The sequence below is a fragment of the Microvirga sp. P5_D2 genome, assembly GCF_054049475.1.
This window is the reverse complement of record NZ_JBFUMH010000012.1, coordinates 1-54469: the sequence shown is the minus strand read 5'-3', so window position 1 is coordinate 54469 and position 54469 is coordinate 1. Positions and strand designations below refer to the sequence as shown.

Here is a 54469-nt window from a genome sequence, read left to right as displayed (position 1 = left end):
TGCTTGGCGTTCCGTCCCCTGAAGAAGGGCTGCATCAGGAAAGGCAGATCCCATTCGGAAATGCCGATGCCTTCATCCTTGACGACAATCGAGATGCCATTCTCCATCGCACGGGCGGTCACGCTCACCACGCAATCGGGCGGCGAATATTTCATGGCGTTGGACACGACGATCACGACAACCTGTTCGAGCAGGATCGGGTCACCGATGATCGTTTCCGGCAATCCCTGAATATCAGTGATGAAGGGGCGTGCGGGCTCGTGGCTGCTCTGTTCATGGCAGGCGCGCCTGATTAAAGCTTCAGGATTGAACTCGCTCGGATTCAGCAGCATGCCGCCGGCGCTGGCGCGCGTATAGGACATGATCATCTCGATCAGCTCGTCGAGACGCAGGCTGGCGCGCCAAATCCTTTCCGCCCGGCCTCGAACATCCTCGACACTCATCTTGTCCGCGCGGCGCATGAGGCCTTGGGCGAGGGCATTGACGGCTGAGAGGGGCGTCCTGAGCTGATGGGCGAGAAGCGCGATACGGTCGAGCGGCTGAGCGGTTTTCTTCAAACCGGTTCGGCTGTCGCTCGCGCGCGCAGTTTTGGGCGGCTCCTTCGGAGCCCTTGGTGCAGAGGACACAGGAAACTCTTCGGTCCACAAGAATATAACATTTATTCCCCCGCTGCTCGAATTAGAGCGGCCAAGCCTGATGTCCATGAGCGCAATGAGATAACCGAGCGAATTATTGGGGATTGTTCATGCAGTGTTACGCAAAGGATGCGCATTGTGTCCGTCATGCAACATCATCGCCTGAGGATAATATTCAATAATGTTTTCGTGATTTAATCATACAAAGACCAGTTAGGTCAGAAAGCTCTGGATCGATCTAAATCTTGTAATTGCTAAAATTAAACTGTTCGATTTGTCGCTGACAGATTTCACTCTATGCTATGGCTGAGCTTGAAACCTTCCGAAGCGCAGGGCGTTTTTATCCCAGAGTTCCAATTTTGGGAGAAGCATCATGGATCGTGATCGCACTGAAGGCAGCATGAAGAACATCAAGGGCCGTGTGAAGGAAGGTATTGGAAAGGCCGTCGGAGACTCCAAGCTCGAGACCGAAGGCAAGATGGATAAGGCCGAGGGTCGCATTCAGAACACCGTTGGCGGCCTGAAAGACAGCTTGCGCAAGCGGGACGAATAACACGAATTTTTGATAATGGCCCGGCTCGAAGCCGGGCCTTTTTTATACCTGCGCCTTGCGGATGACGAAGATGACCGTGTTGCCATCGTGCTGCTGATCGAGAAGGGCATCGCCGAGTTCGCGAATAAGATTGGGCACATCGATTCCGGCCAGAGGGTCGGTGCAGGTGACGCGAAGCTGATCGCCGGGTTCCATGGACGAGAGGGCTTTGCGGGTGCGCAGCACCGGCAGCGGGCATTTCAGGCCGGACAGGTCCAGTTCCACCATTGCATTTCTCCCGATCTGGCTCATCCGCCGCGCTTCTTAGCGGCGGACGGTGTTGGGCTCAACCAGCCCATGCGCCTTCGCGAGATCCTCCGGTGTGTTGATGTTGAAGAATGGATCGCTTGGTTCGGCGGACCACTCAGCCCGCGCCAATCCATGAGGTCGCACCCAGTCCTCTACCCGGCGCATATCCTTCTCGACGAGAGCCTGTAGGAGATCCTGCTTCAGGCGGACAGGCCATAGCCCGATCACGAAGTGATCACGCGAAGCCGATGAGGCGCAGGCGAGGGGCCGGCCTTCAGCTCGGCGCGCATTATGGAGCCGCTGGACAAGATCCTGCGGGATCAAAGGTGTATCCGCCGGAACGCTGACGACCCATTCCAGGGAGGGGCGGTGAATGGCTGTCCATTCGAGCGCTGCCAGGATTCCCGCCAGCGGCCCGAGGTGACCGGAAACCGAATCCGGCACGATCGGCAGGCCCAAAGCGCCGAACCGCGCCGGGTCGCCATTTGCATTGAGGATCAGGCCCTCGCATTGCGGCGCAAGCCGTTCACGAACATGGGAGAGCAGCGGGCGGCCCTCCAATTCCAGCAGAGCCTTGTCGGCCCCATTCATGCGGCGTGCCAGTCCGCCGCCGAGGATGACGCCCAGTGTGGCGGGGTAGGGCGCCATGTAGCCTTACTCGATCACGATGCGCGGAGTCGGGCGAGCCGCAGCGCCTCCGGACAGGGCGGACCAGATCTGTTGCGCCATGTCCTTATAGGTCGCGGCATGAGGCCCTTCCGGCTCGACCGCGACCACGGGGCGGCCCGCATCCGACAATTCGCGGATCGACATGTTGAGGGGCACCTCGCCCAGGAAGGGAACACCGAGGCGCTCGGCTTCTGCCCGTGCACCGCCATGGCCGAAGATATGGGAAGTCTCGCCGCAATGGGGACAGACGAAGGTCGCCATGTTCTCGACGATGCCTAGGATTGGAATTTCCACGCGCTTGAACATGGAGACGCCGCGCCGGGCATCGATAAGGGCGAGATCCTGCGGCGTGGAGACGATCACGGCTCCGGCCAAGGGCGTCGCCTGTGCCATGGTGAGTTGGGCGTCGCCGGTGCCGGGGGGCATGTCCACCACGAGCACGTCGAGATCGCCCCAGGCTACCTCGCGCAGCATCTGCGTGATCGCCGACATGACCATGGGGCCGCGCCAGATCATGGCCGCTTCCTCTTCCACCAGGAAGCCGATGGACATGACCTTGAGGCCGTAGGCTTCCATGGGTTCGAGAACGCGATTCTCGAGCAGCCGGGGCTTGCCGTGGATGCCGAGAAGCTTGGGCATGGAAGGGCCGTAGATGTCGGCATCGAGAATGCCCACCTTGAGGCCCAGGGACGCAAGGCCAAGCGCCAGATTGCAGGCGGTGGTCGACTTGCCGACGCCGCCCTTGCCGGAGGCGACCGCTATCACATGCTGCACGCCCGGAATGCGCTGGTTCTTGGGCTGCGCGGCAGCGCGGGGGCGTTGCTGGGCGGAGGGTGCCGCGGGAGGGGAGCCGGGAGCACGGTCGGCTGTAAGGCTGGCGAAGACGCCCTTCACACCCGGCAGGCCTTGCACGGCAATCGCAGCGGCCTGACGCACGCGCTCCATGGCGGTGGCTTCCGATGGCTCGATGGCGATGGAGAACATGACCCGGCCCGCATCGTCGATATGGACGTCGGAGAGGCGCCCCGATGCGGCAAGGTTCGTTCCGTTGGCATCGACCGGCACGGCCGACAACGCCTGCAGCACATCTTCACGGGTGATCGCCACGATGGATACTCCTGGGCTCGATCCGACAACAGATTCTTAGCCTCATGTATAGGGCGAAACGCTCCGCGTTAAGGCGTCCTCGCGCGGATGAAAGCAGGATCCTGAACCAATCCGCAGCTGGTCCGTTGTCCACCCGACCCTCGGGCGGCCGGAGCGGCTTGCCCTGCCGCGCTGACCCGGGATGCGTTTCGAGATTTCCAAGGAGTCAATGATGCACCAGCACGGGCATAACGATCCGAATGCCGCGAAGCTCTACGAGCTCATCAAGGATGTGAAGATCGCCATGATGACGACTGTCGATACCGAGGGAAAGCTGCACAGCCGTCCCATGCACAGCCAGGAGGCCGATGAGCACGGAGATCTTTGGTTCTTCACGCAGATCCAGTCGCCGAAGACCACGGAGCTTTCGCGCGACAACGAGGTGAACCTCGCCTACAGCGACCCGAAGGGCCAGACTTATGTGTCGGTCACCGGAAAGGCCGAGATCGTACGGGACAAGGCGACGATTCAGGATAAGTGGTCGGAGCCGCTGCGTGCTTGGTTCCCGGAAGGCGTTGACGATCCGCAGATCGCCCTCATCCGCGTGCATCCGCAAGGTGGTGAATACTGGGACAGCCCGTCGTCCACCATCGTGCACCTCTACGGATATGCGAAGGCGGCCATCACCGGAAAGCCGCCGCATCCGGGCGATCAGGCGAAGGTCAATCTCAGCTGATCTTCGACACCAAACGTTCAAGCAATCAGGGCCGCCACGCGGCCCTTTTTGTTGACCTGATTTACTTCTTTCTTTCGTGTTTCTTTCGCGCGAAAGCTTGAGTATCATCAAGGACAATAAGCAAAAGCGGAGGAATCCGTCCGGCAACAATAAATCAGCAAAGGGGGCGCTCCCAGGGAGGGAACGATGAAGTTCGTCTGGCTTGCCGCCGTCTCCACTGTAGCGTTTGCATCATCAAGTCTTGCCCAGCCTGCGCCTCAGCCGAGCGGTAATCTCGAAAAGCTCCAAACATTTCAGAGCACGGGCACCGTCGAGCCCAAGCAGATTCCGCAGGAAGGCCGACGGGCCGACGCCATTCGCAAAAATCTCGAGAAGGTCAAGTTGCCTGCAGGCTTCAAGATCGATCTCTATGCCGTCGTACCGGATGCGCGGCACATGGCTGTCGGGCCTAATGCCGGCGTCGTTTTTGTCGGAACGCGCAAGAACAATGTTTATGTGGTGACGGATCGCGACAAGGATCGTGTGGCGGACGAGGTGAAGCAGTTCGCGCCATCCGTCGAGTTCAAGATCCCGAACGGAGTCTGTTTCTCCCGCGATGGCATGCTCTATGTCGTCGAGCAGAACCGGGTGCTGCAATTCCCGGCGGCTGAGTTCTTCTACGAAGGTCCCGATGTAGCGGCCGGTATTGTCGTGAAACAGGGTGAGTTGATCCCGCCGACGGAGGAGAGCTTCAACCACACGGCCCGCGTCTGCCGCGTCGGGCCCGACAACAAGCTCTACATCGCTCTCGGTCAGCCCTTCAACGTACCGCCGAAGGACAAGCTGGAGCTTTTCCGGAAGGCTGGCATCGGCGGCATCATCCGCATGGATCAGGATGGCAAGAACCGCGAAGTCTATGCAACCGGTATCCGTAACTCGGTGGGCATCGATTTCAATCTGGCCGATAAATCCCTGTGGTTCACCGATAATCAGGTCGACGGCATGGGTGACGACCAGCCTCCGGGCGAGCTGAACCGCTCCGTGCAGATGGGCCAGAACTTCGGCTTCCCCTATTACGGCGGCGGCACGGTTCGCACGGTCGAATACAAGGATGATCAGGTGCCGGCCGGCACCGTGGCTCCCCAGTCCGAGATGCCGCCGCACGCGGCCGATCTCGGACTGGTCTATTATAACGGCCGCATGTTCCCGCGCTCATATCAGGGCGGCTTCTTCACGGCCCAGCACGGGTCCTGGAACCGCACCAAACCGATTGGCGCACGGGTCATGTTTACGCCGCTGAAGCCCGACGGCACGGCGGACAAGCCCCAGGTCTTCGCCGAAGGCTGGCTGACGGAGAACGGGGAATATCTCGGCCGACCGGTGGATGTGGCCGTCCTCCTCGACGGCTCGCTCCTCGTGTCCGACGACACGGCGGGTGCGATCTACCGCATCTCCTACGAAGGTCAATGACAGCATCCCGGCAGGCGCGCCMTTCTTGGCGCGCCTGTTCCTTTTCGGAAAGCATCGACATGAAGCAGATTCTTATCCTGGCGGCTATGCTGGCGATGATTGCTCCGAGCGCCGCAGGCGCAGGGGATGCCAAGGCCGGGCGCCAGAAGATCACGACGTGCCAGGCCTGCCATGGGCTGGACGGCCTTTCCAAAAACCCGGAGGCTCCGAACCTCGCGGGCCAGATCGAGAGCTATCTCGTGAAATCCCTGGGTGAGTACAAGACCGAGACTCGCAAGAACGAGAGCATGAACATCGTAGCGAAGGAGCTGTCGGACCAGGACATGGCCGATGTTGCGGCCTATTATTCCTCGATTCAGGTCGATGTTCTGCCGCCTTAGGTCCTGTTCGGCCTGTATACGGAGCCGGGCACCCTTTCATCCTCGCCAAGGCTTCGCTATGGTCTCGCCTCCTTAAACGGTGAGGAGCAGGCGATGGCGGATATCGCGACCAGGGTCTACAACCATACCTGGAAGATCGATCCGATCGTCCGGTCGGTGCTGGATACGGACTTCTATAAGCTCCTGATGGCGCAGACGATCTTTCGCCGCCATCGGGACGTGCAGGTCACATTCGGCATTCACAACCGCACCACCCGCATTCGTCTGGCCGACATCATCGATGCAGGCGAACTGCGCGAGCAGCTAGACCATGTGCGAAGCCTGTCCCTGACGCGTGGCGAATCCACATGGCTCAGAGGCAACACCTTCTACGGCAAGCGCCAGATGTTCTCGCCGGAATTCATGGACTGGCTCGAGACCTTCCGCTTTCCCGAATACCTGCTGGAGAAGGAAGACGGCCAGTACGTGCTGACCTTCCACGGCCCCTGGATCGAGACCACCATGTGGGAGATCCCGGCGCTCGCCATTCTCAACGAATTGCGCTCACGCGGAGTTCTGAGGGGCATGGCCAAGTTCGAGCTTCAGGTGCTCTATGCCCGCGCCATGACCCGTGTGTGGGAGAAGATCGAGYGGCTGAAGACGATGCCGGATCTTTCCATTGCCGATTTCGGCACCCGCCGTCGCCATGGCTTCCTGTGGCAGGATTGGTGCGTGCAGGCGATGATGGAGGGGTTGGGAACGTCGTTCCTCGGCACGTCCAACTGCCTCATCGCCATGCGCCAGGAGGTCGAGGCCGTCGGCACCAACGCTCACGAACTCCCCATGGTTTATGCGGCGCTGGCGAACAGCGACGAGGAAATGGCTCTCTCGCCCTATCGCGTGCTGGCCGACTGGCAGGAGGATTACGAGGGCAACCTGCTCGTCATCCTGCCCGATACCTACGGCACCACGAACTTCCTCCAGAACGCGCCGGAATGGGTGCCGTCCTGGACAGGCATCCGCGTCGACTCGAAAGATCCCATTGCGGGCGGGGAAGAGGCTATCGCCTGGTGGCGTGAGCGTGGGCAGAACCCGGCGGAGAAACTCGCCATCTTTTCCGATGGTCTCGATGTCGATGTGATCGAGCGCATCCACAACCATTTCCGGGGCCGCATGCGCATCGGCTATGGCTGGGGCACGCTGCTCACCAACGATTTCCGCGGCCTTGCGCCTGAAGGACGTCTCGACCCGATCTCCATCGTCTGCAAGGTCATCTCCGCCGATGGGCGCCCGACGGTGAAGCTGTCGGACAACCCGACGAAGGCGATGGGACCGAGTGCGGAAGTCGAACGTTACAAGCGTGTGTTCCATGTAGGCGCGCAAAAGGCGCAGCCCGTTCTGGTGTGAGTGTCATGAAGGTCGATCTGAACTGCGATATGGGCGAAGGCTTCGGCCCCTGGCCCATGGGAGACGACGAGGCGATGCTCGACATCGTTTCCTCCGCCAACATCGCCTGCGGATTCCACGCGGGTGACCCGTCGATCATGTTCCGCACGGCGGAGATCGCGAAGCGCAAGGGCGTTGCTATCGGCGCGCATCCCGGCTTCAACGACCTGCATGGCTTCGGGCGTCGCTTCATCAAGGGCGACACGCCTGCCGAGATCGAACGCATGATCGCCTATCAGATCGGCGCCATGCAGGCGGTGGCATCCCTGGCCGGGCACAAGGTCACTTATGTGAAGGTGCATGGTGCGCTCAACAACATGGCGAATGAGGATGAGGATCTGGCGATCGCCATCGCCTGCGCGATCAAGGGCGTCGATGCAAGCCTCATCAATGTGTGCATGCCCGGTCTCCTAATGGAAAAGGCATCGGATACGCTCGGCGTGAAGGTGGCGCGCGAGATCTTCGCCGACCGCACCTACGAGGACAACGGAACGCTCACCAGCCGCAAGAAGCCGGGTGCCGTGCTGCACGATGCCGATGCTGCTGCGGAACGGGTGTTTCGGATGGTGCAGGACAAGGCGGTCATCACCACATCCGGCAAGCACATTCCCGTCGAGATCGATACGATCTGCGTGCACGGCGATGAGCCGACCGCTGTCGCGATGGCCAGGACGGTTCGCCAGAAGCTCGAGGCGAATGGCATTGCTATCGAGCCATTTTCCGGGCGGTAAGCCATGTCTTTCAAAGATCACTTCTCCGCACGCTCGGGCGATTACGCCGCGTATCGCCCAACCTATCCGCGCACGCTCATCGATTATCTCGCGAGCCTTTGCGAGCACAAAGATGCGGTTCTGGATGTGGGATGCGGAACGGGGCAGTTATCGATCCTGCTCGCGGAGCGCTTCAAGCGCGTGGTCGGCACAGATGCCAGCGCGCAGCAGATCGAGAAGGCAGAAGCGCATGAGCGCGTGGAATACCGCCTTGCACCGGCGGAAAGCAGCGGGTTAGCCGATAACACGTTCAATCTCATCACGGTGGCGCAGGCTGCCCACTGGTTCGACCTCGATGCGTTTTACGCGGAGACGTGTCGTGTGGGAAAACCCGGTGCCGTGCTGGCGCTGATCACCTATGGCGTGATCCAGGCCGATCCCGACATCGACGGCACCATCCGGCATTTCTACAAGGATGTGGTCGGCCCCTATTGGCCTTCCGAGCGCCGCCATGTGGAGGACGGCTATCGCTCCCTCAGCTTTCCATTCGATGAAGTGACAGTGCCGCCCCTTGCCATCGAGGTGCAATGGAGCGCGCTGCAGCTCATCGGCTATGCCGATACTTGGTCGGCCGTGCGCAATGCGGAGAAGGCTTTGGGGCGAGAGCCTGTCGAGCAATTCAGGCGTGATTTATTGAAGGCTTGGGGAGATTCGGAAAAGCTGCGAACCATCCAGTTTCCTCTTTCGCTCCGTGTCGCACGAATCGAAACCTTCAAGGCCTGAATGCGCGCTCCAGAAACGGCTTGAGCGCCGCTAATGTTTCCTCCGGCGCTTCCTCGGCGAGGTAGTGGCCGCAATCGATTCCGTGCCCTTCCACGTGGCCCGCCCAATCGCGCCAGACAGCAAGCACATCGTACCAGCGCTCGAGTCCGTTCTTCTGTCCCCAGAGTGCCTGCACCGGACATTGGATGCGCCGCCCGGCCTGCTTGTCGTCTCCGTCGAGCTGCATGTCGATGGTCGCGCCCGCGCGATAATCCTCGCACATGGCATGAATCGTTTCGGGATTTGTGAAGCAGCGCCTGTATTCGGCGAGAGCGTCTTCGTCGAACATGGAGCGGCCGCGCCGCAGGTAGAAGATGTCCGGGCTCGCGGCAATCAGGGTTTCGGGAATTGGATGAGGCTGCGCGAGGAAGAACCAATGCCAGTAGCCCATGGCGAAGGCCATGTCGGTGCGCGTGAAATGCTCCCATGTGGGCAGGATGTCGAGCACCGATAGCGCAACAATCCGCTCAGGATAATCGAGCGCCATGCGGTAGGCGCAGCGCCCGCCGCGATCATGGCCGACAACGGCAAAGCGCTCGAAGCCGAGCTGCTGCATTACCTCCACCATGTCGCGCGCCATGGCGCGCTTCGAATAGGGCACATGGTCCTCAGTGGTCGGCGGTTTCGAGCTGTCGCCGTAGCCGCGAAGATCGGCGCAGACGATCGTGTAGGCTTCAGTGAGTTGCGGCGCCACACGGTGCCACATCACATGCGTTTGCGGATGCCCGTGCAGCAGCAGGACCGGCGGGCCGTTTCCTGCGTGCCGCAGATTGATGACGGCCTCGGAGGTTTCGATCCGGCGATGGGTGAAGGTCTCGAACATGGGCTTAAGTGTCCTACACTTTCACCGCAAGTGCCAGCTTCGCTCTACCAGGATCGGCGCGATCCGTTATCGATGTGGATGATGCCGTTTCCATAAACCTTCAGGCCGCCCACTTCGGAACGTCCTCGAAGATAGGCCATGACGCCGCGGGTGCGTGTGCGGACCCGGAAATCGATGGCACGGCAGGAGAGGTGAAGGGACTGCCGGGCACCGCCCGCGCGCCAGTTGCGGCCGGAGCTTCGGTGGGTCGACTCGACGCTGACAGGCCCGAACTTGCCTGCCACATCCGCAACCACCTCCCGCAGATTTCCGGGAAGGCAGTTGGTCGGCGCGCTCGCGCGAAGGGTGATGGAACCCTGCGCCACCAAGGATGCGAAGCCGGAGAGGGTTTTGACACCGAGTTGGCCCGTATTGGGCAGGGAGCCGGTGGTGCTGGATTCGTTGATCCGGTCGTTCGAAGGCAGGCTGGCATAGGCCGCCGGCGGCAGAGGCATTTCATCTGAACTGAGGGCCGGTGTCAGGCTTGAGGATACTATGCCCGCCGTACAGGCGAGCCAAAACGCAAGACGCACTCGAGATTTGGTGCTCATCGGGATCTCCCCGTTCTGAGCCCCCACATGTATAGAGCCGCGTGGATGGTCCTCCCTCGACGGCAATACTTTGTTGTTGGTCAGTAAACTGACACCCGCGTTTCCCGCTTAGGGCCAACAAACTAACTGGACACTTTATCGAGGCAAGAGCTGGCAAAGGATGAGGGTGGACTCAAAAGGAGTATTGATTTCTCAATGCCTTATTTTGCAACGGTTATAGCCTTGAAGAATTTTCCAATACTAAATGTTATATGATGTATTACTAATGTTATAAGATATTAATCTTGAGGTCTTGTAGCGGCCCTTGCTGATACTCATATCATGTTGCGAGCCGTAACATCGGCATTTGGAGACTGGAATGAAGGCTGCACGTGGAGACATGTTCGAGGCACTGAGGGCTGCAGGCCCGACTCAGGCGGATTCGCTTGCCCGCATCGGTCTGCTGGCGAAGCTCCTGGACAGCGCCGTCCTCATTCCCGGCCTGAACCGCCGCGTCGGTCTCGATGCCGTGCTGGGCCTCGTGCCCGGCGTCGGCGATGCGATCTCGGCGGCGCTCGCCAGCTATATCATCTGGGAGGCGCGCCAGCTCGGACTGCCGCGCTGGAAGATCGCCCGTATGGTCGGCAATGTGGCGGTGGATACGGCGGTTGGCGCCATTCCGTTCGCGGGCGACGTGTTCGATGTCTTCTTCAAGTCGAACCAGCGCAACCTGCGTATCATCCACGACCACCTTGGTATTGCGAAGCGCGGTCCTCATGAAATCGAGGGCACAGCGGTTCGTGTCGGGGAGCGCTGATCATGAGGCGGTTGCTTTGGGCTGTTGCCTGGATCGCTGTCGCGCTCTGGTCCCTCGTGGCGTGGGGCGCCTATGGGCTTCTCGACCTGTTCGGCGATATGGCGGTCCGTAATGCGGACATGGTCGGAGGAAACCCTGAATCGGTCGAATGGCTCGCATGGGCTCTTGCTACCCTGCGCGGCCTCGGTCTTGGCGCCATCGTGTTCGTGTGGGGCTTGGTATCCCTGTTGATCCTGGCTGTTCCGGCAGTGCTCGGTCTGATAATACCGCGCTCGCAGCCGGTACAGATGCGTGAGGAATGGCGCGGCTACCCCAGCGGGGACAGCTACCAACCTCCGCCGCAGGCGCCGATACGCCAGATCGAGCGACGCTGAAAAAACAGAGCCGTTTCCATTGTCGTGGAGACGGCTCTTTTCTTTGCGGTTCGAGTTTGCTGGAAGAAGTTCTAGCGATGGCTTGAAATGAACTGCTTGAAGCGCTCGGATTTCGGAGCGCTGAATACCTCGGCCGGTGCGCCTTCTTCCTCGACCATGCCCTTGTGCAGGAACACGACCCGGTTCGATACGTCGCGGGCAAATCCCATCTCGTGAGTGACCACCAGCATGGTGCGGCCCTCCTCGGCGAGCGAGCGCATCACGCGCAAAACCTCGCCGACGAGTTCCGGATCGAGCGCGGATGTAGGCTCATCGAACAGCATCACTTTGGGATGCATGGCAAGCGCACGCGCGATGGCAGCACGCTGCTGCTGACCGCCGGAGAGGTGAGAGGGGTATTGGTTGCGCTTGTCCGCAATGCCCACCTTCGCGAGCAGCTCTTCCGCTTCCGCAATGCATTCCGCTTTCGGGCGCTTCTGCACATGAACGGGCGCTTCGATGACGTTCTCCAGGATCGTCATGTGGGACCAGAGATTGAAGCTCTGGAACACCATGGCGACGCGGGAGCGGATGCGATCCACTTGATGCTGATCGACCGGCACCATCCCCTTGCGGGTGGATTTCAGCTTGATCTCCTCGCCGCCGATGCGGACCTCGCCGCCATCGGGCACTTCCAGCATATTGATGCAGCGAAGCATCGTCGACTTGCCCGAGCCGGACGCGCCGAGAATGGAAATCACGTCGCCTTCATTGGCCTTCAGGGACACGCCCTTGAGAACTTCGAGGGAGCCGAAGCTCTTGCGCAGATTGTTGATCGAAACGGCGGGCGTAAGTTCGGACGACAAGGATGCGGCTCCGTTAGACATGGACGGCGTCCAGGCGCGCCTCGATGGCGGGCGGGCGGCGCAGGTGAGGCGAGAGCCACCATTCGATGGCCATGATGATGCGTGTGATTACGAAGTTCAGGACAAGGTAAATCAATCCCGCGACGACGAAGACTTCGACCGCGCGGAAGGTCTGCGAAATCATCTTCGCCGCAAGCCCGGTCACTTCCATCATGGTGATGACGGAGGCGAGCGATGTGGCCTTCACCATCAGGATGATCTCGCTGCCATAGGCGGGAAGCGCCTGCCGCACGGCAATCGGGAACACGATGCGGCGGAAGAGCAGGAAGCCCGACATGCCGCAGGCGCGCGCTGCTTCGACCTGATTGTACGGAACGGACTGGAGACCGCCGCGAATGATCTCGCTGCCATAGGCCGCGGTGTTCATCGTCAGTGCAAGAACCGCGCACCAATACGGCTCGCGGAAGAAGCCCCAGAGGCCCAATTCCTGCAAGGTGGGCCTGAACTGGCCGAGACCGTAATAGATCAGGAAGATCTGCACGAGCAGCGGCGTGCCGCGAAACATGAAGACATAGGCCTGCGCCGGCCAGTTGAAGATCTTGAACTTCGACATGCGCATGAGCGCGAGCAGCATGGCGAAGACTGCGCCGAACGCAATCGACGTGAAAGCCAGGTTGAGCGTGAGCGGAACGCCCGCGATCAACCGCAGGAAGGCCTCCCACATGAAGGCGAAATCCATCAGGAAGCCCTCCGAATGCCGCGCATCGAGTGGGTCTCCGCACGCTGGAAGAGATAGGTCGAAACCCAGGTGATGAGCAGGTAGAGAATGGCGGCCGTGATGTAGAAATCGAACGGACGGCGCGTGGAGCCCGCGGCCACCTGCGACTGGCGCAGCAACTCGACGAGGCCCGTCACGGAGATCAGTGCGGATTCCTTGAGCACCAGCTGCCATGTGTTACCGAGGCCCGGAATAGCATAGCGCAGGACCTGCGGGGCGATGATGCGGCGGAACATGAGCCAGCGATGCATGCCCACCGAGCGCGCCGCCTCCAACTCGCCGCGGCTCACCACCTGGAATGCGCCGCGGAACACTTCCGCCTGATAGGCGCCCGATACGATGCCGATGGCCATGGCGCCGGTGACGAAGGCGGGCACACCGATGAAGCCCTCAGCGCCGAACAGGCTGCCGATGGCGCCGAGCGCCGCGCTGCCGCCGAAATAGAAGAGGTAGATGACGAGCAGATCCGGGATACCGCGAAGAACGGTAGTGTATCCGTCCGCGAGGCCGCGAATGACGACGTTGCCGCCGATCTTGCCCCAGGCCACGAAGGTGCCGACGACGGAACCGGCGAGGAAGCCACAGATCGCGACCGCGATCGTCATGCCCGTCGCCGTGAGAAGAAGCCATCCCCATCCGTTGGGGCCGAACCCGATGAGCTCGAAATAGCTCAGTTGCTGCACGCGTTTGTACTTTCCTGAATGGGCTCCGCCCCGCGTCGGGCGCGGGGCGAGGCGTCATATGTCACATCCGGCGCGAACCCGCGCCGTTTCTGCGAACCCTCATCAGGTCTGAGGGGCCATGTCGATCTTGAACCACTTCTCCGTGAGCTTCTTCACGGTGCCGTCGTCGATGGCGGCCTGGATCGCCTTGTCGAACATGCCCTTCAGCTCGGCATCGTCCTTGCGCAGGCCGACCGCAACGCCGCGCCCGAGGACGTCGCCGTCCACCGCGCCGCCGGCGATCATCATGTCCTTGAACTCAGGCTTCTCGGTCGAAGCCTTCAGCGAGGATTGCGCCGCGAAGATCGCATCGACGCGACCGGCCGCGAGATCGAGATCGTGCTGCTCCGTGGTCTTGTACTCACGGATGGTGACGGTGTCCTTCAGGTACTTCTCCAGGAACGCGCCATTGACGGTCGAGCCCTGCGTGCCGACGGTCTTGCCCTTCAGCAGCGGTTTCCATTCCTCGATCATCGCCTTGGCCGCCTCGGGGTCCTTGTCGAGATTGATGCGCTTGCCCTGGCCTGCGAGCTTGGCCAGCGGCGAATCCTTCAGCACGCCCCAGCCATGGGAGCCGGTGGCGTAGGGGCGGGAGAAGTTGATGGCCTCGAGGCGCTTCGGCGTGATGTTCATGCCGGCCATGATGGCGTCGTACTTCTTGGCGTTGAGCGCAGGAATGATGCCGTCCCAGTCCTGGGACACGATCTCGCACTTCACCTTCATGCGCGCGCATAGGTCATTGGCGAGCTCGATCTCGAAGCCGTCCAGCTTGCCGCCGGCGCCCGTGAAGTTCCACGGGGCATAGGCGCCTTCGGTGGCGATCTTGACCGTCTTCTCCTGAGCCGAGGCTGCGCCCATGGCAAGGGCGGAGGCCACGAGGCCCAATCCTAGTGTTTTCAACAGCTTCATCGTCGTTCCCTTGATCAGCTTGGGCTGAATCTTATCCGGACGGAGTCTTCCGCCCGCCACGTCAAAGCTAACATTCAAAAGGCGAGACAGTGCAAGCCCAATTCATGGCGAATACAATGCTCAAAATGATGTTTTGCGTCGCAGTTTGCCCGTTTCCATACAAAAAGGCGCGGCAGAAGCCGCGCCTTGAGGAATTTTCCGGCAGGGATCAGCCCTTCGGCGAGATGTCGATCTTGAACCACTTCTCGGACAGCTTCTTGATCGTGCCGTCCGCGGCGGCGGCTGCGATCGCTGTGTTGAACATGGCCTTCAGTTCGGTGTCTTCCTTGCGGAGCCCGGCGCCAACGCCGGGGCCGAGAAGGCCGCCGGTGATCGAAGGGCCGACCAGCACGTAATCCTTGAACTCGGGCTTGCTCTGCGTGGCGCTCAGGGCCGTTGCATCTGCCAGGACCGCATCGATGCGCCCGGCGGCCAGATCGAGATCGTGCTGCTCCGTCGTCTTGTACTCGCGGACCTCGGCGACGTCCTTCAGATACTTGTCCGCGAAGTTCGAGTGAATGGTTGAGGTCTGGACGCCGATGGTCTTGCCTTTCAGGAGCGGCTTCAGATCGGCGATGGCTTTTTCGGCAGCTGCCTGCTGGGACGACAGGTTGAAGGCCTGTCCTGTGCCCGGCATCTTGGCGAGCGGCGAGGCCTTGGCGACAAGGAAGCCGTTGGGGCCGGCTGCATAAGGATTCGAGAAGTCGATGGTCTTCTTGCGCTCGTCGGTGATACTCATGCCGGCCATGATGGCATCGTACTTCTTGGCCGTGAGGGCGGGGATGATGCCGTCCCAATCCTGGGCGACGATCTCGCACTTCACCTTCATGCGGGTGCACAGCTCGTTGGCGAGATCCACCTCGAAGCCTTCGAGCTTGCCGCCGGCGCCCGTGAAGTTCCACGGAGCATAAGCACCTTCGGTGGCGATCTTGATGGTCTTTTCCTGGGCCGAGGCCGCGCCGATGGCGAGGGTGGAGCCGAGAAGAGCCAAGCTAATGGTCTTAACGAAATTCATAGTCGTTCCCTTATTCTTTGGCCCGGATTGCGCCCGGGCCGAATTGCTCGCAGCCCTGCGGGGCCGCGCCGTAAGGCAGTAACAGCCAATCTTTTGCAAAAGGCAAGTGTCAGCTGGCGAACCTTAAACAACCCGCAGTTTGATCTCGCCAAGCCCTTCGATAGTCCCAGTCATGGTCTGACCTTGCGTTACCGCGCCCACGCCCTCGGGGGTTCCTGCGAAGATCACATCGCCCGGCGCCAGCTCGAAATAGGAGGACAGGTAAGCGATCTGCTCGGCGACGGACCAGATCATGTCAGACAGGTCGGCCTTCTGGCGCACGGCCCCGTCCACCGACAGCGAGATGGCGCCATTTGCCGGGTGTCCTACAGTCGAGGCGGGATGGAGCGGGCCGACCGGGCCGGAGAAATCCGCCGCCTTGCCGAGTTCCCAGGAGCGGCGAAGTTGCTTGGCCTCGTCCTGAAGGTCGCGTCGGGTCATGTCGAGGCCGATCGCATAGCCGAACACATGGTCGAGGGCCTGAGAGACGGGGATATCCTTGCCGCCCTTGGCGAGAGCGACCACGAGTTCGACTTCGAAATGGTAGTTCTGCGTCTTGGGCGGGTAAGAGTGATCGACCGCGCGGCCCTCGGGCACAACCTGGAGGGCGTCGGCCGGTTTCATAAAGAAGAAAGGCGGCTCGCGGGTTGGGTCGCCGCCCATCTCACGGGCATGGGCCGCATAGTTGCGTCCCACGCAATAGACGCGCCGCACGGGAAAGAGATCACCGGAACCGGCGACGGGGAGGGCAGTGATCGGGGGCGTGGGAATGACGTAGGCCATGGCTTTTCGTGACCGCTCTCTTGTTCATGGTGGCCCGGCAAGGGCCGTCTTTCTCCTTTCCTACACCTTGCGGTTCGCTTCACAAGTCGTAATGAACGAAGGTCTACGGGAGGAATAACGATGACCGCATCAGCAGCGACCGGCACGGCCCTGATCGAGACCCTCACGTCGCGGCTCGGCGCGGCCCATGTGCTGACGGCGGCGGGCGATCTCGAAGGCCATGTCACGGAGGCGCGCGGTCTCTATCGCGGCGAAGCCCTGGCGGTCGTGCGCCCGAAGGATCGTGATGAAGTTGCATTCGTCTTGCAGGAATGCGCGAAGGCGAGCATCCCCGTCGTGCCGCAGGGCGGCAATACGGGCCTCGTGGGCGGCGGCGTTCCCTATGGCGGCGTGGTGCTGTCGCTGACCCGCCTGGATCGCATCCGTGAGATCGATCCCGTCAACGCGACGGTTACGGTGGAGGCGGGAGCCATCCTGAAAGCGGTGCAGGATGCGGCGAGCGATGCCGGTTATCTCTTCCCGCTGTCGCTGGCTTCGGAAGGCTCGTGCCGCATCGGCGGAAACCTTGCCACCAACGCGGGCGGCACCGCCGTTCTGCGCTACGGCAACATGCGGGATCTGACGCTCGGCCTCGAAGTCGTTCTCGCCGATGGCCGCGTGTGGGACGGCCTGAAGGGCCTGCGCAAGGACAACACGGGCTACGACCTGAAGGATCTCTTCATCGGCTCGGAAGGGACGCTCGGCATCATCACGGCGGCGGTGCTGAAGCTTTTCCCCAAACCGCATGCGCGCGTCACCGCCTTTATCGGCTGCGAGTCTCCCTACGATGCGCTCAAAGTCTTCCAGCGTCTGCGCGAGGCGGCGGGCGACCAGCTGACGGCGTTCGAATACATCCCAGAGTTCGGCGTGGACATCGTGTTGAAGCATATGCCGGGTTCCGTGCGCCCGCTTGCCGAAAAGCACAATTCCTACGCGTTGATCGAGCTCTCCTCGCCGCAGAAGGAAGCGGATCTTCAAGGGCAGATGGAGGCCGTTCTCGGAGAGTGCTTCGAGGAAGGTCTCGTGCAGGATGCGGTGCTCGGCTCCAGCGAAGCGCAGAGCCAGGCATTATGGGGCTTGCGCGAGCACCTCTCCGAAGTGCAGCGGCTCGAAGGCGGTTCCATCAAGCACGATGTGGCTGTTCCCGTGTCGCGCGTTGCCGAGTTCATCGATGTCGCGACGAAGGCCTGCGAGGCGGAGATGGAAGGCGTGCGCGTCTGCGCCTTCGGGCATTTCGGCGATGGCAATATTCACTTCAACCTGTCCCAGCCCGTCGGCATGGACAAGGGCGAATATCTCGCACAATGGGAGCGCTTCAACCGCATCGTGCATGACATCGTGCACGGCATGAACGGTTCCATCTCCGCCGAGCATGGGATCGGTCTCATCAAGCGTGATGAGCTGACGCTCTACAAGGATGCGGTGGCGCTCGATCTCATGCGCAGCGTGAAGCGCGCACTCGATCCGCAGAACATTCTCAATCCCGGAAAGGTCGTCGCCATCGGCGAGGGCGGACCGGCTGCATTTCCGAAAACGGCAGGAAGCCCATGAAAAGCATCGACCTTCTCACCTTCGGCGAGCCCTTGATGGAATTCGCGGAAGTGAATCGCGACGGCGAGCGCCTGTACCTTCCGGGATACGGCGGTGACGTTTCCAACACGGCCGTCGCGGCTGCGCGACAGGGCGCGAAGACAGCGATCTTCACGGCGTTGGGGGGCGACTCCTTCGGCCAGGATTTCCTCAAGCTTTGGAAGAGCGAGGATATCGACACGTCTTCCGTGATCCTGCGCAAGGATGGCCGCACCGGCGCTTATTTCATCAGTTACGGCGAGGACGGACACGTTTTCTCCTACGCCCGTGCGGGGTCGGCCGCGAGCCTCGTTACTGTCGAGGAATTGCCTCTGACCCAGATCGCCTCCGCGCGCATCCTGCACGCATCCGGCATCAGTCAGGCCATCTCCGAGAGCTGCACCGATGCCGTCTATGCCGCCATGCGCCATGCGAAGGCGAACGGCACGGTGGTGAGCTACGACACGAATCTTCGCTTGAAGCTCTGGCCGCTTGATCGTGCGCGCGCCGTCATTCACGGCGCATCGGCAATGGCCGATATTCTCCTGCCCGGTCTCGACGACGCGCAGCAGCTCACAGGCTTAGAGCGGCCTGAGCACATCTGTGCGTACTATCTTGCCTTTGGATGCAGCGTGGTTGCTCTGACCATGGGCAAGAACGGCACCATGGTCGCGACGAAGGATCGCCTTGAGGTCATTCCCCCATATCCGGTCGAGGCCATCGATGCGACGGGAGCAGGCGATACGTTCGACGGCGCGTTCCTGGCCGAATGGCTCGTGCATCGCGACCCGTTCAAGGCAACGGCCTACGCCAATGCGGCGGCTGCCCTGTCGACGCTCGGAAAAGGCGCCGTCGCGCCGATCCCGAAGCGGGATCAGGTCGAAGCCTTCCTGCAATCGAAATAAAAACGGCGGGTCTGAAGACCCGCCGCTCATGCCTTCAGGCTTGCCGCCTAGCTGTTCTGTTCCGCCTGGCGAATACGAGCCAGCGAGAGCATGCCCATGCCGCCCACAGTGCCGTCCGGCCTCAGCCCCCGCAACTCCGCCTTGAGTAGGAAGCCTGTCTCATCATGGTCGATGGTGAAGAGGTGATAGCCGGCCTTGTGGGTAAGGGTGCCGCCCCGCGCGGAGGCCGAGGGCGCGCCGATGACCGGAATCGGGCCACGCGGGCCGTTGAGATGGGCGAGCGAGCCCACATGGTTGTGCCCATGGAGAATCAGCTCCGCGCCCACACGTCCGATCATGGCTTCGAACCGGGGAGCATCCGTCAGATTGCGGCCGGGGTCCGCGCCGCCGACATGAGGCGGGTGATGGATGAGGATGATGCGGAAGCAGGACGGGTCACGCCCGAGCTCCGCCAGGATCTCCTCGGCGGCCTTCATCTGCTTCGACCCCACGCGCCCGCTCGCCACCAGGGGGAGGGTCGGGATTGCGGAGGACAGGCCGATGATAGCTATCTGCCCGTAGCGCCGCAGATAGGGGAAGACGGATTCGGTGCCGTCATCGCCCCTTGTCCAGGGCGAGACCTTTTTCAGAAGGCCTTCGAGCGAACCGCGCACATAGGCATCGTGGTTGCCGGGCACGAAGGTCACGCGGGAGGGATCGCCGAGCCCTTCCATGAAGACCCGGGACGTTTCCCACTCGTCGGGAAGGCCGATATTGCAGGTATCGCCCGTGCAGGTGATGTGGTCGGGGTTCTGGGCATGGATGTCGGCCACCAGTACGGCCAGAAGCTCCATGTCGTGGTGGTCATGGCGGCTGCGGTGCCAGTTGTACCAGCCGGTCAGGCGCTTGTTCAGCAACTGTTTCAGGCGGGGCCGGGGAAGTGGCCCCACATGCGGGTCGGTGAGATGGGCGATGCGAAACATGGGGACTGACTGCGTGAACCGGCGAGAGTTCGCCCGCCAGGGCTCCGGCGTCAAGCGCTGCCGATGAAGATACCGGCCATGAGCACCAGCACGCCGCCGACGATCACCTGGTAGGCGGCGCTCCAGAAGGGCGTCTCCATGTAGCGCGTGCGGATCCAGGAAATGGCAACCAATTCCACCGCCACGACGAAGGCTGCGATGGTGGTCGCCAGCAGGAAGGCGTTGGGCCAGGAATCCGGCACCAGATAGGGCAGGGTATGCCCGATGCCGCCCGCCGCCGTCATGAAGCCGCAGACGAGGCCGCGCAGCCATGGGGAGCCACGGCCCGTGATCTCGCCGTCGTCGGAGAGCGCTTCCGTCAGGCCCATGCTGATGCCCGCGCCCACGGAGGCCGCCATTCCGACGAGAAAGGTCTCCCAGTTGTTCTGGGTGGCGAAGGCTGCGGCGAAGAGCGGGGCCAGGGTGGAGACGGAGCCGTCGATCAGGCCGGCGAGGCCCGGCTGCACATATTGCAGGACGAAGAGGCGCTTGCGGGCGTGCTCTTCCGCCGCTTCCGCGTTTTCGGTGAGATGGACTTCGTGCAGCTCGGTGGCCTTGCGCCCATGCCCGCGCTCGATCTCGGCGAGCTTCGTGAACAATTCACGGACCGAGACATCCAGCGTCTGTTGGGCGGCCTTCTCGTAGAAGCTCGCGGCCTGAAGCTCCATCACCTCGGCCTCGCGGCGCATTCTGTCGAGATCTAGATGGGGGCTCCACCAGACCGCGCGGCGCTTCAAGAAGCCGCGCACGTCCTCTCGGCGGATCGGGGGCAGATGCTCGCCGAAACGGGAGCGGAAGAAATCATAGAGGGAGTTGCGGTGGTCGCGTTCTTCCTCCGCCATGCCGTCGAAGATCTCGGCCGAGGCGGGGAAGTCGGGCCGGAGGCGATCCGCGAAATGCTGATAGATCCGCGAATCTTCCTCTTCATTGGCGATAGCGAGCGCGATGACCTCGCGCTCGGTCAGTTGGGAGAGGGATTTCATACTGGCAGTTCCTGTTTAGAAATATTCTAAACAGGATTGATCCCTCTGGCCAAGCCTTCGTGTGGCCAAGCCTTCGTGTGGCTGAAACCAGCCGACCGAAGGAAGCTTAGTACTGAGCGCCCGGGATCAGGGTCGAGAAGATCGTGCGGTCCTCGAGGTTGAGGGCAGGCGACCACGAAAAGCGGGCAGTACGGTTGAAACGGGAGAGAAGCAGGGCGAGAAACATCGGAACACCTTTGGTTGGCACCTTATTAGACCTTCGTAGCATGCGGGTCACGCGTCATTTTCAAAGTTCAGCTATGCGTTCCTAGAATAGCTTCGTTCATGTTCCCGTAATCTTGTTGTGATCAACTTGTTCGATGTCCGACTCCAAAAGGCCCAGTAAAACAGCCCGCCTCGTCAGTTTGGGGCTCCATACTTACTGGCGCTTTGCCCGGGGCATGACCCTGGGAGTCCGAGCCGTAGTCCTCAATGACCAAGCTCAAGTCTTCCTGATCCGCCACACCTATGTGTCGGGCTGGCACCTTCCGGGAGGAGGGGTCGAGACCGGGGAGACGGCTCTGGAATCGCTGACCCGTGAATTGCGCGAGGAAGCCTGCATCGCCATTGATGAGCCGCCCGTACTGACCGGTGTCTTCTTCAACCGGCGGGTATCCCGGCGCGACCATGTGCTGGTTTACGTCATCCGGCAATTCACGGTTCTTGGACCCAAGCAGCCTGACCGGGAAATCGCCGAGGCCGGGTTCTTTCCCCTCGACAGTCTTCCCGAAGGCACCACGGCGGCCACAAGGCGACGGCTTGCCGAGATCCTCGATGGCGAGCCGCCTTCCACGACTTGGTGAGAAGCGTTTGCGCCATGTGCCCGACGCTGCTATGGCCAACGAAACCTGAGAAAAGTTGAGCCCATGACCATCAGACGGATTTTGCGACGACGACATGGCTGAAGCCTCATCCGGCCTGCCCTTCGTCCGTCATCCTCCGTCCTAGAGTCCGTTCATGACTGAGCTCTCTCTCCTGATCCGCACCGAACAACCCATCGATTCCGAGGCCATCGAGCGCCTGCACGAGCGCGCCTTCGGCCCCGGCCGCTACGCGCGCACCGCCTCCCGTCTGCGCGAAGGCGCGGGACATCTCCTCGACCTCTCCTTCACGGCCATGGTCGGCACACTGCTGGTCGGTTCGGTTCGCCTGACGCCGGTCATGGCGGGTGAGGAACCTGCCCTGATGCTCGGCCCGTTGACGGTGGAGCCCGCCTTCGAGAATCGGGGCATCGGCGCTGCCCTCATGGCCCGCTCCCTGGAGGCGGCCAAGGCGAAGGGGCACACGCTTGTCCTGCTCGTCGGTGACGAGCCCTATTACAGCCGCTTCGGCTTCAGGCGCATTCCACCGCAGCAATTGCAGCTCCCAGGCCCGGTCAATCCCGCTCGCTTCCTTGTCGCGGAACTCGCGGAAGGCGCATTCTCTCGCGCCAAGGGGATTGTGTCTCCGCTGCCGAAGGAAACCTGACTACGCCCGGCGGCGGCCTTCCGTCAGCCATGCCGCCAGGGTCGAACCGATCAGCAGCACCAGCCCCAGGAAACCGAGCGCCAGCGGGAACACCGAGACGCCGCGCACGATGGCGCTGTCGCTCGGCTTCACGCCGATCCAGTCGCCGCCCGAGAAGCGCGAGCCGGAATGTATCGCGAGGATGCGGGGCACCGTGATGCTCTGGTCGCCCGCCATCGCGACGCGGCGCACGGAGCCGCCCGTGGCTTCCGCAATCGGCCCCAAGGACTCGGTGTTGCTGAACACATCCATGAGCTCGCGCGGATTGGCCGGGCCGATGCTGACGAACGCGACGAGTTCGCCGGAGCGCACCGTGTGAAGCCCCAGCTCGCGGCCTTCCACTTCCGCCGTGAAGAGGCCCGGGCGGGTTTCGTTCAAGGGGATGTTGCTCTCGGCACCGCTCGGCGTGATCAGCGTGACGGGCTGCGCCGTCTCCTCCATGGTCTGCCGTTCGATGCGGATGGTGCGGCCGGTGGCGGAGGCGCGCAACGCTTCCTCCTCCAGGGCCGGCTCCTTCATGAGCCAGTGTGCGAGCCTGCGCAGCAGATCGAGATGCGGGCCGCCATCCTGATAGCCGCGCGCCCAAAGCCAAGCGTGGTCGGACAGCAGCAGCGCGACGCGGCCCTTGTCCTCGCGGCGCAGCACGAGAAGCGGCAATTCGTTGGCGCCCGACATGAGCGTTGCGCCGGATTGAACCTCCGAGCCGATGATGCGCAGCCACTCGCCCCAGGCGGGAGGTGATGTCTCCGAGCCGGGAAGATCGCGCGTCACGGGATGGCGCTCGCCGGTATCGGTGATGCTGGCCTTGTAGGGCTGCTCGACGATGCGCCCGTTGGGTTGGCCTGGAATGATCGGCGCCAGCCTCGTCTGCGCAAGGCTGCCATAGCTCGCGAATTCAGGACCGGCCGCCACGAGGATCGCGCCGCCTTCACGCACATAGCGCACGATGTTCTCGAAATAGCTCGAGGGCAGGATGCTCTGGTTCGCGTAGCGGTCGAAGATGATGAGGTCGAAATCCTTGATCTTCTGCTGGAACAGCTCGCGCGTCGGGAAGGCAATCAGCGACAGTTCATTGATGGGCGTTCCATCCTGCTTTTCCGGCGGGCGAAGAATGGTGAAATGGACGAGATCCACGTTGGCGTCCGACTTCAGGAGGTTGCGCCATGTGCGCTCACCCGCATGCGGCTCGCCGGAAACCAGCAACACGCGCAGCTTCTCGCGAATGCCCTCGATGGGAACGACCGCGCGGTTGTTCGCCTGCGTCAGCTCGTCGGGAAGGCCCTCGACCTCCAACTCGACCACGTTCGTGCCGCCATGCTCGATCAGAACCTGCAGCGAGAACGGCGTATCGGACTGTACCTGCTGGCGCGCCAATACCTGCCCGTCGCGGCGAAGGGTGACGAGGGCGGAGCCCGTGCCGCCGCGCTCCATGATCTGCGCGCGGATCGTCTGTTCCTTGCCGACGATGCCGAAGCGCGGGGCCTCCAGCAGCTTGATCTGCCGGTCGCGCTCATCTGGACGGCCGGTGATGAGCGCATGAAGCGGCGCGCGGAAGCCCAGCGCATCGATGGAGGGTGGAATATCGTGCACCACGCCGTCGGTGATGAAGATCACGCCCGCCAGCCGATCCGGCGGCACGTCGGATAATCCGTTCGAGAGCGCAGCGAACAGGCGCGTGCCGTCATCGCCATTGCCGTCATCCGCCTCGATGTAGCGCGGCTCGATATCGGTGAGAGAGCCGAAACGGCGCTCCAGCTCCGATCGCACGCGATCCGTCATCGCCGTGCGGTCGCCAAGAGTTTGCGAAGTTGATCGGTCGGTGACGACCGCGACGATGTCCTTCACCTTCTCGCGCTCTTCCTGCACGAGCGACGGATTGGCGAGCGCCAGCAGCACGAGCGCAAGGGCAACGGCCCGCAGGATCGCAATGGGGCCACGCGAGACGAGCGCGAGGATCGCGAGCAAGGCTGCGGCCGCGCCGACGATCCAGAGCGCATAATCGGGAATGAGAGGCGAGAAACTGACCGAGAGCAAAGGCATCTCCCTCACATCTCTTCACTGCGATCAGCGATGAGATCGATGTTGCTGGCTGCGCGCATGATTGTCACTGGCCCAGCCGTTCGAGCAGCGCCGGCACGTGCACCTGATCGGCCTTGTAGTTGCCGGTGAGAGCGTACATCACGATGTTCACGCCGCTGCGATAGGACATTTCCCGCTGGCGCTGATCGCTGCCGACGACGGGGAACAGGTATTCTCCCCGTGCGCCGACCGCCCAGGCCGCCGCGAGATCGTTCGACGTGATGATGATCGGCGAGACGCTGTCTCCCGAGCGGGCGGGGCGGTTCTCCTCGCCCTCCGCTTGCGGCGGCAGGGCCTCGACCCAGGTCTGTCCGGTGGCGTAGCGGCCGGGGAAGCTGTCGAGGATGTAAAAGGTCTTCGTCAGTACGTGATCGCTCGGCACGGGCTCGAGTTCGGGAATGTCGAGGCTTGCCAGCATGCGGCGCAGATACTGGCCTTCCGCGCTCGTGGCGCCGTCAGGCCGGTTGTTGAAGGCATCGCGCGTGTCGAAGATAACGGTGCCGCCGCCCTTCATGAACGCATCGAGACGCCGGATCGCGGCTTCCGACGGCATGGGCCGCGTTGCCACGATGGGCCAATAGATCAGCGGATAGAACGCCACTTCGTCCCGGGCCGGATCGATGCCGATGGGATCACCCGGCGTGAGCGCCGTGCGTTGTCCGAGCACCTGCGTGAGACCGGCAAGGCCCGCCTTGCTCGCGTCATCCACGCCCGCATCGCCGGTGATCACATAGGCAAGCCGCGTCACGAGTGCGGGGCTCGCATTCTCATCCACGCGGCGCGAACCAAGATCCTGCGCGCGCGCATCGAAGGCGGATGTGAACATCATGCACGCGGCGAGCACGATGGCCGCAGATGCGCCCGCTCTACGCAAGCGACCCGACAGATTGGAAAGATGTCCGCCGAGCCAGAGGGCGGCGAGCGTATCCACGAGAAGCAGGATGAGAGCGAGCATGAAGAGCGGCATGCGAAGATCAATCGWTTGCGCTCCCACCAACGGCGCCACGCGGGCGTTCAGCGGAGCGATATTGAGCGGCGCGAGCCGGTCCGAGGGCAGGAGCGCATTGACCGCGAGGCTCGAATCCACCGGCCCATAGAAGCCCGGCGGATGCTCGATGGTCGCGCGCTCCGCGAAACCGCGTGCAACGGCGCGGGCATTCGCGGGTGGCGATATGAACGCGCCGTAGCCGTCGAGGGTCAGGCGCGGAGCCACCGTTTCATTTTCCGCGTTGCGCGCCTCGGCGTTCAGATCGCTCGGCGCGCCGGCGAGCGCCGTGATCCGGCGCAGCATATCCACGAAGAGGCCCGAGAGCGGCAGGTTCGACCACGTGGTATCGGCGGTCACATGGTAGAGCACCACGAGGCCGTCGCCGCGCTTGTCCGCCGTCACGATGGGCGTGCCGTCCACAAGCGATGCCCAGGTGCGCGAAGGAAGATCGCCATCGGGCTCCGCCAGGATCTGGCGGCGAATGCCGATTTCCTCCGGCACGGCGAGGCCGAAGAAGGGGCTTTCGCGGGTGAAGGGTGCAAACGTCTTCGGCGTATCCCAGGAGAGCGATCCGCCGAGGCTGCGTCCACCCCGGCGCAGGCGCACCGGCACGAGTTCATCGTTGCCCGCGGCAAGGCGCGAACCCGCGAAGCGCAGCAGCAATCCGCCCTGTTCCACGAAGGCGGCGGTCTTGGCGAGCGTCTGCTGATCGAGGCCGCCCACATCGGCGAGCACGAGAACGGAAACCTGCTCGTCGATCAGCTGGCTCACCGCATCGGCCACGCCGCCACGGCCCATGCGGATCTCCGAATAGGGCGAGAGCGCGCGCTCGATGTAGTAGAGCGGTGAAAGCAGCGGCTGCGTCTGGTCCGACGTGCCGCCGAAGACGAGGCCGACGCGCCGGCGCTTGCCGCGCTCGTCGAGCAGGTGCACCGCGCCTGCCGAGCCTTCGCCGAGAATCTCGATGCGGGCGATGGCATTGCGGATCTCGGTGGGCAGGTCGAAGGCTACATTGGTCTCGGTAGCGTTCTGGTCGAAGCTGAAGCGCATGTCGGCAAGCGGCAGGTTCTTCAGGTCGAGAGCCCTCACTGTGCCGGAATCGCGGCCATTGGGCTCCGCTCTCACGATCCGTGCATTCAACCGGCCACCAGCGTTCTCCACGCCTGCGATCGCCAGGGCGGAGGCGCGCTCCGATTTCAGAACCGTGATCCGCCGTCCATCCGCCATCTGCGCCAAGCCGTCGATGAACCCTTGTCCATCAACGCCGGCAATCCCATCGCTGATCCAGACAATATTGGCATCGGGCGTCGCCTGCATGAACCGGCGAATGAACTCGATATGGGTTGCGCGATCCGGCAGATGCGGCTGAGGCTTCAGGGAGCGCAGGCGCTCCAACGCTGCGGCCGGAGTGGCGGGTTCGATGGCGGCTGTAGGATCAGCGGTCGCCACGAGGGCGACCGTGCGTCCATCGCGGCCGGCTGCCTCGATGCGCTCGGAGGCGAGGCCCATCCGCTCACGCCAATCGTGCGCCGAGGCGAGGCCGTTATCCATGACGAGGAGCAGCGGCCCACGGCTGCCGTCCTCGGCAAAGGGATTCCAGATAGGGCCGGCGGCGGCGAGGATGAGGAAGGCCGCCAGCAGCAGGCGCATCAGCAGAAGCCACCAGGGCGTGCGGGCCGGCATCTCCTGCTCGGGCCGAAGGTCCGCGAGGATTTTTAAGGGAGGGAAGTCCACGCGCTTGGGCTGCGGCGGGGTGATGCGCAGGAGCAGCCAGATCGCCGGCAGGGCGGCGAGYGCCGTCAGGACAAGTGGAACAGTGAAAGTGAGAGGAAGGCCCAACATTTTGTCACCTCCCTCCCGGATTGCCGCTGCGCCCGGCCGCAACCAGGGTCAGGATGCGCAGGGCCGCCTCGCTCGCGGGCCTGTCGGTCCGATGGATCGTCAGGGTCCAGCCCCGGCGGCGCGCGAGATCCTGAAGTTCCCCCCGGTGCTGTTCGATCCTGTTCCTATAGGCTTTCCCCCAGGAAACGGCATCGCCGATGCGTAGCGATACGCCATCCTCCAGATCGTGCAGCACGGCTTGGCCCTGGAACGGGAAGGTCTCCTCGACGGGATCGACGATCATGACGAGATGGCCGCGCGCGCCCCGCGCCGAGATGCCCTCGACGGTTGCAGCGATCTCCCGCACTGGAGATAGAAAATCGCTGATCAGGATGGCTTCATGCTGGGGGGCGATGGACGCGCCGGGAGGCAGGTCTTCCTCCATCGACACGCGGTCCGCCACCATGGTCTGGGCCATTGTCTCGGCTATGCGGCGGGTGGCGCGTGGCGGCATGAGGCCCAGCATGCCGACCTTCTCGCCCGCTTCCACGAAGCAATCGGCAAGCGCAAAGCCCAGAACGATGGCGCGCTCGATCTTGGGAGCCTGCGCCAGCTCCGAGGCATAGCCCATGGAGGCGGAACGATCGACCCAGACCCAGACGGTCTGCGCCGTCTCCCATTCCCGCTCGCGCACATAGAGCCGATCATCCCGGCCCGAGCGGCGCCAGTCGATACGCTGGGCGGCCTCTCCCGCCACGAAGGGACGGAACTGCCAGAAGGTCTCGCCGATACCCGCGCGCCTGCGGCCATGGATGCCATGGGCCAGGTTGGCGGCGACGCGCCTCGCCTCGAGCACGAGATGCGGCATCCGGCTCGCCAGCGAGAGGGCGCTTTCTGTCTCTTGGCGGCCCGGCGAACGGGCGCTTTCAGGGAGGACCCGGACACGGGCCATATCGCGATCCTTAGCCCGCCAGTCGGGCGGTCAGTCGGCCGATGACGCTTCTCAGCGTCTCGCCGTCGGCGCGGGCGGAGAAGGTAAGCGCCATGCGGTGTTTGAGAACCGGCTCCGCGAGAGCCACCACGTCGGCGATGGAGGGCGCGACGCGGCCCTCGATCAGCGCGCGGGCGCGTACCGCCAGCATGAGGGACTGGCTGGCGCGGGGGCCGGGACCCCAGAGAATCTTGTCGCTCACGCCCTCGACGGTTGCACCTTCGGGGCGGGCCGAGCGCACGAGGTCGAGAATGGCCTCGACCACGCTCTCGCCCACAGGCAGGCGGCGCACGAGGCGCTGGGCGTTCATGAGCATTTCGGCGTTCATCACTGCCGTCGGCTTGTGGTCCTCGGCGCCGGTGGTCTCGATGAGGATGCGCCGCTCGGCCTCACGTGTCGGGTATCCGACGTCGATTTCAAGGAGAAAGCGGTCGAGCTGGGCTTCGGGCAGCGGATAGGTGCCTTCCTGCTCAATAGGGTTCTGCGTCGCCAGCACGTGGAAAGGCTGGGGCAGGTCGTGCCGCTCGCCGCCCACGGAGACGTGATGCTCCTGCATGGCCTGGAGCAGGGCCGACTGGGTGCGTGGGCTCGCGCGGTTGATCTCGTCCGCCATGAGGAGCTGCGCGAAAACCGGGCCCTTCACGAAGCGGAAGGAGCGGCGGCGGTCGGCTCCCTCGTCGAGGATTTCCGACCCTAAGATGTCCGAGGGCATGAGGTCGGGGGTGAACTGGATGCGGCGGGCATCGAGGCCCAGCACGGTGCCGAGCGTTTCCACGAGCTTCGTCTTGGCGAGGCCCGGAACGCCGACGAGCAGGCCGTGACCGCCCGCGAGCAGGGTGATCAGGGTCTGATCGACCACGTCTTCCTGGCCGAAAATGACCGTGTGAATGGCCTCCCTGGCGCGCCCGACAATCTCAAGCGTGGCCTCCGCATTGCGGATGATCGCGTCGTCCAGAGCGGTAGGCGCTTGAGCAATGCTGGCCGTCATGAGGTCATTCTCCCTCTTCTTTGCACTAAGCCCCGGCAGTTAGTCTGCCTTCGATCCGTGTCGATATGCAAGGGTCGATGCGCCGCAGCAAAAATCGATGGATGGACGAAGGGGCCGGGAACTCTATGCTCTAGGAAGTAACCATCGCCGGTCGTTCGTCGATCCTCCCCGTTCATTTTCTTGTTCACGCTTGTGTCATGACCCAATCGCACACCCCATCTTCCGGCAGCGCCCTGGCCCGCCTCACCGAGGCGCTCGGGTCCGATGCCGCCCGCAAAGGGCCACCGCCGGTCGAGCGGTGGAACCCGCCCTATTGCGGTGAAATCGACATGCGCATCGCCGCCGACGGCTCCTGGCATTACATGGGCACGCCCATCAACCGCCCGGCCCTGGTGCGCCTGTTCTCGACCGTTCTGCGAAAGGACCCGGAGCGCTACGTGCTCGTGACACCCGTCGAGCGGGTCGGCATCGTTGTGGACGATGCGCCGTTCCTGGCCGTCGAGATGGCTGTGGAAGGGGAGGGCGATAAGCGGCAGATCGCCTTTCGCACGAATGTGAACGATCTGGTCCAGGTCGGGCCTGAGAATCCCCTGCGCTTCGATAAGGATGCCCATGGCGGCGCGAAACCCTATGTGAAGGTGCGCGGCGATCTCTGGGCGCTCGTCACCCGCGCCTTGGCGCTCGATCTCATCGCCATGGCCGAGGAGCGGGAGGTCGAGGGGCAGCGCCTGTTCGGCGTCGCAGTGGGCGGGGCCTTCTTTCCCATCGCACCGGTTGCCGATCTCGGAGAGGTTTCGTGAGAACGGCGCCTTTGGACAAGCCGGATTTCCTGACGCTCGCCGCTGAGCGCCTGCGCCCAGAACCGCCGCATCTGGAGGATGCGCTCGCCAATCCGCGCGGCGATCAYAGCCTCGACGATGTTCCCCTGGTCTACCCTTTGACCCCCAAGCCCGCCGCCGTGYTGGTGCCTGWCGTCATGCGCGAGGAACCGGCTTTGCTGCTCACCGAACGCTCGGCCCATCTGCGCCAGCATTCGGGCCAGATTGCCTTTCCCGGCGGAAGGGTTGATCCGACTGATGCTTCGATTCTGGACGCGGCCTGCCGCGAAGCCGAGGAGGAGATCGGCCTCGACAGCCGCTTCATCGCGCCGCTCGGTTATCTCGACGCCTATCTCTCGACCACCAATTATCTGGTCGTCCCCGTGGTGGCGCGCATCTCGCCCTCCTACACCTTGAAGCTCAATCCGCATGAGGTGGCGGACACCTTCGAGGTCCCGATGAGTTTCCTCATGGACCCGGCGCGTCACGAGCTCCATTCCCGCGAGTGGAAGGGCAGGCTTCGCCGCTATTATGCAATGCCTTATAAGGGTCGCTATATCTGGGGTGTAACGGCGGGAATCATCCGCAACCTTTACGAGAGGCTCTATTCGGTATGACGCGTGCGTTCCTGCAGGGATTGGTGCTGTTCCTCCTGCCTTTCGTGCTTTTCGGCATCTATCTCGTCATCCGGCGCCGCAATGCCCTGGTCTGGTCCTCCTGGAGCGATCAGTCGGTCTGGCTCACGATAGCAGGACTTGTTATGGTCATCCTCTCGCTCGTCGCCACAGGGTTGCTGACTGAGCGCGAGACCGGTGCGTTCGTGCCGACCCATATCGAGAACGGACGCGTCGTCCCGGGACACTTTCAGTGAATCAGCCACTCGATCATACGGCGCTTCTTGAGTTGCTGGAGCGCCCTCAGCTGCGGCGCTTGCTTGAAGTCTACAATGGTGGAGCTGAGGAAACGCGCATCGTCGGCGGCGCCGTGCGCAATGCGCTTCTCGGACGTCCCGTGACGGAAGTCGATTGCGCGACCACGATGCTGCCCGAGGCCATCGTACGGCGTGCGAAGGACGCAGGTTTCAAGGCCGTTCCCACGGGTATCGATCACGGCACGATCACAGTCATCGTCGACGGCGAGCCATTCGAGATCACGACGCTGCGCGAGGATGTGGAAACCGACGGTCGCTATGCGGTCGTGCATTTCGGGCGCGATTTCGTGCTCGATGCCAAGCGCCGCGACTTCACCATCAACGCCCTGTCGCTGGGCCTCGACGGACAGCTTTACGATTATACCGATGGCGAGGCCGATCTCGCCGCGCGGCGCGTACGCTTCATCGGCGATGCGCATACCCGTATCCGCGAAGATTACTTACGCATCATGCGCTTCTTCCGCTTTCACGCGGAATATTCGGAAGGCGACCCCGATCCTGAAGGACTCGCCGCATCCTCTTCCGAGCGTCAGGGCCTGACGATCCTGTCGAAGGAAAGAATCCGTCACGAACTGCTCAGGCTTCTCGTCGCGCGCCGCGCGGAAGAGACGATCCACGTTCTTGCCGATCACGGGCTTCTCACATGGCTGCTCGCAGGTGCTGCGGAATTCGGACGCTTCGGCCGAGTCATCGCCAAGGAACGGCCGGTTGCCGTCTGGCGACTTGCCGCTCTCGCCGTCATGGTCGAGGAGGATGCAGAGCGGCTGCGCGAGCATCTGAGGCTCTCGAACGATGAGCACAAGAWGCTCGTGGCCTATGCGCAGTTATTGAGCGTTCTCAAAACCTGGGCGCTTCCGATCGATGCAAAGGCCGTTCGCAGGCTTGTTGCGGAGTATGGAGCCGAGCTGCTTGGAGTCGTTTTGTCCGCGATTGCAGGTGAGACATCGCCGAAGCTGCGCGATGATGCGCTCATTGCTCTTGAGCAGTATCGGAGTGGCACGGAGCCTGTCCCCGTGTTTCCGATGCGTGGTGCTGATCTCATCGAGCGCGGCATTCCAAAGGGGCCAAAGGTGGGGGAATTGCTAGCGCAAGGCCGTCAGGCCTGGCTTGCCGAAGGATGCCCAACGGATGAGGCTTATGCGCGAGCGTTGATCGAGCGGGTAGTGGCGAGAGCTTAAACCTGCACGTCATCCCGGACGGCGCAGCCGATCCGGGATCGTATGCAGGATAGGGCGACTGAGCCTCTACGCTGTCATTCCCGCGAAGGCGGGAACCCATAACCACCGAACGTGCAAAACAAAGCTGTTCGGTTCGAAATGCTTTTCTTTCACCGTCGTGGTTATGGGTTCCGGATTCCGCTGCGCGGCCCCGGAATGACAAAAGGGCGGCACTACATCCTGAAAACGATCCCGGGTTCTGCTCCGCAGCCCCGGAATGACGCGTTTGTTGTCACGGCCACCGCACCGTCGGCGGCATGGATGACAGGATCGACGCGATGTTGCCGCCGGTCTTCAGGCCGAAGATCGTGCCGCGGTCGTAGAGCAGGTTGAACTCCACATAGCGCCCGCGACGCACCTGCTGCTCGAATCGATCCTCTTCGGTCCAGCCCTTCGTCACGTTGCGGCGCACGATTTCGGGATAGATCTTCAGAAAAGCCTCGCCCACATCCTTGGTGAATGCGAGATCGCGGTCGGGATCGCCGGTCCAGTGATAATCGTAGAAGATGCCGCCGATGCCGCGCGCCTCGTGGCGGTGCTTGAGATAGAAATACTCGTCGCACCATTTCTTGTACTTTTCATAAGACCCTTCCGGCGCATGGCGATGGCAGGCATCCTCCAGGGCCGCATGGAAGGCGTTGGTATCGGGATCGTCCTGCGTGCGGCGCCGATCGAGCACGGGCGTGAGGTCCGCGCCGCCACCGAACCAGGGCTTCGTGGTTACCACGAAGCGGGTGTTCATGTGAACGGTCGGCACGTTCGGGTTCCACGGATGGGCGATGAGCGAGATGCCGCCGGCCCAGAAATTCGGGTCTTGGTCGGAGCCGGGAATTTGGCCGCGAAATTCCGGCGCGAACTCGCCATGCACCGTCGAGACATGCACGCCGACTTTCTCGAACACGCGGCCACGCATCATCGACATGACGCCGCCGCCCCCCGGCGCACCGCTGTGGTCCTTGCGTTCCCACGGCGTGCGCTCGAACCGGCCCGCTTGCGAAGCCTCCGGCGGCAGCGGAGCCGTCACCTCGTCTTCCAACGCCTCGAACGCGGCGCAGATGCGATCGCGCAGGGCCGCGAACCAGAGAGGCGCTTCGATCTGCAGGCGCTCGATATCGGCTTTGTCGGTCATCGCGTGATCGCTTCAGGTTGGAGAGGGGAAGGAAACGAACGGGTCTGCCGCAGGGCCTCGCCCAGGATCATCGCGGCGGTGACCGCGACGTTGAGAGAGCGCAGGCCCGGCTGCATGGGAATGGTGATTCTGGCATCCGCCGCCTCATGAACCTCGTCGGGAACGCCCGCGGATTCGCGGCCGACCATGATGATGTCGCCGGGCTCAAAAGCGAAGTCGGTATAGGGCACGGCTGCCTTCGTGGTGGCCAGAATCAGCCGTCCTCCGGCCTCCCGGCGCCGTTCCTCGAAGGCGCGCCAGGAAATGTGACGTGTGATTGTTACGCTGTTGAGGTAATCCATGCCCGAACGACGCAGGTTCCGGTCGGACACATCGAAGGCCGCTGGCTCGATGATCTCCACGGGTACGCCGAGGCAGGCGGCCAGGCGCAGCATGGTCCCTGTGTTCTGGGGAATGTCCGGCTGGTAGATGGCAAGATGAGGCATGGCATCCGTCATCGGGTCAGGTGGCCTCCGCGTCAAGTGAACGGTTCGCGTCCCCTGTAGCATCGGACCCAAAAGTGGTCTTGCACTTTTGGGATCCATCCGATGCTTCTCTCCTTAGTTTAGAGCATCGTTCGTGCGGAAAACCGGACCCACTTTTCCGCACGATGCTCTAGGTTGAAGCAGGGGACGTCAGGATGAGAATTTAAGGATGAGACTATTCCGGTGGCTGGAAAAGCGGATCGATGTGTTCGCTCCGTTCAATGAAGGCGAGACCCCGCCGAACACGGTCAGCGGCTTTGCCTGGCATTACTTAAGGCCGGTTCGCTCCTGGCTCGTGATCCTCTTTTTCGTCTCCCTGGTCGTCGGCCTGTTCGAATCGTCACTTTACATCCTGCTGGGCCGGCTGGTGGATATGCTGACGAACTCGACGCCGAATCGGATCTGGGCGGAACACGGCACCACGCTCATGGTCATGGGGGGCCTCGTCATCGTCGTCAGGCCCATCCTGAATTTCGCCCATGAGGTGATCTCCAATCAGGTGATCATCCCGCAGAGCACCAACCTGATCCGCTGGCGGACCCACGTTTATACGCTCGGCCACGCAGTAAGCTACTTCCAGGCGGATTTCGCGGGGAGGCTGGCCAACCGCATCATGCAGGGCGGCGGGGCCATCCGCAGCATTGCGGTCACCCTCATCGATACGCTGCTTTACGTGGTGATCTATGCCATTACGGCGCTCGGCGTGTTCTCCAGCGTCAGCCCCTGGCTCGCCCTGCCCATGGGGCTCTGGATCATGGGCTATGCGATTCTCCTGCATTTCTTCGTGCCCCGCGCCAAGGAACGCTCCCTGAAGGTCGCCGATACCCGCTCCGCCCTCGTAGGCCGAGTCGTGGACAGCTACACCAACATCCTCACCGTCAAACTCTTCGCGCGCGCCGATGAGGAACGCTCGGCCGTCAGGGAGGCCGTGGGGGCGAACACGGACGCCTTTCTCCGATCCCTCCGGCTCAATTCCATCGTGACCGGCCTTCTCTCTGTCATGAACAGCCTTCTTCTCGCAGCAACCGGCGCTCTCTCCGTCCTCCTGTGGAGTCGTGGCATCATGACGAGCGGCGAGGCGGCGGCGGGGCTTGCCCTCGTCATGCGCATCCTCGCCATGTCCGGCTGGGTGATGCACGAGGTCCGGGACGTGTTCGAGAATATCGGCACGGTGCAGGAGAGCATGCAGACCATCGCCCGGCCGCACGGGCTGGTCGATGTGCCCCAGGCCCCCAGGCTCGCGGTGCCCCGTGGGGAAATCCGGTTCGAGAATGTCTCCTTCCATTATGGACGGGAGGAGGGGGTAATCGACGGCCTCGACCTGACGATCCGGGCTGGCGAGAAGGTCGGCCTCGTGGGAACCAGCGGGGCGGGCAAGACCACCATCACCTCGCTGCTCCTGCGCCTCCACGATGTGGAAAGCGGGCGAATCCTGATCGATGGACAAGACATCTCCAGGGTCGGTCAGGACTCGCTGCGGGATTCCATCGCCGTTGTGACCCAGGATACATCGCTCCTCCATCGCTCTATCCGGGACAACATCGCCTATGGCCGCCCCAATGCCGCGGACGAGGAGATCATCCATGCCGCGCGCCTCGCCCATGCCCATGAGTTCATTCTGGAGCTGGAGGATCACCGGGGCCGGCGGGGCTATGACGCCCATGTGGGCGAGCGAGGGGTAAAGCTCTCCGGCGGGCAGCGTCAGCGGGTGGCGATTGCCCGCGTGATCCTGAAGGACGCGCCGATACTGGTGCTGGACGAGGCGACCTCGGCCCTCGATTCAGAGGTGGAGGCGGCCATTCAGGAATCGCTCGCCACCCTCATGGAGGGCAAGACGGTGCTCGCCATCGCCCACCGGCTCTCCACGATTGCCGCCCTCGACCGGCTCATCGTGCTGGAAAAAGGCAGGGTCGTGGAGGAGGGAACCCATGCGGAACTTCTGGAGCATGGTGGGCTTTATGCCCGGCTCTGGCGGCGCCAATCCGGCGGGTTCCTCGGGGCTGACGAACCGGTTTCCGCATAAGGGTTAGACTGGAACAACTCCAATCCGCTATGGACAGGCGGGCTTGGCCGTGCCAAAGAGCGCCCGCGCGGCGACTCCCAGTCGCATTGCGCGCGCGTTGCCGCCTATGCTTCCTCGATTGCGGGGACATGGCGCCTGGTGCCTGGGTTACCAAGCATTTCAGACGCGCGGTTCTCGTTTTTGGATCAATGCTGGAGAGCCAAGTGGCCGAGACCACCACGACCGTCGCAGAGCCGACACGGCGCGATTTCCTCTACATCGCCACGGGCGCAGCCGCCGTCGTCGGCGGAGCAACCCTGGTATGGCCCTTCGTCAGCTCCCTGGCGCCCGATGCGGCGACTGTGGCGGCCGGTGCCCCCGTCGAAGTCGACCTGACCCCCATTGCCGAAGGCCAGATCGTAAAAGTCTTCTGGCGCGGCAAGCTGATCTTCATCCGTCACCGGACGGCTGAGGAGATCAAGGCGGCCGAGGACGTGAACGTCTCGTCCCTGCGCGATCCGCAGCCCGACGCGGCCCGCGTGAAGGAAGGCAAAGCCCAGTGGCTCATCGTTTACGGCAACTGCACCCATCTGGGCTGCGTGCCGCTCGGCCAGCAGGGTGAATACCATGGCTGGTTCTGCCCGTGCCACGGCTCGATCTTCGACACCTCCGGGCGCGTCCGCGGCGGCCCGGCGCCGATCAATCTGCCGATCCCGCCCTATGCCTTCGCGTCCGACACGAAGATCGTGATCGGCCAAGAAGAAGCAACGGCGTAAACCCACCGCGACGATCAGGCGATATCCATGAGCGCACATCCCACGACTTATGTTCCCAAGAGCGCCTTCGGCAAGTGGTTCGAGAGCCGCTTGCCCATCGCGGGGCTCGTCCATTCCTCGTTCATCGCGTTCCCGGTGCCGCGGAACCTGACCTATTTCTGGACCTTCGGCGCCATCCTGGCCTTCATGCTCGTGTCGCAGATCGTGACGGGCGTGTTCCTGGCCATGTACTACACGCCGAACGCAGGCATGGCCTTCCAGTCCGTCGAGCACATCATGCGCGACGTGAACTACGGCTGGCTGCTCCGCTACCTGCACGCCAACGGCGCGTCCATGTTCTTCGTGGCCGTGTACATCCACATCTTCCGGAACTTCTACTACGGCTCCTACAAGGCGCCGCGCGAGGTTCTCTATATCCTCGGCGTGATCATCTTCATCCTCATGATGGCCACCGCCTTCATGGGCTACGTGCTTCCCTGGGGCCAGATGAGCTTCTGGGGCGCTACCGTGATCACCAACCTCTTCTCGGCGATCCCGGTCGTCGGTGAGACCATCGTGAGCTTCCTCTGGGGCGGCTACTCGGTGGGCAACCCGACCCTGAACCGCTTCTTCTCCCTGCACTACCTGCTGCCCTTCATGATCGCCGGCGTCGTCGGCCTGCACATCTGGGCGCTGCACGTGCCGGGCCAGAACAACCCGACCGGCATTCCGATCAAGTCGGGCAAGGACGCGGTTCCGTTCACGCCCTATGCCACGATCAAGGACATCTTCGCCGTCGTCGTGTTCATGCTGTTCTTCGCCTATTGGGTGTTCTACATGCCGAACTATCTCGGCCATGCGGACAACTACATCCCGGCGAACCCGGCCGTGACGCCGTCGCACATCGTCCCCGAGTGGTACTTCCTGCCCTTCTACGCGATCTTGCGCGCCATTCCCGATAAGCTCGGCGGCGTCATCGCCATGGGCGCGGCCATCGTGATCTGGGTGTTCATGCCCTGGCTCGACACGTCGAAGGTCCGCTCCACGGCTTACCGCCCGCTCTACAAGCAGTTCTTCTGGCTCTTCGTGATCGTCTGCATCATCCTCGGCTGGCTGGGTTCGCGTCCTGCCGAAGGCTGGTACGTGATCGCGTCACAGATCTGCACCGTGCTCTACTTCGCCCACTTCCTGATCGTCCTGCCGGTGCTCGGCTTTATCGAGCGTCCGCTGCCGCTGCCGAATTCGATTCTCGAATCCGTCATGGGCGTGCAGAAGGGTGGGGCGGGCATTCCGACCGGCGCCAATGCCGAGCCACATTCCAAGGGCTGATGCGAGCGTTGAGGAACAGAACAATGATGAAGCGTACTCTTCTCATCGCAGTGGCCATTCTCGGCTTCGCGGCCCCGGCATATGCCGCCGGCGAGACCCCGGTCCCGCCGCAGCAGAAATGGAGCTTCCAGGGTCCGTTCGGCAAGTTTGACCGGGCCCAGCTCCAGCGCGGCTTCAAGGTCTACCGGGAGGTCTGCGCCTCCTGCCACGGCCTGAGCTACGTTGCCTTCCGCAACTTGGCTCAGCCCGGCGGCCCGGAATTTTCCGAGGCCCAGGTCAAGGCTCTCGCTGCCGAGTACAAGATCCAGGACGGCCCGAACGAGGCCGGCGACATGTTCGAGCGTGCCGGTCGTGCGGCCGACCGCTTCCCGTCGCCGTTCCCGAATGAGAACGCGGCGGCAGCGGCCAATGGCGGCAAGGCCCCGCCGGACCTGTCCCTGATGGCCAAGGCCCGCACCTACGAGCGCGGCTTCCCCTGGTTCGTCACCGACGTGTTCCGCCAGTATTCGGAAAACGGCGCGGACTACGTGACCGCTCTTCTCAACGGCTACGAGGAGCCTCCGGCTGGCTTCACCGTGCCCACGGGCGGTCACTACAACCACTACTATCCAGGCCACATCATCGCGATGCCGAAGCCCTTGAGCGACGGGCAAGTCGAGTATCCGAAGAACGAGGCCGGCCAGCCTCAGGTGCCCGAGACGGTCGACCAGTACGCCCACGACGTGACGGCGTTCCTCATGTGGGCAGCGGAGCCGCACCTCGAGGCCCGCAAGCGCCTCGGCTTCCAGGTCATGCTGTTCCTGCTCGTCCTGTCCGGCCTGCTCTACTTCACCAAGAAGAAGGTTTGGGCCCGTGTAGGCGGCGAGGTCGAAGGCCACGCCACCCCGCCGATGACGCACAACCCATAACGTTCACGAGAAAGGCCCCGGTTTCGGGGCCTTTTTCTTTTGGGGTGACTTTGTTGCTGCGCTGGCTAATGTTCGACATATGCTGAAGACCATCGCCGACGACATCTGGGGGCAGCCCTGCCTCGCCTTTCACGTCCAGCCGCATCTTACCGCTGAACCTCAGGCCTCGCTCGGGGAACTGCAGAAGGCCATTGCCGCGCATTGGCCCCACCCGCTCCACACGGCCCCGCCCGAGGCGCTTCACCAGACCCTCTACGCTTTGGCTAACGTGAAGGACCGGTTCGATAAGGAAGCCTACTGGCGAAGCATCGCCGAGCCCTGCGGCGAAATCCTCGACAATATCTGCCGGGGCCATGGTCCGATCGAGCTCATGTATTCGCGCCTGAAAGTCACCGATACAGCCATCATCGCCATTGCGACTGAATCCTCCGGCCTCATCGAGACGACCCGGCACAGGATCGCCGAGCTCATCCCGCCACCCGCCGGGCTGAAGCCCATGCGTTACAACCTCATCCATTCCACCCTGGCGCGCTACCGGGTATCCGCTGAGATACCAAACGAGATCATTGCCGCCATCGAGGGCCTGCCGGTTTCGATCGGGGCGCGCGTGGAGAACATCAAGCTCGTTCGCGAGACGCTGTTTCCCTGTATGGAGTCTGACGAGCTCCGCGTGTTTCCTTTGCGCTGACTATTCCGGCCGGCGCGGCTTGCCGTCATGGGGGCCGAGAGGACGGACCGGCGCATCGTCCCACCAATCGGTGCGATGAGCGCGCAGCTCGGTGTTGACCGGGTAGACGATGCGGTTCTCGTCCTTGCTCGCCTCGCCGACAACCAGAAGCCGGACGGGCTCGTCGCTGTTGTTGAGGAAGCTGTGCGCTATCCCCGTTCCGGCCGGAAAACCCACAGCATCGCCTGGAGCAAGCCGGAAGAGTTCGCCGTCGATCCAGACATCCGGCGTGCCTTCGATCACGTAGACGAACTCCTCCTCGGCGCTTTCCGCATGCGGAAACGAGGTGCGGCGTCCCGGAGGCAACAATTCATGATGAATGCCGAGCTTCGTGAGGCCGAGCGCCTCGGAGAAGGGCGAATTGATGCTGCGCAACTCCTTCGTGCCGCGAAAGACGGCGGTGCCATCGCTCTGGAGCTCTTCGTAGTGCCGAATAAAGGAGGGGCGCGTCGTCTCGGACATGGTTGATCTGCCTTTCCGCCGATGATGATCGAGCCCCTATATGTGGCGTATCGGCGGATCGGGTACATTATTTCCTGGCGGGATATGGGCGCGGCATTTAATCCCCCGGATATGAGTGGGCAGACTTGGGGTAGAGCTCCCCCTCGGCTATGACAGAGGCCGGTTTCCAATCTGGCGAGGGTGGAATGACGAAAGCGATCCTAGGCATCATCGGCGGTTCGGGCGTCTACAACCTGCCGGGGATCGAGGACATGCGCGAGGAGCGCATCGCGTCTCCCTGGGGTGAGCCTTCCGACGTGCTGCACATGGGCCGCATCGGCGAGACGACGGTGGCGTTTTTGCCCCGTCACGGGCGTGGTCATCACCTGTCTCCCTCCGACATCAATTACCGCGCCAATATTGATGTGATGAAGCGGGCCGGCGTCACGGATCTGATCTCGGTCTCCGCCTGCGGGTCGTTCAAGGACGAGTATTATCCCGGCTTCTTCGTGCTCGTGGATCAGTATGTGGATCGCACGCATAAGCGCGAGAGCTCGTTCTTCGGCAAGGGCTGCGTCGCCCATGTGCCCATGGCCCATCCGGTGAGCCCCATCCTGCGCCAGCGCATCGCCGATGCGGCGGTGGCCGAGAAGATGCCGTTCACCCTCGGCGGTACGCTCGTGTGCATCGAGGGACCGCAATTCTCAACTTACGCCGAATCCATCACATACAAGAAGCTCGGCTACGACGTGATCGGCATGACGGCGATGCCCGAGGCCAAGCTCGCCCGCGAGGCGGAAATCTCGTATGCGACCATCGCCATGGTGACCGATTACGATTGCTGGCATCCGGATCATGACAATGTAGATGTCGCTTCCGTCGTGAAGATGGCGCACCAGAACGCCACGAAGGTGGCGCGGCTCATCGCCCACGTCGCCCGCGATTTCCCGGCCGAGCATGAGCCGTGCCCCGTAGGCTCCAACCACGCGCTCGACGGCGCCATCATGACAGCACCTTCCGCGCGCGATCCGGAGCTTCTGAAGAAGCTCGATGCAGTCGCCGGACGCGTGCTCAAGTGATAGCCGCTCTCGCAATCTCTCAGGCATCGGACTAGATAAACCTCGTCAAACTTGCAGGCTTCACCATGGACCAGCGTCTCCTCACCGATCTCAAAGCCGCGATCCGCTCGATTCCGGATTACCCGAAACCCGGCATCGTGTTTCGCGACATCACGACCCTGCTCGGTGATCCGCGGGCCTTCCGCCGCTCGGTGGACGAGCTAGTGCATCCCTTCGCCGGCGGGCGTGTCGACAAGGTCGCTGGCATCGAAGCGCGCGGGTTTATTCTCGGCGGCGCCATCGCGCATCAGCTCTCATCCGGCTTCGTGCCGATCCGCAAGAAGGGCAAGCTGCCCCACGAGACCGTGCGCATCGTCTATTCGCTCGAGTACGGCGTGGACGAGATGGAGATCCACACGGATGCCATCGGCCAGGGCGAGCGCGTGATCCTGGTGGACGATCTCATCGCCACTGGTGGCACCGCCGTGGCGGCCACGCAGCTGCTGCGCCAGATGGGCGCCAACATCATCGCCGCCTGCTTCATCATCGATCTGCCGGATCTCGGCGGTGCGCAAAAGCTGCGCGATCTCGGCGTCGAGGTACGCAGCCTCGTGAGCTTCGAGGGGCATTAAGAGCGCCTGCCATGTCAGCGGATCGCATCCAAGGCACGTTGGAGTTCTTACGCGAGGCGGAGAGGCTCAAGAGCACGTTGCGCAGCGGTTATACGTCCGAGGGCCGTCCCGAGAGCGTGGCCGAGCATAGCTGGCGCTTGTGCCTCATGGCGCTCGTCTTCGCGGATGAGTTCGAGAACATCGATGTGCCGCGTCTCATCAAGCTCTGCATCGTCCACGATCTCGGGGAGGCCCTAAGCGGAGACATTCCCGCCATCTTGCAGACCGGGGACATGAACAAGTCCGCTCGGGAGAGGGCGGATCTCGAAGTGCTCACGCAGGCGCTCGATCCGAACAAGCGCGCCGAGATCATCGAGCTATGGGAGGAATACGAGACGGCCGCCTCGCCGGAGGCCATCCTCGCCAAAGGTCTCGACAAGCTGGAGACTATTCTCCAGCACAATCAGGGCAAGAACCCTGAAGACTTCGATTACGCTTTCAATCTTGGCTACGGGCAGAAGCAGACCTCCGCCCATCCCTTCCTCGCGACGATCCGCGCCGTTCTCGATGAAGAAACGCAGGCGCGGGCCGATGCCGGGAAGGATGCGCGCGCTGACACTTAAGGATGCCGCTCCCAGAACACCATGCCGTCGAAGGAGAACACCTCCTCGCCATGCTGGTTCGTGCCGGTGTTGTGGTGGAACACGAGGCCCCAGCCGGGGCGTGAGGCCGATGCGCGCTTGGCCGTGACCGTCGTACGATAGGTCACTGTGTCGCCCGCATAGACGGGCTTGAGCCATTTCAGGTTGGTGAAGCCGGGGGAGGGGCCGAGCCTTGCGGGCCTCGCGCCGCGGGCGAGTGCATTGGTGCGGATGCGTTCGCGATAGCCCACCATGTGCTTCATCCAGATGCTCGCCGTCTGCCAGCCCGAGGCGCAGAGGCCGCCGAACAGGCTGTTCTTCGCAGCCTCCGCATCCGTATGGAAGGGCTGCGGATCGAACTGCGTGGCGAAGCGGATGATGTCGTCGGGCTCGAAAGTGTAGGAGCCCAGCTCCTCCGTCTCGCCGATCACCAAATCCTCGAAATAGGGATTGGCCGAAATATGCGGGATCTCCCGCTCCGGCACCTTGCCTGGCATGGATGAAGCAGCGGCGGCCAGAACGCCTTTTCCGCCGGAGAAGGGCTCGGCGTCTCTTCGGGCGAACATGACCCAGTTCTTCTGGGTGAACACGGTCTCATCCGCCTGATTCAGCATCTCGTAGCCGAACTGCACGAGGCCGAGGTTGGGCTTGCTCTTCGAGGGGCGGCTGTCGAAGATCGTCATGCGCGAGCGCAGGGTATCGCCGGGCCGGACGGGCTTGATCCATTTCACTTCGTCGATGCCGGGCGCGCCCATGGCGGTCGAGCCGAGCAGCGTTTGGTCCGCGACGAGGCGCATGTTGATGCAGCAGGTATGCCAGCCCGACGCGATGAGGGTGCCGATGAAGCTATCCTTGGCGGCGACCTCGTCCACATGGAAGGGCTGCGCATCGTATTCCTGCGCGAAGCCGAGGATATCCTCTTTCGCGACGGTGACGGGGCCGAGCATTTGCGTGTGGCCGGGGGTGAAATCTTCAAAGGCAAAACGGGGCATCGGTCTGATCTGTGTAATGGGATCTGGGTCGGCGCTTCGCTGAACTCAAAGCCCGGTCAGGGGCTGAATTGTCCAGCTGCGTTGTGCGCCAGGCGGATCGGCTCGGGCAAGCGATACTTTGGTGAGCATTGCAGCACGAGTTCGGCAGCCGTGGGAATATCGGCCAGGTGTCCCGGCGAAATAAACATCGGGTTTTTGGCGGTGCGGGTGCGCAGAGCCACTCCAATGGTCTCCTTGCGGTCGATGAGAGGCGCGGCGGAGCCCTTCTCCTCCCCCAGGTCCTTGTAGCGGCCGCAGAGCAGCGTCTTGCCGCAGCCGATGGTCGGCCGCTGAAGCCACAGGCCCATATGGCTGGCGATGCCGATGCGGCGGGGATGGGCGATCCCCATGCCGTCGAACAGGAACACGTCCGGCTCGGCTTTCAGCTTCTCTAACGCCTCCTCCAGCACCGGCCCTTCGCGAAAGCTCAACAAGCCCGGCACATAAGGAAAAGGGGTCGGGCGCTGCGCCAGAACCGTCTCGACGGGGAGAAAGCCCGGAAAGGTCATGACTACGATAGCAGCCTGCGACTGCTCGTTCTTCACGCTCACATCAACCCCGGCGATCAGCTTGACCGCAGCAAGATCGATGGGACGGTCGGAAACGACCTCGCTCCTCAGCTGCTGCTGCAGGGCGATGGCCTCGGAGGGCGTCAGGTTCCAGTCGTGTCGATGGTGGAGTTGCATGTGCTGAAGCTTGAGAGGATGGGATCACGGTCAACGCCCAGGAGTCCCGAACGATCCGAACGCGGCCCGACTTAAAGCCAAGCCTATGGTGATATTAGGGAAAGCCCTTAGGGGCATGATCTGAATTTTCGCCTGGACCCGATCCGCGTAAACCGACGGTATCTCAGATCGAAGTCGAAAGTACGAGGACGTCATGTATTCCGCGGCTCCCACAAATGGCCCCGAGCACCCTGCGCCAAGAGCAGGAAACCCTTTTTCGCTAAAGCGCGCCGGCTTGAGCTTCTTTGCACTCGGCTCCTTCATAACTTTCACCCTGCCGGCTCAGGCGCATGTGAAGTGGTTCGCGCCGTACATCGTGGATGCTGCCCCGCAGCCGATCACCCAGACCCTGACCAACCCATGGTTCTGGACCGGGATCGGCCTCGTACTCGCCTTCTTCCTGGCCACCATGACGGTCGAGCGGACATCTCTGGGCCGCGGGGTCCTGTCGGGTCTTGATCGCCTCAGCGCGCCGCTTTGGAGCCGCTCCGACGATTTCATGCGCTCGTCCATCGCTGGGTTCTTCGTAGCAATCTTCGCTGTTGGTGGCATCTATCTCACCCCCGATCTGAAGACCGATTCCGAAATCATTTCCTGGGCCCAGCTGCTCATCGCCATGTGCGTGTTCTCGCGCCGTACCATGCCGGTTGCGGCCGGTGGCATCATCGCCCTCTGGGTGGTGGCGCTTCGCGAATACGATCTCTTCCACCTTCTCGACTACTTGGCGCTCGGCGTCGGCGTAGCCGCCTATCTGGTGATGGCGTCTTCCAGCGACGAGAAATGGCGTGAGCGCCGCTTCCTGGCCCTGCGCTGGGGCATCGCAATCGCGCTCATGTGGTCGAGCCTGGAGAAGTTCGCCTATCCGAACTGGTTCTACCCACTCGTCGAGGAAAAGCCCTTCCTGACCTTCGGCATGCCGCGTGACGTGTTTATCCCGATGGCCGGCGTGGCGGAATTCACCCTCGGCTTCGGCCTTCTCTGGACACCCCTGGTGCGCCGTCTCTCGGCCGCGTCGCTCCTGCTGATCTTCTTCACCGCCGTCTATCCCTTCGGACGTATCGACCTCGTGGGCCATGCCCTGATCATGGCCGCCCTATTCCTGGTCGCCGCCGATCCGACCCGCGATGCCAAGGCAATTGCCGTGAAGATGCCGAGCGCCCTGCCTCGCCTGAGCAGCCTGGGTTCGGTTCCCGCAGGCCTCACCGTTGCCCTCGTGGTGTTCGTCACCGGCTATTGGGGATTGCACGGGGTGTTCTATGGTTCCACTACCGATGCGGTCCAGGCTACAGAGCTGAGCACTCATTCGCACAGCAAGGAATATCCTCACGGCCCCCAAGCGACCCCGGCTGCTCCGCACAGCCACCACTGAACCTCAAGCCGGGCCGCTCATAACGGCCCGGCTTCACCTTGAACCATCGACAGGGACAGGCGCTTTCGCTCCTGTCCCACCGTGTTGAACAGAGGAGATCGGCCTTGGCCCCTTCCGCTACCGGCCGCAGCATCCCGATCATCACTCCCGCCGAGGGCGTCACGGAGGAGATGATCCGCGAGCTTGTCGTCACGTTCTACGACCGCGTGCTGCAGGATCCCAAACTCGGCCCGATCTTCCATCAGGCCCTGTCTGGCCGCTGGAACGAGCATCTGGCGCTGATGGTGGATTTCTGGTCGTCGATCGCGCTGAGAACCGCGCGCTACAGCGGCAAGCCACAGGCCGCCCATTTCGGGCTTCCGCTCAACGAGCAGCTTTTCAAGCGATGGCTTGAGCTGTTCGAGGCGACGGCGCGGGAGATCTTCGAGAAGGATGTGGCGGAGTTCTACATCGTTCGGGCCCAGCGCATCGCCGAGAGCCTGCAGATCGGTTTGGGCATCGGCCCGAAAGCGCTGCGTCTACCGTAGGACGCTTACCGCTCCCACCATTCCAGCTCGTCGGAAGCCGTCTTCGGCAGGAGCGACGAGATCGCGATCATGATGAGGCCGCAGGCTACGAGTGCGGCCACAAAAAATTCCGCGCTGCCGAAGCCAGGCGCGATGACGGTCGAGATGAATGAATCAAGCATGGTCGGCATGGATTTAAGTCCCCAGTTGAGGACATCAAAGCAGAGCCGGCCTGAACGCTCCGCGAAGCGGGCGTTCAGGATTCCGACAGACTTTCAGGTATTGAAGCTTAGGTGTTGAAGCGGAAGTGCATGACGTCGCCGTCCTGCACCGAGTATTCCTTGCCTTCCAGCCGCAGCTTGCCCGCATCGCGCGCGCCGGCCTCGCCTTTCAGCGTGGTGTAATCCGCATAGGCGATGGTCTCGGCGCGGATGAAGCCCTTCTCGAAATCCGTATGGATCACGCCGGCGGCGCCGGGGGCCTTGGTGCCCTTGGTGATCGTCCAGGCGCGGGCTTCCTTGGGGCCGACGGTGAAGTAGGTGATGAGGCCGAGCAGATCGTAGCCGGCGCGGATCACGCGGTTGAGGCCGGGTTCGGCAAGGCCGACGGCGTCGAGATAATCCTTCTGCTCCGCCGCATCGAGAACGGCGATCTCGCTCTCGATCTTGGCCGAGACGACGACGGCCTTCGCGCCTTCTTCCTTGGCGCGCTCGTACACCTTCTCGGAGAAGCCGTTGCCCTGGTCGGCGGAGGCTTCTTCCACGTTGCACACGTAGAGAACAGGCTTGGAGGAGAGCAGGCCCAGCATCTGGAACAGGCGCTCTTCCTCAGGCTTACGCTCCACGAAGCGCGCGGGCCTGCCCTCGCGCAGCAGAGGCAGGGTGCGGTTGACGAGGTCGAGCGTTTCCTTGGCTTCCTTGTCGTTGCCCTTGGCCTTCTTCTCAAGTGCGGTGACGCGCTTCTCGAGGCTGTCGAGGTCGGCCAGCATCAGCTCGGTCTCGATGGTCTCGATATCGGCGACGGGTTCGATCTTGCCCTCGACATGGGTGATGTCCGTATCCTCGAAGCATCGCACCACGTGGGCGATGGCATCCACTTCGCGGATGTTCGCGAGGAACTGGTTGCCGAGGCCTTCGCCTTGCGACGCGCCACGCACGAGGCCCGCGATGTCCACGAAGGTGAGGCGGGTCGGGATGATCTGCGCCGAGCCCGCGATGCCCGCGAGCTGGTCGAGTCGCTCGTCCGGCACGGCCACGTCGCCCACATTCGGCTCGATGGTGCAGAACGGATAGTTCGCGGCCTGCGCCGCCGCCGTCTGCGTCAGCGCATTGAAGAGGGTGGACTTGCCGACATTCGGCAGACCGACGATGCCCATCTTGAAGCCCATGGCCTCACTCCTTGTCATAGCTGGCTCTGCGGCCAGCGTGATGGTTCATTTGGCCGGCCGAGGGCCGGTGTAAATTTCTATTTCTCGGCGGCCTTTTCGCCGGGCCGCTTCACATCCGTCCAGCCTCTCGCCTCCATGGCGAGGTGGACCTTGTTCTGGAAGCTTCCATCCTCGCCCTTGGCGAGCAGGGAAGCGTTGTCCGCGATGATGCGGCACAGGTCGTCGACCCATGCCTCTTCGCTTTTTCCGAAATCGCCCAACACATGGTGCTGCACCAGGGGCTTGTGGCCCGGATGGCCGATGCCGAGGCGAACCCGGCGGTAATCGTTGCCGCAATGGGCCGAGATCGAGCGCAGGCCGTTATGGCCCGCATTGCCGCCGCCGATCTTCACGCGCAGCTTGGCGGGCGGAAGGTCGAGTTCGTCGTAGAAAACCGTCACGTCGCCCAGCGGAATCTTGAAGAAGTTCTGCGCTTCTCCTACCGCCTGGCCGGACAGGTTCATGAAGGTCTGCGGCTTGATGAGCAGAACCTTCTCGCCGCCGATGACCGCATCGGCCGCCTCGGACTGAAACCGTTTGCGCCAAGGGCCCGCGTTGTGCACGCGCGCAATCTCGTCCACGGCCATGAAACCGATGTTGTGGCGGTTTCTGGCGTAGCGGGAGCCGGGATTACCAAGGCCGACGAAAAGGCGCATCGCAAGGCATTCTCATAATGAAACGCTCCGGCCTTGCGGTCGGAGCGTTGAAGCCGATCAATGGGCTTTGAAACGCCCGATCAAAGCCGATTAGGCAGCGGCGCCTTCAGCAGCCGGAGCCGCCGCGTCTTCTTCCTTCAGGCCGGTCGGGGCCACGACGGTGACGAGGGTGGCGTTCTCCGTGGAGGTAGCCTTCGCGCCCTTCGGCAGCTTGATGTCGCTGAGGTGAACCGAGGAGCCGATGTCGAGACCCTCGACCGAAGCTTCGATGTAGTCCGGGATCGCGTCGGGTGAAACCGCGAGCTCAACCGAGTGCTCGACGATCTGAACCGTGCCGCCGCGCTTCACGCCGGGGCTCTTCTCCTGGCCGACCACGTGCACCGGAACCACGACCTTGATGGTCTGGCCGGCAGAAACGCGCAGGAAGTCGATGTGTATGGGGAAGTCGCGTACCGGATCGAGCTGGTAGTCGCGCGGAATGGCGCGAACGGACTTGCCGTCCACGTCGATGTCGAAGATCGTGGTGAGGAAGTGGCCGGCAAAGATCAGCTGCTTGGTCTGATTGAAGTCGAGGGCAATCGTCTGGGCCGGCTGACCGGCACCGTAGATAACAGCTGGAACTTGGCCTTGGCGACGAACAGCCCGGGCGGCCCCCTTGCCGCTCCGGTCGCGCGCCACGGCCTTGATTTGCTTAATTTCGCTCATGGTCGTGGTCCTTAAAATGGTGGCTATAAAACCGATGGCCGCCAAGGCTTCCTATGAGGAAATCTATCGGCGGCCATGAGGTTCGCGCCCGTGCCTCCAAGGGTGTCGAGCGGGCGCGAGGCGGCTTATAGCTCCAAAGTCCTGCCCTGACAACACTTTGGTAACGGCCTGGAAAGAGCTAGAAGCAAATAAAAGACATATTATGACGTTTAAGGTGCCCTCATGAGCCTGGACCGTGCCGCCTTCGATCGCGTGGAGCAGATCCTGGCCTCTCCCTTGAGCGAGCGGCAGAAACTCGAACAGACTCTCCGCGCACTTGCCAAATGGCGCTCCCAGCTCCTCGGTCAGACCATGGTCCATCACCATGGGACAGCCATTCAGAATGGGCCCTTCGCCGGCATGACTTATCTGGCCCGCCCTTCCGAGGGCGGGGTCACGGCAAAGCTTCTGGGTGCCTATGAGACCTGCCTCCAGCCCTTCTTCGAAAGCCTGCCGCAGCGTGGCTACGATGCCGTTCTCAATATCGGCTGTGCCGAAGGCTACTACGCCATCGGCTGCGCCCGCCTTCTGCCTGGCACTCCCGTTCTGGCTTGGGATATCGACCCCCGTGCCCGGAAAATGTGCGCGGAGCTTGCAAGCCTCAACGGAGTTGGGAGCCAGATCGATCTCCGGGAAGCGTTTGAGCCGGGCCAGCTCCTGAATGTCCGCGAGGAGCTGAAAGTTCGCTCAGGCCAGGAGGCACATGCGCTTCTCGTCATGGATTGCGAAGGGGCCGAGTTCGATCTGCTCGATCCTACCCAGGCTGATTATGGATGGCTCGACATGGTCGTCGAGGTCCATCCCGACCGCGAGAGGACAGTGACCATGCTGGCCAACCGGTTTCGCGATACGCATGAGATCGAGATCAAGCAGGCCGAAACCGTCGTTCCGGACTTGCCGGACTGGCTCCAGCGGCTCGGCCATCTCGACCAACTGCTGACCGTGTGGGAATGGCGCGCGGTGCCGACGCCCTGGCTTATCCTGACAAGCCGATCACGGCGGGCATAAGAAATGGCCAGGAGCTTTCGCTGCCCGGCCTTCTTTGAAACTGCCAGATGATCAGTCGAACAGGCTCGACACCGAGCTTTCCGTCGCCGTGCGTCCAATGGCCTCGCCCATTAGCGGGGCGATGCTGATCACGCGGATGTTGTGGGCGACCTTCACGGCTTCGGTCGGCATGATCGAGTCGGTGATCACGAGTTCCTTGAGCTTAGAGCCTGCGATGCGCGCCACCGCGCCGCCTGAGAGCACGCCGTGGGTGATGTAGGCGTAGACCTCCTTCGCGCCATTGGCGAGGAGGGCATCCGCCGCGTTCACCAGGGTGCCGCCGGAATCGATGATGTCGTCCACCAGGATGCAGGAGCGGCCGGCGACGTCGCCGATGATGTTCATGACTTCCGACTCGCCGGGGCGCTCACGGCGCTTGTCGACGATGGCGAGCGAGGCATCGATGCGCTTGGCGAGCGCGCGGGCGCGCACCACGCCGCCCACATCCGGCGAGACCACCATGCGGTCGCCATCAAGGTGCTCTTTTATGTCGCGAGCGAGGGTAGGGGCCGCGAATAGGTTGTCGGTGGGAATGTCGAAGAAGCCCTGGATCTGGCCGGCATGGAGATCCAGCGTCAGCACGCGGTCGACGCCCGCATGGGCGATGATGTTGGCCACCAGCTTTGCCGAGATCGGCGTGCGGGCGGCGGGTTTACGGTCCTGCCGGGCATAGCCGAAATAGGGAATCACCGCCGTGATGCGGCGCGCCGAGGCGCGGCGCAGGGCATCAGTGATGATGAGCAGTTCCATAAGGTGATCGTTCGTGGGGTACGAGGTCGACTGGATGATGAACACATCCTCGCCGCGCACATTCTCCTGGATTTCGACGAACACCTCCATGTCCGCGAAGCGCTTCACCTGTGCCTTGGCGAGCGGAACATTGAGATAGGCGGCGATGGCCTCGGCCAGGGGGCGGTTGGAGTTTCCCGCTACGAGCTTCATGCAAGCAACTTCTAGCTTTGAGTGACCGTGGAGCCCATGGCGCAATAGTGAAACATTTGCGCGGCCAGGCGAAAGGGTCTTAGCAGCGATACGAAACCGTCACAATATGAGTCAGTGCCGCTATGTGCGGCAATATCAACTTACGCCCATGCTCTCACTGCAGGGCAGGGGGAATTTCCTCGTCCGAAATTTCCGCTGTCTGGAACGGATTTTCGGATTTGGAGGCCGCTAGGAACTCGGCGATCTCGTCCATGCTCGCCGCCGCCAGTTTCGCCAAGGTTTCCTTATCGATGGAGGAGATCGAGCTGGAGCCGATGCTCACCGGGCTCGAACCCGCAAGGCGCTTAGCTCGGCGCTTCTGGGCATCGAACACGTCCCAGACATAGGCGACCTTGGTCTCGCCTTCGGCAGTCTCGGTGGAGATGTAGCCGCGCACGCGGTAGCGGGCCTGGGCGCTGGAGCCCACGAGATCGACCTTGCGGTCGGAAGCGGCGGTCGTCAGCTCGCCGATCAACGCCGTCTGGATCTTGGCCGGGGCGCCGTCAATGCTCTCGAGGGCAACGGGCACACCCTCGGGCGAGCCGCTGACCGAGCCCTGACAGGCTCCTAGCGAGATCATCATCGCTGCTGCGGCAAGCCGCTCCCAACCCTTCGTCCCGGCCATCAAGGCATCCCGTTCTTGTTATCGGTAACGAAGTCTTAACCGTAACAAGGTCCCCCGTCCAGATCAGCCACGCTTGCGCAGGCGAAGGATGAGGACATCGAGACCGAGGGCGATGAGGCCGGCGGCCAGGCCCCAGAAGGCGGAGCCGATGCCGAAGAGGGTAAGGCCCGAGGCGGTGACGGCAAGCGTCAGTACGGCCGGGAAACGCTGGTTGTCATCGGACAAAGCCGAGCCGAGGGCGCCGGCGAATGCTCCCATCAGGGCAAGGCCCGCCACGGTCTTGATGAGCTCCGGTGGAAGGGCCGCGATAAGGCCGATCAGGGCCGCGCTGAAGGCGGCAAAGATCAAGTAGCTCAAGGCATAGAACGGCCCGACCAGCCAGCGCTTCGCAGGATCGGGATGCGTATCCGGCCCGGTGCAGATCGCCGCCGAAATGGCGGCAAGGTTACTCGTATGAGCGCCGAAGAACGCCGTCACTACGGAGGCCAGACCCGTTACGGCGAGGATCGGGTGGGACGGCGGGGTGTAGCCCGAAGCGCGCAGAACCGCGAAGCCCGGCAGGTTCTGGGACGCCATGGTTACCAGGAAAAGCGGCAGGCCAAGGCCGATCAGGGCCGCAGGCTCGAAGGCCGGTGTAATGAATGTGAGTGTCGACAGGTTCATGTCCGAGGTGAGGGGCTGGGCCAAGCCGCCTCCGAAGGCGATGCCCAGCCCGACAAAAAGCACGGCCAGCACCGCGAGGGCTGGGTTGAACAGTCGCACGATGAGAAACAGACCCACGAGGGGCAGAACGAGACCGGGCGCGCCCTGCGCGCTCTCGAACACCGCCATGACGAAACGGATCAGCACGCCTGCCAGCATTGCGGCGGCAATCGAGGTGGGAATGCGCTCGATCAGCCGGCCGAAGGGCTTGATGAAGGCGGCAAGCATGATGAGGCCGCCCGCGAGAAGGAAGGAGCCGACCGCCGCATGAATGGAAATGCCGCTGGAAGCCGCGATCAGCGCCGCGCCCGGCGTCGACCAGGCGGTCACGACCGGCATGCGATAACGAATGCTCAAATACCCCGCCGTCGCCGCCATGGACAGGCACAGGGCCGCCACCCAGGACGAAGTCTGCGCCGCATCGGCACCGACGGCCCGAGCCGCCGCGATGATAATGGCGATCGTGCTGCCAAAGCCCACCAAGGCCGCGACGACGGCCGATGTGATGATCGACAGGCGCATGGGTTACAGCTTCCCTCGTTCGGAGCGTAGCCGTTTAACCTGAATGAAGCGGGCGGTCCATTCAGACCATTCGGGGAGGGAACAGCCTTGTGAGATCCGATGGACTCCTGTGAAGCTTTTAGGTAATATAATTACGTTATCTGGAGGGGTTAAAAGTTATGGCGTTGACACGTAATGGCGGCGAGTGGCAGATCGATGAAACCAAGGGCCATTTTGGGACGGTCCTGACAACCGGAAATATACTTGTCTACGGAGTGCGAGCAGGGGCTGGGACTGCCAAAGAGCTGGTCGGTCAGATCTATTCTCCGATGGCAGCACCATTGGATTGAGCTTTGTCATCAAGTCCATCGCGTCGGGTGATTTCGAGGAAACCTCAGTGACGGCCCTGGCCGACGGCCGTTTCGCGGTCGCATGGTCGTATGGTCCTGATTATTTCACCACTTACACCCTGGAAACCGGAATTTTCAATTCCAACGGATCTGCTTTCAAGGCTCCTGTACAGGTCGGCTCGAACAAGGCGAATTCGCCGGAAATCGTGACGCTTGCCGATGGTGGCTATGCCGTGAGCTATTACGACGGCGGATTCAAGACGGCGGTCTTCGACGCTAGCGGTAACGCGAAGACAACATTCTCGGCTGATGGATACTATGGCGGCGCAATCGCGGGCCTTCGTGGTGGCGGTCATGTGATGGTCATTCAAGGTTCGTCCGCGTCGAGTTCAGCAACGGCGATCAAAGCGCATCTACGCGGATCCGATGGAACGTCGACCGAAATCGTCGTCAAGACGCTGCCGCATACTTCCGGATCACCCAATCCGCAGGTTGTTGGTCTCGCGAATGGCGAGTTCGTTGTTGCGTGGAGAGAAACCGGCTCCGATGGAACTGATTCCGTTAAGGCACAGCGCGTCAATTCGAAGGGCGCGCTGATCGGTAGTGAACTGACTTTGCATCACGCAGAGGTCAACATCAGTGCCATCGCGCTCGAAGCACTGCTCGATGGTGGCTTTGCACTCTCCTTAGTCATGAATGGAACCAGTGCAGACAATGATGTCTATGTCGGGACTTACTCGGCAACAGGCGCGGTCGTCACGACGCCCATGGTTGTGAACCAGGTTGTGGACGGTCATCAATTCAATCCGCGTCTTGGGGTTCTGAAGGATGGCAGCCTCTTGGTGAGCTGGCATGATCTCGACAATGACAACAATCATTTCCAAGTCTTCGGCACCGGCTATGTGGTTCCTGCTGGAACCGACCCCCTCAACACGTTCGGTCTCACGCTCAATGGCACCAAGGGCAAGGACAAGCTTGTTGGCGGCACAGGTAACGACAAGTTCTATGGCGTTTATGGCAACGACACTCTGACAGGCTTGGGCGGGGCAGATGTCTTCTTATTCAACGCGAAGCTCGGTACGTCCAAGACCGACCCAGGCTGTGTCAAAACGCGGTTGGTGGTAGGATTGCCCGCTCTGTTTGGAGGATCCGATGAGGCGCTTTGTTGAAGGCGTGGATCGCAGCCAGACCACCCTATTTCCCGAAAGCCTGGAGGACTGGGTCAGCGACGATAACCCGGTGCGCGTCATCGACGCCTTTGTCGACGCACTCGAGTTGAGAGCTCTGGGCTTTGAAGGCATTGTGCCCGAAGCAACCGGACGCCCGTCGTATCATCCCGC

General features: G+C 62.6%; 59 protein-coding genes and 1 pseudogene (1 of these 60 cut by a window edge). 30 read left to right on the top strand and 30 right to left on the bottom strand.

All coding sequences use genetic code 11. The annotated features are described in order from the left end of the window. Window positions 1-626 carry the 5' portion of a sensor histidine kinase gene (locus ACXJKO_RS06470; protein ID WP_457090269.1) on the bottom strand. 154 nt of this gene lie to the left of the window's left edge, so 626 of the gene's 780 nt are visible here — the first part of the coding sequence; its start codon is at window positions 624-626; the stop codon falls past the left edge of the window. 382 nt (window positions 627-1008) lie between these two features. On the opposite strand from ACXJKO_RS06470, the gene ACXJKO_RS06465 reads away from it, so the two are divergent. Next, entirely contained in the window at window positions 1009-1188 is a 180-nt protein-coding gene (locus tag ACXJKO_RS06465) for a CsbD family protein (RefSeq protein ID WP_457090268.1), read from the top strand. A 42-nt stretch (window positions 1189-1230) separates the two neighbouring features. On the opposite strand, the gene ACXJKO_RS06460 is transcribed toward ACXJKO_RS06465, so the two are convergent. The 3 genes from ACXJKO_RS06460 to ACXJKO_RS06450 are packed head-to-tail and all read right to left on the bottom strand — an operon-like array spanning window position 1231 to window position 3252. Beyond that, window positions 1231-1479 (bottom strand): sulfurtransferase TusA family protein, encoded by a 249-nt coding sequence (locus tag ACXJKO_RS06460; protein WP_457090267.1) that lies wholly within the window; start codon window positions 1477-1479, stop codon window positions 1231-1233. A 12-nt stretch (window positions 1480-1491) separates the two neighbouring features. Beyond that, complete coding sequence (gene mobA, locus ACXJKO_RS06455) at window positions 1492-2124, bottom strand: molybdenum cofactor guanylyltransferase MobA (RefSeq protein WP_457090266.1); 633 nt, start codon at window positions 2122-2124, stop codon at window positions 1492-1494. A 6-nt stretch (window positions 2125-2130) separates the two neighbouring features. Then, window positions 2131-3252, bottom strand: coding sequence for an Mrp/NBP35 family ATP-binding protein (locus ACXJKO_RS06450; RefSeq protein ID WP_457090265.1), 1122 nt, complete (start codon window positions 3250-3252; stop codon window positions 2131-2133). A 211-nt stretch (window positions 3253-3463) separates the two neighbouring features. Here ACXJKO_RS06450 and ACXJKO_RS06445 point away from each other — a divergent pair, with 211 nt between their 5' ends. The 6 genes from ACXJKO_RS06445 (at window position 3464) to ACXJKO_RS06420 (ending at window position 8714) form a co-directional block, all read left to right on the top strand. Beyond that, a complete protein-coding gene (locus tag ACXJKO_RS06445; protein ID WP_457090264.1) occupies window positions 3464-3967 on the top strand; it encodes a pyridoxamine 5'-phosphate oxidase family protein in 504 nt (167 codons plus the stop codon). Between the two features lie 186 nt (window positions 3968-4153). Continuing rightward, window positions 4154-5416, top strand: coding sequence for a PQQ-dependent sugar dehydrogenase (locus ACXJKO_RS06440; RefSeq protein ID WP_457090263.1), 1263 nt, complete (start codon window positions 4154-4156; stop codon window positions 5414-5416). Window positions 5417-5475: 59 nt separating this feature from the next. Continuing rightward, window positions 5476-5796 carry a c-type cytochrome gene (locus tag ACXJKO_RS06435; RefSeq protein WP_457090262.1) on the top strand — a complete coding sequence of 107 codons (321 nt, stop codon included), beginning with the start codon at window positions 5476-5478 and terminating at the stop codon, window positions 5794-5796. A gap of 93 nt (window positions 5797-5889) precedes the next feature. Further along, window positions 5890-7182, top strand: a complete 1293-nt coding sequence (pncB, locus tag ACXJKO_RS06430) for a nicotinate phosphoribosyltransferase (RefSeq protein WP_457090261.1) — start codon at window positions 5890-5892, stop codon at window positions 7180-7182. Between the two features lie 5 nt (window positions 7183-7187). Continuing rightward, window positions 7188-7952: a LamB/YcsF family protein gene (locus tag ACXJKO_RS06425; protein ID WP_457090260.1), complete on the top strand. Its 765-nt coding sequence runs from the start codon at window positions 7188-7190 to the stop codon at window positions 7950-7952. Between the two features lie 3 nt (window positions 7953-7955). Further along, the gene (locus tag ACXJKO_RS06420; protein WP_457090259.1) at window positions 7956-8714 is read left to right on the top strand and encodes a class I SAM-dependent methyltransferase; all 759 of its coding nucleotides are present in this window, start codon (window positions 7956-7958) and stop codon (window positions 8712-8714) included. Here ACXJKO_RS06420 and ACXJKO_RS06415 read toward each other — a convergent pair. Beyond that, window positions 8704-9576 (bottom strand): alpha/beta fold hydrolase, encoded by an 873-nt coding sequence (locus ACXJKO_RS06415; RefSeq protein ID WP_457090258.1) that lies wholly within the window; start codon window positions 9574-9576, stop codon window positions 8704-8706. The two genes, ACXJKO_RS06420 and ACXJKO_RS06415, sit on opposite strands and share 11 nt — an antisense overlap. A 44-nt stretch (window positions 9577-9620) precedes the next feature. Next, entirely contained in the window at window positions 9621-10166 is a 546-nt protein-coding gene (locus ACXJKO_RS06410; RefSeq protein ID WP_457090257.1) for a YcbK family protein, read from the bottom strand. A gap of 358 nt (window positions 10167-10524) precedes the next feature. Between ACXJKO_RS06410 and ACXJKO_RS06405 the strand changes: the two genes are divergently transcribed. Further along, complete coding sequence (locus ACXJKO_RS06405) at window positions 10525-10962, top strand: DUF4112 domain-containing protein (protein WP_457090256.1); 438 nt, start codon at window positions 10525-10527, stop codon at window positions 10960-10962. A gap of 2 nt (window positions 10963-10964) precedes the next feature. Then, window positions 10965-11336: a hypothetical protein gene (locus tag ACXJKO_RS06400; protein WP_457090255.1), complete on the top strand. Its 372-nt coding sequence runs from the start codon at window positions 10965-10967 to the stop codon at window positions 11334-11336. Between the two features lie 71 nt (window positions 11337-11407). Here ACXJKO_RS06400 and ACXJKO_RS06395 read toward each other — a convergent pair whose 3' ends face one another. From ACXJKO_RS06395 to ACXJKO_RS06370, 6 genes are all read right to left on the bottom strand, one after another. After that, a complete protein-coding gene (locus ACXJKO_RS06395) occupies window positions 11408-12202 on the bottom strand; it encodes an ABC transporter ATP-binding protein (protein WP_457090254.1) in 795 nt (264 codons plus the stop codon). Beyond that, complete coding sequence (locus tag ACXJKO_RS06390) at window positions 12195-12920, bottom strand: ABC transporter permease (RefSeq protein WP_457090253.1); 726 nt, start codon at window positions 12918-12920, stop codon at window positions 12195-12197. The genes ACXJKO_RS06395 and ACXJKO_RS06390 overlap by 8 nt, the downstream gene beginning before the upstream one ends. Beyond that, window positions 12920-13642 (bottom strand): ABC transporter permease, encoded by a 723-nt coding sequence (locus tag ACXJKO_RS06385; RefSeq protein WP_457090252.1) that lies wholly within the window; start codon window positions 13640-13642, stop codon window positions 12920-12922. Before ACXJKO_RS06385 ends, ACXJKO_RS06390 begins: the two co-directional genes overlap by 1 nt. Window positions 13643-13744: 102 nt before the next feature. Then, window positions 13745-14590: a lysine/arginine/ornithine ABC transporter substrate-binding protein gene (locus ACXJKO_RS06380; RefSeq protein WP_457090251.1), complete on the bottom strand. Its 846-nt coding sequence runs from the start codon at window positions 14588-14590 to the stop codon at window positions 13745-13747. A gap of 208 nt (window positions 14591-14798) precedes the next feature. Next, on the bottom strand, window positions 14799-15644 hold the full coding sequence (locus ACXJKO_RS06375) for a transporter substrate-binding domain-containing protein (protein WP_457090250.1): 846 nt from the start codon (window positions 15642-15644) through the stop codon (window positions 14799-14801). Window positions 15645-15767: 123 nt separating this feature from the next. Next, window positions 15768-16466: a fumarylacetoacetate hydrolase family protein gene (locus tag ACXJKO_RS06370; RefSeq protein WP_457090249.1), complete on the bottom strand. Its 699-nt coding sequence runs from the start codon at window positions 16464-16466 to the stop codon at window positions 15768-15770. A gap of 120 nt (window positions 16467-16586) precedes the next feature. Between ACXJKO_RS06370 and ACXJKO_RS06365 the strand changes: the two genes are divergently transcribed. Together ACXJKO_RS06365 and ACXJKO_RS06360 are read left to right on the top strand one after the other, a co-directional pair. Beyond that, entirely contained in the window at window positions 16587-18056 is a 1470-nt protein-coding gene (locus ACXJKO_RS06365) for an FAD-binding oxidoreductase (RefSeq protein ID WP_457090248.1), read from the top strand. Continuing rightward, window positions 18053-18979 carry a sugar kinase gene (locus tag ACXJKO_RS06360; protein WP_457090247.1) on the top strand — a complete coding sequence of 309 codons (927 nt, stop codon included), beginning with the start codon at window positions 18053-18055 and terminating at the stop codon, window positions 18977-18979. Before ACXJKO_RS06365 ends, ACXJKO_RS06360 begins: the two co-directional genes overlap by 4 nt. A gap of 47 nt (window positions 18980-19026) precedes the next feature. On the opposite strand, the gene ACXJKO_RS06355 is transcribed toward ACXJKO_RS06360, so the two are convergent. Next, window positions 19027-19941 carry a metallophosphoesterase family protein gene (locus tag ACXJKO_RS06355; protein WP_457090246.1) on the bottom strand — a complete coding sequence of 305 codons (915 nt, stop codon included), beginning with the start codon at window positions 19939-19941 and terminating at the stop codon, window positions 19027-19029. 50 nt (window positions 19942-19991) lie between these two features. Beyond that, window positions 19992-20963 (bottom strand): iron exporter MbfA, encoded by a 972-nt coding sequence (gene mbfA / locus ACXJKO_RS06350; RefSeq protein WP_457090245.1) that lies wholly within the window; start codon window positions 20961-20963, stop codon window positions 19992-19994. A 359-nt stretch (window positions 20964-21322) separates the two neighbouring features. On the opposite strand from mbfA, the gene ACXJKO_RS06345 reads away from it, so the two are divergent. Continuing rightward, window positions 21323-21805: an NUDIX domain-containing protein gene (locus tag ACXJKO_RS06345; RefSeq protein WP_457090244.1), complete on the top strand. Its 483-nt coding sequence runs from the start codon at window positions 21323-21325 to the stop codon at window positions 21803-21805. Window positions 21806-21959: 154 nt separating this feature from the next. Continuing rightward, window positions 21960-22469 carry a GNAT family N-acetyltransferase gene (locus ACXJKO_RS06340; RefSeq protein WP_457090243.1) on the top strand — a complete coding sequence of 170 codons (510 nt, stop codon included), beginning with the start codon at window positions 21960-21962 and terminating at the stop codon, window positions 22467-22469. Here the strand turns inward: ACXJKO_RS06340 and ACXJKO_RS06335 are convergent, their stop codons facing one another. The 4 genes from ACXJKO_RS06335 to ACXJKO_RS06320 form a co-directional block, all read right to left on the bottom strand. Continuing rightward, on the bottom strand, window positions 22470-24542 hold the full coding sequence (locus ACXJKO_RS06335; protein WP_457090283.1) for a hypothetical protein: 2073 nt from the start codon (window positions 24540-24542) through the stop codon (window positions 22470-22472). A gap of 70 nt (window positions 24543-24612) precedes the next feature. Then, complete coding sequence (locus ACXJKO_RS06330; RefSeq protein ID WP_457090242.1) at window positions 24613-27417, bottom strand: DUF4159 domain-containing protein; 2805 nt, start codon at window positions 27415-27417, stop codon at window positions 24613-24615. A 4-nt stretch (window positions 27418-27421) separates the two neighbouring features. Next, complete coding sequence (locus ACXJKO_RS06325) at window positions 27422-28348, bottom strand: DUF58 domain-containing protein (RefSeq protein ID WP_457090241.1); 927 nt, start codon at window positions 28346-28348, stop codon at window positions 27422-27424. Window positions 28349-28358: 10 nt separating this feature from the next. Beyond that, window positions 28359-29375, bottom strand: a complete 1017-nt coding sequence (locus ACXJKO_RS06320) for an AAA family ATPase (RefSeq protein ID WP_457090240.1) — start codon at window positions 29373-29375, stop codon at window positions 28359-28361. A gap of 197 nt (window positions 29376-29572) precedes the next feature. Between ACXJKO_RS06320 and ACXJKO_RS06315 the strand changes: the two genes are divergently transcribed. From ACXJKO_RS06315 to ACXJKO_RS06300, 4 genes are read left to right on the top strand one after another with little or no spacing between them, the layout of a single operon-like run. Then, on the top strand, window positions 29573-30175 hold the full coding sequence (locus tag ACXJKO_RS06315) for a DUF1285 domain-containing protein (RefSeq protein ID WP_457090239.1): 603 nt from the start codon (window positions 29573-29575) through the stop codon (window positions 30173-30175). Continuing rightward, window positions 30172-30810, top strand: a complete 639-nt coding sequence (locus tag ACXJKO_RS06310; RefSeq protein WP_457090238.1) for a CoA pyrophosphatase — start codon at window positions 30172-30174, stop codon at window positions 30808-30810. The genes ACXJKO_RS06315 and ACXJKO_RS06310 overlap by 4 nt, the downstream gene beginning before the upstream one ends. After that, on the top strand, window positions 30807-31064 hold the full coding sequence (locus ACXJKO_RS06305; RefSeq protein ID WP_457090237.1) for a DUF6111 family protein: 258 nt from the start codon (window positions 30807-30809) through the stop codon (window positions 31062-31064). The genes ACXJKO_RS06310 and ACXJKO_RS06305 overlap by 4 nt, the downstream gene beginning before the upstream one ends. After that, window positions 31061-32302: a CCA tRNA nucleotidyltransferase gene (locus ACXJKO_RS06300; protein ID WP_457090236.1), complete on the top strand. Its 1242-nt coding sequence runs from the start codon at window positions 31061-31063 to the stop codon at window positions 32300-32302. Before ACXJKO_RS06305 ends, ACXJKO_RS06300 begins: the two co-directional genes overlap by 4 nt. A 271-nt stretch (window positions 32303-32573) precedes the next feature. On the opposite strand, the gene hemF is transcribed toward ACXJKO_RS06300, so the two are convergent. Together hemF and ACXJKO_RS06290 are read right to left on the bottom strand one after the other, a co-directional pair. Next, entirely contained in the window at window positions 32574-33470 is an 897-nt protein-coding gene (gene hemF, locus ACXJKO_RS06295) for an oxygen-dependent coproporphyrinogen oxidase (protein ID WP_457090235.1), read from the bottom strand. Then, window positions 33467-33955, bottom strand: a complete 489-nt coding sequence (locus ACXJKO_RS06290) for a tRNA (cytidine(34)-2'-O)-methyltransferase (RefSeq protein WP_457090234.1) — start codon at window positions 33953-33955, stop codon at window positions 33467-33469. Before ACXJKO_RS06290 ends, hemF begins: the two co-directional genes overlap by 4 nt. A gap of 208 nt (window positions 33956-34163) precedes the next feature. On the opposite strand from ACXJKO_RS06290, the gene ACXJKO_RS06285 reads away from it, so the two are divergent. The 5 genes from ACXJKO_RS06285 (at window position 34164) to ACXJKO_RS06265 (ending at window position 39676) form a co-directional block, all read left to right on the top strand. Further along, the gene (locus ACXJKO_RS06285; RefSeq protein WP_457090233.1) at window positions 34164-36017 is read left to right on the top strand and encodes an ABC transporter ATP-binding protein; all 1854 of its coding nucleotides are present in this window, start codon (window positions 34164-34166) and stop codon (window positions 36015-36017) included. Between the two features lie 203 nt (window positions 36018-36220). Next, window positions 36221-36772, top strand: coding sequence for a ubiquinol-cytochrome c reductase iron-sulfur subunit (petA, locus tag ACXJKO_RS06280; protein WP_457090232.1), 552 nt, complete (start codon window positions 36221-36223; stop codon window positions 36770-36772). Window positions 36773-36799: 27 nt separating this feature from the next. Next, window positions 36800-38080, top strand: a complete 1281-nt coding sequence (locus tag ACXJKO_RS06275; RefSeq protein ID WP_457090231.1) for a cytochrome b — start codon at window positions 36800-36802, stop codon at window positions 38078-38080. 23 nt (window positions 38081-38103) lie between these two features. Next, window positions 38104-38988, top strand: coding sequence for a cytochrome c1 (locus ACXJKO_RS06270; protein ID WP_457090230.1), 885 nt, complete (start codon window positions 38104-38106; stop codon window positions 38986-38988). Between the two features lie 79 nt (window positions 38989-39067). Beyond that, window positions 39068-39676, top strand: a complete 609-nt coding sequence (locus tag ACXJKO_RS06265; RefSeq protein WP_457090229.1) for a hypothetical protein — start codon at window positions 39068-39070, stop codon at window positions 39674-39676. Here ACXJKO_RS06265 and ACXJKO_RS06260 read toward each other — a convergent pair whose 3' ends face one another. After that, a complete protein-coding gene (locus ACXJKO_RS06260) occupies window positions 39677-40177 on the bottom strand; it encodes a cupin domain-containing protein (RefSeq protein ID WP_457090228.1) in 501 nt (166 codons plus the stop codon). A 185-nt stretch (window positions 40178-40362) separates the two neighbouring features. Between ACXJKO_RS06260 and ACXJKO_RS06255 the strand changes: the two genes are divergently transcribed. The 3 genes from ACXJKO_RS06255 (at window position 40363) to ACXJKO_RS06245 (ending at window position 42448) form a co-directional block, all read left to right on the top strand. After that, window positions 40363-41235, top strand: coding sequence for an S-methyl-5'-thioadenosine phosphorylase (locus ACXJKO_RS06255; protein ID WP_457090227.1), 873 nt, complete (start codon window positions 40363-40365; stop codon window positions 41233-41235). A 65-nt stretch (window positions 41236-41300) separates the two neighbouring features. Next, a complete protein-coding gene (locus ACXJKO_RS06250; protein ID WP_457090226.1) occupies window positions 41301-41846 on the top strand; it encodes an adenine phosphoribosyltransferase in 546 nt (181 codons plus the stop codon). Between the two features lie 11 nt (window positions 41847-41857). Continuing rightward, the gene (locus ACXJKO_RS06245; RefSeq protein WP_457090225.1) at window positions 41858-42448 is read left to right on the top strand and encodes an HD domain-containing protein; all 591 of its coding nucleotides are present in this window, start codon (window positions 41858-41860) and stop codon (window positions 42446-42448) included. Here ACXJKO_RS06245 and ACXJKO_RS06240 read toward each other — a convergent pair. Then, a complete protein-coding gene (locus ACXJKO_RS06240; RefSeq protein WP_457090224.1) occupies window positions 42445-43458 on the bottom strand; it encodes a MaoC family dehydratase in 1014 nt (337 codons plus the stop codon). The genes ACXJKO_RS06245 and ACXJKO_RS06240 overlap by 4 nt on opposite strands. Window positions 43459-43514: 56 nt before the next feature. Further along, the gene (gene nfi, locus ACXJKO_RS06235) at window positions 43515-44183 is read right to left on the bottom strand and encodes a deoxyribonuclease V (RefSeq protein ID WP_457090223.1); all 669 of its coding nucleotides are present in this window, start codon (window positions 44181-44183) and stop codon (window positions 43515-43517) included. A gap of 274 nt (window positions 44184-44457) precedes the next feature. On the opposite strand from nfi, the gene ACXJKO_RS06230 reads away from it, so the two are divergent. Together ACXJKO_RS06230 and ACXJKO_RS06225 are read left to right on the top strand one after the other, a co-directional pair. Beyond that, entirely contained in the window at window positions 44458-45591 is a 1134-nt protein-coding gene (locus ACXJKO_RS06230; protein ID WP_457090222.1) for a hypothetical protein, read from the top strand. 104 nt (window positions 45592-45695) lie between these two features. After that, window positions 45696-46118 (top strand): group III truncated hemoglobin, encoded by a 423-nt coding sequence (locus ACXJKO_RS06225; RefSeq protein WP_457090221.1) that lies wholly within the window; start codon window positions 45696-45698, stop codon window positions 46116-46118. Between the two features lie 5 nt (window positions 46119-46123). On the opposite strand, the gene ACXJKO_RS06220 is transcribed toward ACXJKO_RS06225, so the two are convergent. The 4 genes from ACXJKO_RS06220 to ACXJKO_RS06205 form a co-directional block, all read right to left on the bottom strand. Next, window positions 46124-46288 carry a hypothetical protein gene (locus ACXJKO_RS06220; protein ID WP_457090220.1) on the bottom strand — a complete coding sequence of 55 codons (165 nt, stop codon included), beginning with the start codon at window positions 46286-46288 and terminating at the stop codon, window positions 46124-46126. Between the two features lie 98 nt (window positions 46289-46386). After that, window positions 46387-47484, bottom strand: a complete 1098-nt coding sequence (gene ychF, locus ACXJKO_RS06215) for a redox-regulated ATPase YchF (protein WP_457090219.1) — start codon at window positions 47482-47484, stop codon at window positions 46387-46389. A gap of 77 nt (window positions 47485-47561) precedes the next feature. Then, window positions 47562-48179, bottom strand: a complete 618-nt coding sequence (gene pth / locus ACXJKO_RS06210) for an aminoacyl-tRNA hydrolase (protein WP_457090218.1) — start codon at window positions 48177-48179, stop codon at window positions 47562-47564. Window positions 48180-48269: 90 nt separating this feature from the next. Next, complete coding sequence (locus tag ACXJKO_RS06205; protein WP_457090217.1) at window positions 48270-48884, bottom strand: 50S ribosomal protein L25/general stress protein Ctc; 615 nt, start codon at window positions 48882-48884, stop codon at window positions 48270-48272. A 222-nt stretch (window positions 48885-49106) separates the two neighbouring features. On the opposite strand from ACXJKO_RS06205, the gene ACXJKO_RS06200 reads away from it, so the two are divergent. Continuing rightward, the gene (locus tag ACXJKO_RS06200) at window positions 49107-49931 is read left to right on the top strand and encodes a hypothetical protein (protein ID WP_457090216.1); all 825 of its coding nucleotides are present in this window, start codon (window positions 49107-49109) and stop codon (window positions 49929-49931) included. 51 nt (window positions 49932-49982) lie between these two features. Here ACXJKO_RS06200 and ACXJKO_RS06195 read toward each other — a convergent pair whose 3' ends face one another. From ACXJKO_RS06195 to ACXJKO_RS06185, 3 genes are all read right to left on the bottom strand, one after another. Further along, window positions 49983-50912, bottom strand: coding sequence for a ribose-phosphate pyrophosphokinase (locus ACXJKO_RS06195; protein ID WP_457090215.1), 930 nt, complete (start codon window positions 50910-50912; stop codon window positions 49983-49985). A 154-nt stretch (window positions 50913-51066) separates the two neighbouring features. Continuing rightward, entirely contained in the window at window positions 51067-51576 is a 510-nt protein-coding gene (locus ACXJKO_RS06190; RefSeq protein WP_457090214.1) for a hypothetical protein, read from the bottom strand. A gap of 63 nt (window positions 51577-51639) precedes the next feature. After that, window positions 51640-52800, bottom strand: coding sequence for a benzoate/H(+) symporter BenE family transporter (locus ACXJKO_RS06185; protein WP_457090213.1), 1161 nt, complete (start codon window positions 52798-52800; stop codon window positions 51640-51642). A 325-nt stretch (window positions 52801-53125) separates the two neighbouring features. On the opposite strand from ACXJKO_RS06185, the gene ACXJKO_RS06180 reads away from it, so the two are divergent. Continuing rightward, window positions 53126-54298 (top strand): hypothetical protein, encoded by a 1173-nt coding sequence (locus ACXJKO_RS06180; RefSeq protein ID WP_457090212.1) that lies wholly within the window; start codon window positions 53126-53128, stop codon window positions 54296-54298. Next, window positions 54282-54469: pseudogene (locus ACXJKO_RS06175) on the top strand (IS5/IS1182 family transposase); the annotation flags it as partial. The gene ACXJKO_RS06180 and the pseudogene ACXJKO_RS06175, both read left to right, overlap by 17 nt.

Bases quoted from the DNA above. Each gene is read 5' to 3' on its own strand.
- ACXJKO_RS06435 (WP_457090262.1), top strand. From the start codon at position 5,476: ATGAAGCAGATTCTTATCCTGGCGGCTATGCTGGCGATGATTGCTCCG.
- ACXJKO_RS06325 (WP_457090241.1), bottom strand. From the start codon at position 28,348: ATGGCCCGTGTCCGGGTCCTCCCTGAAAGCGCCCGTTCGCCGGGCCGC.
- ACXJKO_RS06445 (WP_457090264.1), top strand. From the start codon at position 3,464: ATGCACCAGCACGGGCATAACGATCCGAATGCCGCGAAGCTCTACGAG.
- ACXJKO_RS06255 (WP_457090227.1), top strand. From the start codon at position 40,363: ATGACGAAAGCGATCCTAGGCATCATCGGCGGTTCGGGCGTCTACAAC.
- ACXJKO_RS06290 (WP_457090234.1), bottom strand. From the start codon at position 33,955: ATGCCTCATCTTGCCATCTACCAGCCGGACATTCCCCAGAACACAGGG.
- ACXJKO_RS06275 (WP_457090231.1), top strand. From the start codon at position 36,800: ATGAGCGCACATCCCACGACTTATGTTCCCAAGAGCGCCTTCGGCAAG.
- ACXJKO_RS06240 (WP_457090224.1), bottom strand. From the start codon at position 43,458: ATGCCCCGTTTTGCCTTTGAAGATTTCACCCCCGGCCACACGCAAATG.
- mbfA (WP_457090245.1), bottom strand. From the start codon at position 20,963: ATGAAATCCCTCTCCCAACTGACCGAGCGCGAGGTCATCGCGCTCGCT.
- mobA (WP_457090266.1), bottom strand. From the start codon at position 2,124: ATGGCGCCCTACCCCGCCACACTGGGCGTCATCCTCGGCGGCGGACTG.
- ACXJKO_RS06380 (WP_457090251.1), bottom strand. From the start codon at position 14,590: ATGAAGCTGTTGAAAACACTAGGATTGGGCCTCGTGGCCTCCGCCCTT.
- ACXJKO_RS06195 (WP_457090215.1), bottom strand. From the start codon at position 50,912: ATGAAGCTCGTAGCGGGAAACTCCAACCGCCCCCTGGCCGAGGCCATC.
- ACXJKO_RS06190 (WP_457090214.1), bottom strand. From the start codon at position 51,576: ATGGCCGGGACGAAGGGTTGGGAGCGGCTTGCCGCAGCAGCGATGATG.
- ACXJKO_RS06250 (WP_457090226.1), top strand. From the start codon at position 41,301: ATGGACCAGCGTCTCCTCACCGATCTCAAAGCCGCGATCCGCTCGATT.
- ACXJKO_RS06185 (WP_457090213.1), bottom strand. From the start codon at position 52,800: ATGCGCCTGTCGATCATCACATCGGCCGTCGTCGCGGCCTTGGTGGGC.
- ACXJKO_RS06400 (WP_457090255.1), top strand. From the start codon at position 10,965: ATGAGGCGGTTGCTTTGGGCTGTTGCCTGGATCGCTGTCGCGCTCTGG.
- ACXJKO_RS06365 (WP_457090248.1), top strand. From the start codon at position 16,587: ATGACCGCATCAGCAGCGACCGGCACGGCCCTGATCGAGACCCTCACG.
- ACXJKO_RS06355 (WP_457090246.1), bottom strand. From the start codon at position 19,941: ATGTTTCGCATCGCCCATCTCACCGACCCGCATGTGGGGCCACTTCCC.
- ACXJKO_RS06320 (WP_457090240.1), bottom strand. From the start codon at position 29,375: ATGACGGCCAGCATTGCTCAAGCGCCTACCGCTCTGGACGACGCGATC.
- ACXJKO_RS06220 (WP_457090220.1), bottom strand. From the start codon at position 46,288: ATGCCGACCATGCTTGATTCATTCATCTCGACCGTCATCGCGCCTGGC.
- ACXJKO_RS06305 (WP_457090237.1), top strand. From the start codon at position 30,807: ATGACGCGTGCGTTCCTGCAGGGATTGGTGCTGTTCCTCCTGCCTTTC.
- ychF (WP_457090219.1), bottom strand. From the start codon at position 47,484: ATGGGCTTCAAGATGGGCATCGTCGGTCTGCCGAATGTCGGCAAGTCC.
- ACXJKO_RS06420 (WP_457090259.1), top strand. From the start codon at position 7,956: ATGTCTTTCAAAGATCACTTCTCCGCACGCTCGGGCGATTACGCCGCG.
- ACXJKO_RS06405 (WP_457090256.1), top strand. From the start codon at position 10,525: ATGAAGGCTGCACGTGGAGACATGTTCGAGGCACTGAGGGCTGCAGGC.
- ACXJKO_RS06340 (WP_457090243.1), top strand. From the start codon at position 21,960: ATGACTGAGCTCTCTCTCCTGATCCGCACCGAACAACCCATCGATTCC.
- ACXJKO_RS06375 (WP_457090250.1), bottom strand. From the start codon at position 15,644: ATGAATTTCGTTAAGACCATTAGCTTGGCTCTTCTCGGCTCCACCCTC.
- ACXJKO_RS06260 (WP_457090228.1), bottom strand. From the start codon at position 40,177: ATGTCCGAGACGACGCGCCCCTCCTTTATTCGGCACTACGAAGAGCTC.
- ACXJKO_RS06370 (WP_457090249.1), bottom strand. From the start codon at position 16,466: ATGGCCTACGTCATTCCCACGCCCCCGATCACTGCCCTCCCCGTCGCC.
- ACXJKO_RS06460 (WP_457090267.1), bottom strand. From the start codon at position 1,479: ATGAGCCAGATCGGGAGAAATGCAATGGTGGAACTGGACCTGTCCGGC.
- ACXJKO_RS06270 (WP_457090230.1), top strand. From the start codon at position 38,104: ATGATGAAGCGTACTCTTCTCATCGCAGTGGCCATTCTCGGCTTCGCG.
- nfi (WP_457090223.1), bottom strand. From the start codon at position 44,183: ATGCAACTCCACCATCGACACGACTGGAACCTGACGCCCTCCGAGGCC.
- ACXJKO_RS06395 (WP_457090254.1), bottom strand. From the start codon at position 12,202: ATGTCTAACGGAGCCGCATCCTTGTCGTCCGAACTTACGCCCGCCGTT.
- ACXJKO_RS06265 (WP_457090229.1), top strand. From the start codon at position 39,068: ATGCTGAAGACCATCGCCGACGACATCTGGGGGCAGCCCTGCCTCGCC.
- pth (WP_457090218.1), bottom strand. From the start codon at position 48,179: ATGCGCCTTTTCGTCGGCCTTGGTAATCCCGGCTCCCGCTACGCCAGA.
- ACXJKO_RS06410 (WP_457090257.1), bottom strand. From the start codon at position 10,166: ATGAGCACCAAATCTCGAGTGCGTCTTGCGTTTTGGCTCGCCTGTACG.
- ACXJKO_RS06465 (WP_457090268.1), top strand. From the start codon at position 1,009: ATGGATCGTGATCGCACTGAAGGCAGCATGAAGAACATCAAGGGCCGT.
- ACXJKO_RS06345 (WP_457090244.1), top strand. From the start codon at position 21,323: ATGTCCGACTCCAAAAGGCCCAGTAAAACAGCCCGCCTCGTCAGTTTG.
- ACXJKO_RS06415 (WP_457090258.1), bottom strand. From the start codon at position 9,576: ATGTTCGAGACCTTCACCCATCGCCGGATCGAAACCTCCGAGGCCGTC.
- ACXJKO_RS06200 (WP_457090216.1), top strand. From the start codon at position 49,107: ATGAGCCTGGACCGTGCCGCCTTCGATCGCGTGGAGCAGATCCTGGCC.
- ACXJKO_RS06440 (WP_457090263.1), top strand. From the start codon at position 4,154: ATGAAGTTCGTCTGGCTTGCCGCCGTCTCCACTGTAGCGTTTGCATCA.
- ACXJKO_RS06390 (WP_457090253.1), bottom strand. From the start codon at position 12,920: ATGGATTTCGCCTTCATGTGGGAGGCCTTCCTGCGGTTGATCGCGGGC.
- ACXJKO_RS06285 (WP_457090233.1), top strand. From the start codon at position 34,164: ATGAGACTATTCCGGTGGCTGGAAAAGCGGATCGATGTGTTCGCTCCG.
- ACXJKO_RS06205 (WP_457090217.1), bottom strand. From the start codon at position 48,884: ATGAGCGAAATTAAGCAAATCAAGGCCGTGGCGCGCGACCGGAGCGGC.
- ACXJKO_RS06315 (WP_457090239.1), top strand. From the start codon at position 29,573: ATGACCCAATCGCACACCCCATCTTCCGGCAGCGCCCTGGCCCGCCTC.
- ACXJKO_RS06360 (WP_457090247.1), top strand. From the start codon at position 18,053: ATGAAAAGCATCGACCTTCTCACCTTCGGCGAGCCCTTGATGGAATTC.
- ACXJKO_RS06245 (WP_457090225.1), top strand. From the start codon at position 41,858: ATGTCAGCGGATCGCATCCAAGGCACGTTGGAGTTCTTACGCGAGGCG.
- ACXJKO_RS06425 (WP_457090260.1), top strand. From the start codon at position 7,188: ATGAAGGTCGATCTGAACTGCGATATGGGCGAAGGCTTCGGCCCCTGG.
- hemF (WP_457090235.1), bottom strand. From the start codon at position 33,470: ATGACCGACAAAGCCGATATCGAGCGCCTGCAGATCGAAGCGCCTCTC.